The organism is Massilia sp. LXY-6, assembly GCF_051233485.1.
GTDB lineage: Bacteria > Pseudomonadota > Gammaproteobacteria > Burkholderiales > Burkholderiaceae_D > Telluria.
Map to the genome: position 1 here is coordinate 170,423 of NZ_JBKFGF010000001.1, position 57,671 is coordinate 228,093.

Consider the following 57,671-nt stretch of genomic DNA (forward strand, 5'->3'; position numbering starts at 1 on the left):
GCGCCGGTGCGCTCCTTTCCGGTGCAGGCGCCGACCCGCGGCATCTCCCTCATGCGCGAGGGCGGCAAGGAAGTCGCCTGGATCGACGACCTGGAACAGGTGGCGCCGGAAATCCGCGCCCTGGTGACGGAGGAACTGGACGGGCGCGAATTCATGCCCGAGATCCTGTCGATCAAGGGCGTTTCCAGCTTTGCCACGCCCAGCACCTGGACCGTGAAAACCGACCGCGGCGACACCGAGTTCGTGCTCAAGGGCGAGGAAGACATCCGCCGCCTGGGGGCCTACTCCCTGCTGATCGCCGACAGCCACGGAATCCACTTCCTGATCCGCGACATGTTCGCGATCGACAAGGGCAGCCGGAAGATCCTCGACCGCTTCCTGTAACTGATCGATTCACCCGGCGCCAGGCTGGCTTCGTGCTGGTCGGTGCTGGATTTTTTTCGTCAGCGTCATCCTGCCTCATTACCCGAACAGTTCTATTTTGAAATAAATATTTCTCCTGGTGTCGGAAATATTTACACGAGAATCGTCGGTTTGCACGCTTTCATCGGGGCTCGGCTCGAAAATGCTATCAATTTTCGGTTTGGATTATTAATTCATATTGAAAATACTAATAATATATTTCCAGAAAGAAATTTTTACGCTCAGTTTGCAGTATTTAACGTTCTACTGTCGGTAAACTTTACAGGGCAACGGACATGGCCTGGTGTTCTAACATTTTCCCCTATGAAAACATTGTTGGCACGAACATTGCTTATACACTGAGGCAAATCAACATAACTAAGGGAAACATGTCCATGAAACAATTTACCAAAATCGCAACCGCAATCGCCGCTTTCGCACTGTCGGGTATGGCCAACGCTGGCCTGATCTCGGTCACCTACACCGGCCAAGGTGCTTCGAGCGTTATCGACTCCACGCATCCCTACACCGTCAACTTCGACCTCACCCAAGGCACCAACCCCTACCGTCCGTTGATCGACACCGTCGGCTCCGCAGATGTGAAGTTCTCCTTTAAAGACACTGGAGCGGCAAGCAACGAGTCCTTTGCGATCAACATCGGAAGCGTTCTGATTGGTAGCAGCAACGGCGTTATCGATATCCCAAGAAATGGCACTAATTACGGACCGTTCTCGATCACGGGTGTATCGCTGAGCGACCTGAGCACCAGCGGCAAGTTATCGCTGGTGATTTCGGCACCTGTCGGCGACTTCAATTTCGTCAGCTCGACCCTGGACGCCAATGTCACGGTCGGTACTGTGCCGACCAAAGTGCCGGAACCGCTGTCGGTCGCGCTGCTGGGCATCGGTTTCGCAGGTCTTGCTGTCAGCCGTCGCAAGGCTCGCAAGGCCTGAAGACCTCGCTCGCCGCCGTTCGCATGCATTGCTAGCGAATAGTCGATGATCCCGAAAACACCCTGCACGGTCCACGCCGTGCAGGGTGTTTTCGCTTACAGTGGCGCCATGTCCGCAACCCAGCCCAGCCGCAAGGCGCACTTCGTGGTCGTCACCATCGGCTCGGCCGGCGACCTGTTCCCCTTCATGGCGATGGCGCTGGCCCTGCGCGCAGGCGGCCACCGCGTCAGCTTCCTGGCGCCGGAGCAGCATGCGCCGTATGTCGCCGGCACCGGCTTGCCCTTCGTCGGCCTGCCGGTCGACGCCGGCGTACTGGCCGATCCCGATCTCTGGCATGCGACGCGCGGCTTCGGCGTGGTCTGGCGCGCGACGCGGCCGGCGATGGCGCAGATCGCCCCCTTCGTCGACGCCTTGCCGGCCGACGAACCCTGCGTGCTGCTGGTGCACCCGCTGGCCCTGCCGGAAGCGGACCTGTGCCGGGCCGCGCGTCCCGGCCTGAAGGTGGCGGCGGCCTACCTGGCGCCGCAGAACCTGCCGACCGTCCACGACCCGCTGATGCTCGGCCCATGGCGGGTGCCGCCCTGGGTGCCGCTGGGCCTGCGGCGCTGGCTGTTGCGGCGCCTGGCAACCGGCTTCATCGATCCGGTGGCGCTGGCGGACGTGAACGCGGCGCGCACGGCACGCGGGATGCCGAAGGTGGCGAGCATGCTGGGGCACCTGTTCACGGTGCCCGACCTGTCGGTGACGCTGTTTCCGGAATGGTTCGCGCCGACCCAGCCGGACTGGCCCCAACCCCTGTACCGCGCCGGCTTCCCGCTGTTCGATCCGAACCCGGATGCCGCTCTGTCGCCCGAACTGGCGGGCTTCCTGGCGCAGGGCAGCCGGCCGCTCGCCTTCACCCACGGCACCGGCAACACCCAGGCCCGTGCCTACTACGAGCATGCGCGCGCCGCGGTCGAGCGCCTCGGCCTGCGCGCGATCTTCCTGACCCCGCACCACGAGCAGCTGCCGCCCGATCTGCCGGCGTCGATCCTGTGGCAGGACTACGTGCCGCTGCGCCGGCTGCTGCCGCACCTGGCGCTGCTGGCCCACCACGGCGGCATCGGCACCACGGCCGAGGCCCTGCGTGCCGGCACGCCGCAACTGGTGGTGCCGCTGGCGCACGACCAGTTCGACAACGCGGCGCGCGTGGCGGCGCTGGGCGTGGGCGCCGGCCTGCCGGCGTCGAAGCTCGACGATGCGCAGCTGACGGCGGCGCTGCGCCAGTTGCTGGGCGACGACAGGCTGGCCGGCCGCTGCCGCGAGGTCGCGCGGCGCTTCGACGCCGGGCAGCCGCTCCAGGACCTGTGCGCGCGCCTGGAAGCCCTGGCGGCTGATGAGCTGGGGCAATAGCGCGCCGGCCCTTGCCGAAAGCGCGCAAGAATGACGCTTTCCAGCGATTTCCCGGGAGTAGCTATGCAACGAAGTGCACTGGTCGTCGGCGCGAGCGGCATCGGCGGCCGCTATACGGCACGCGAATTGCTGGCCAATGGCTGGACCGTGTACGGACTGGCGCGCCATCCGCCGCGCGACCTGCCGGGCCTGATCCCGGTGGCCGCCGACCTGCTCGACGAGGTCGGCCTGCAGGCTGCCGTGGCCGCGATGGGCAATGAGGCGCCCACCCACGTCTTCATCACGACCTGGATGCGCCAGGAGTCCGAGGCCGAGAACATCCGCGTCAACGCCCTGCTGGTGCGCAACCTGCTCGATGCGCTCTCTTCAAAGAAATCGCTGCGCCACGTGGCCCTGGTGACGGGCTTGAAGCATTACCTCGGCCCTTTCGAGGCCTATGCCAGCTCGGGCACGCTGCCGGACACGCCGCTGCGCGAATCCCAACCGCGCCTGCCGCTCGACAATTTTTACTATGCCCAGGAAGACGAGGTCTATGCCGCGGCCGCGCGCGACCGCTTCACCTGGACCATCCACCGCCCGCACAGCATCATCGGCATGGCGGTCGGCAACGCCATGAACATGGGCACCACGCTGGCCGTGTACGCCTCGATCTGCAAGGAGACCGGGCGCCCGTTCCGCTTCCCCGGCTCGGAAGCGCAGTGGAACGGCCTGTGCGACGTGACCGATGCGCGCATGCTGGCCAGGCAGTTGCGCTGGGCCGCCGATACCGACGCCGCGCGCAACGAAGCATTCAATATCACGAACGGCGACTACTTCCGCTGGAGCTGGCTGTGGCGTCGCCTGGCGGCCTGGTTCGGCGTGCAGGCGGAAGGCTTCGGCGGCACCGTGCAGCCGCTCGAAGCCGCGATGGCCGACGATGCGCAGTTGTGGAGCGACATGGCGCGCCGCCATCACCTGCAGGAGGCCGACTTGAGCCGCCTGGCCTCGCCCTGGCACACCGACCTCGACCTCGGCCGCCCGATCGAGGTCATGACCGACATGGCCAACAGCCGGCGCCTGGGCTTTGCGGCCTGGCAGTCGACCGAGGATTCCTTCTTCGACCTGTTCGCGGCCCTGCGGGCGCAGCGGCTGATTCCCTGAACGGTCGCCCTCCGCCGTCCACCGCCGTCCCCGCGCAGGCGATGACAGCGAGGCGGGCACTGCGTGCGCCAGCGCACCGCGCCTGACCGGACGGGTACGCTTTAATACTGCTATCCACGTCATCCATGGAGGGCCGATGCGCCGCAAGCAGACCGAAGGCGAACCCCGCGGCACCCCAGGCGTCCACGCCGACCACGGCCGCGTGCGCGTGCGCGGCGCGCGCGAGCACAACCTCAAGAACGTCAACGTGGAACTGCCGCGCGACGCGCTGGTCGTGTTCACGGGCGTGTCCGGTTCGGGCAAGTCCTCGCTGGCCTTCGGCACCCTGTATGCCGAGGCGCAGCGGCGTTACCTGGAATCGGTCTCGCCCTACGCGCGCCGGCTGTTTCACCAGATGCCGGTGCCGGAAGTCGACGAGATCGACGGCCTGCCGCCGGCGGTGGCCCTGCAGCAGCAGCGCGGCACGCCGACCGCGCGCTCCTCGGTCGGCAGCGTCAGCACGCTGTCGAACTCCCTGCGCATGCTGTATTCGCGCGCCGGCGACTATCCACCCGACCAGCCGCTGCTGTACGCCGAATCGTTCTCGCCCAACACGGCGGAAGGCGCCTGCCCGCAGTGCTCGGGCCTGGGCCGGGTCTACGAAGCCACCGAGGCGTCGATGGTTCCCGATGATTCCCTGAGCATCCGCGAGCGCGCGGTGGCGGCCTGGCCGCCGGCCTGGCACGGCCAGAACCTGCGCGACATCCTCGTTACCATGGGCTACGACGTCGATACGCCCTGGCGCGAACTGCCGAAGAAGGACCGCGACTGGATCCTGTTCACCGACGAGACCCCGACCGTGCCGGTGTACGCCGGCCTCACGCCGGAAGAGACGAAGCAGGCCCTGAAGCGCAAGGACACGCCCAGCTACCAGGGCACCTTCAGCGGCGCGCGCCGCTACGTGCTGCAGACCTTCGCCAACACCGAGAGCGCGTCGATGAAGAAGCGGGTGGCGCGCTACATGGTCAGTACCGAGTGCCCGCTGTGCCGTGGCAAGCGCCTGCGCCAGGAAGCCTTGTCCGTGAGCTTCGCTGGCATGGACATCACCGAACTGTCGCGCCTGCCGCTCGAACGGCTGGCGCAGATCCTCAAGCCCTATGCGAAGGGCGAGGTGCCGGAAAACGCCACCGCCGCCAAGCACCCGGAACAGCTGATCGTCACCCGGCGCATCGCCGCCGACCTGTGTGCCCGGCTCGGGGTGCTGCTCGACCTGGGACTGGGCTACCTGGCGCTGGAGCGCAGCACGCCGACCCTGTCGCCGGGAGAATTGCAGCGCCTGCGCCTGGCGACCCAGGTGCGTTCCAGCCTGTTCGGCGTGGTGTATGTGCTGGACGAGCCCTCGGCCGGCCTGCATCCGGCCGACACCGAAGCGCTGCTGGCGGCGCTGGCGCAATTGAAGGCGGCGGGCAACTCCCTGTTCGTGGTCGAGCACGCGCTGGACGTGATCCGGCACGCCGACTGGATCGTCGACGTCGGCCCGCAGGCGGGCGAGGGCGGCGGCGAGATCCTGTACAGCGGCCCGCCCGAGGGTCTTGAAAAAGTCGAGCGTTCGCACACGCGGCGCTACCTATTCGGCGACGTCAAGCCGCAAGCGCGCACGCTGCGCGAGCCGAGCGGCTGGCTGAAGCTCGAAGGCGTCACCCGCAACAACCTGCACGAATTGAAGGCCGAGTTTCCGCTCGGCGTGATGAGCTGCGTGACCGGCGTGTCCGGTTCCGGCAAGTCGACCCTGGTAAGCCAGGTGCTGGTCGACCTGGTGACGCAAGCGCTGGGCCAGGGCGGCCAGGAAGAGGAGGCGGAGCAGGAGCCGGGCCTCGAGCAGGAGCAGAAAGTGGAAACCATCGGCCGCATCGCCGCGGGCATGGACGGCGTGAAGCGCCTGGTGCGGGTCGACCAGAAGCCGATCGGGCGCACGCCGCGCTCGAATCTGGCCACCTACACGGGGCTGTTCGACCAGGTGCGCAAGCTGTTCGCCGCCACCCCGGCCGCGAAGAAGCACCGCTACGATGCCGGGCGCTTCTCGTTCAACGTCGCCAAGGGCCGCTGCGAGCACTGCGCGGGCGAGGGTTTCGTGATGGTCGAGCTGCTGTTCCTGCCCAGCGTGTACGCGCCGTGCCCGACCTGCGAGGGCGCGCGCTACAACGCCGATACCCTGAAGATCAGGTATAAGGAACGCAACATCGCCGACGTGCTGGGCATGACGGTCGACGAAGCCCACGCCTTCTTCGAAGACCAGGACGCGGTGGCGCGGCCGCTGCAGGTGCTGCGCGAGGTCGGTCTGGGCTACCTGCGCCTGGGACAGAGCGCGACCGAGCTGTCGGGCGGCGAGGCCCAACGGATCAAGCTGGCGACGGAATTGCAGCGCGCCACCCGCGGCGGCGCCCTGTACGTGCTGGACGAGCCGACCACCGGCCTGCATCCGCTCGACACCGACCGCCTGGTGGCGCAGCTGAACCGGCTGGTCGATGCCGGCAACACCGTCATCATGGTCGAGCACACGATGCGCGTGGCCGCCGCCTGCGACTGGGTGGTCGACATCGGGCCCGGCGCCGGAGAGGCCGGCGGCACGGTGGTGGCGGCCGGTCCGCCGGCGCGGGTCGCGGCCAGCCGCGCCAGCCGCACCGCGCCTTATCTGGCCGAGTATTTGCCTTAACTACCTGGAACCTGCCGTCAACAGCAGTGGAAATATGCAAACCGCATGTTCAAGGGAACAGGCGGAATTTTGCATTTGCGTTACACTTAGGATATTTTTTTCTTAAGAGTAGCCATCAAGCATGACTGGATCGAGTATCGACAGCAGCCAGTTCCGACGCATCCTGTCCCGCAATGTCGCCATGCCGCTGGGCATGGGGGTGCTGAGCGCACTGGTCTTCGTCGGCATCATTGCCTACCTGATCAATGTGCTCAACTGGGTCGAACATTCCGAGCGCGCGATCGGACGCGCCAACGAAGTCAGCCGCATGTCGGCGGACATGGAAGCCGGCATGCGCGGTTTCCTGCTGTCCGGGGACAAGGATTTCATGGCGCCTTACCTGGATGCCAAGCAGAAGATCGATGGCGAACTCAACACGCTGGCGCGGATGGTGGACGACAATCCGGCACAGCTGGACCGTGTCAGGCGGATCCGCGCCGCCGAAAAGGAATGGGAAATCTTCGCCGAGGAGGCGATCGCGCGCCGCAATAACGGGCGGGACGTCACCGAATTCGTCAAGAGCGGACGCGGCCGGATCCTGACCGACGAAATGCGGCGCCAGTTCGCGCGCTTCGTGGAATCCGAGGAAAACCTGCTGCAGCAGAGAAACAGCTCCTCGCGCACCGTGATCGGCTGGTCGGTCGCCGCCTTCCTGCTGTTCAGCCTGGTCGTGGCGGGCCTGCTGGCCCTGTTCGGCCGCCGCGAACTGCTGGGCCTCTCCAATTCGTACGGCGAGATCCTGGCGCACGAGGCCGAGCACAATGCCCAGTTGCGTCACCAGGACTGGCTGCGCACCGGCCAGGCCGAGCTCGCAACGAAGAGCACCAACCTGCACGAGCTCGAACCGCTGGCCGCGGCCGTGCTGGACTACGTGACGCCTTACCTGGGCGGTGTCGTGGCCGCGATGTACGTGCGCAGCGACGATGGCGTGCTGACCCGCATCGGCGCGTATGGCTTCTCGCACCAGGACCAGCACGCCAGGGTGATCCAGCCCAAGGGGTCGCTGGCCGCGCAGGCCGCCAACCAGGGCCGCATCCTGACCCTGCGCGAGCTGCCGTCCGACTACATCAAGGTCGGCTCGGGACTGGGCGAGACCGCGCCGCGCGAACTCCTGATCGCGCCGATCTCGAACCACGGCAAGATCAAGGGCGTGATCGAGATCGGCTTCCTGCACGGCGTGCGCGAGCGCGACACCGAATTCATGGCCTTGATCGGCCCGGCGGTCGGGGCTTCGGTGGCCTCGGTGGTCTACCGCCAGCGCCTGCAACTGGCGCTGGAAGAGCAGCAGGCCCTGAACGAGGAGCTCCAGGTCCAGCAGGAAGAACTGCGCACCGCCAACGAGGAACTGGAAGAGCAGTCGCGCGCGCTCGAGGAATCGCAGACGGCGCTGGAAAACCAGCAGGCCGAGCTGGAGCAGACCAACGAGCAGCTGTCCGAGCAGGCCGCCAACCTCGACCTGAAGAATACGGCCCTGAGCACGGCCCAGGACCAGCTGCGCGAGCGTGCGCTGGAGCTGGAGCGCGCCAGCCGCTACAAGTCGGAATTCCTGGCGAACATGTCGCACGAGCTCAGGACGCCGCTGAACAGCTCGCTGATCCTGGCCAAGCTGCTGTCGGACAACGCGGCCGGCAACCTGAACGAAGAGCAGGTGCGCTTTGCCCAGACCATCTACTCGGCCGGCAACGACCTGCTGAACCTGATCAACGACATCCTCGATATTTCGAAGGTCGAGGCCGGCAAGCTGGAACTGGTGCCGGAAGAGCTGCCGCTGCGCCGCGTGATCGAGGGCCTGGCGCGCAGCTTCGAGCCGCTGGCGCAGCAGAAGCACCTGGAATTCGCGCTGACGGTCGAGCCGGGCGTGCCGGTGTCGATCCACACCGACCGCCAGCGCCTCGAGCAGATCCTGAAGAACCTGTTGTCGAACGCGGTCAAGTTCACCGATGCCGGCCGCGTCAGCCTGACGGTCAGCGCGAACGCCGACGGCTGGGTGCAGTTCGAGGTGCAGGATTCGGGCATCGGCATCGCGCCCGAGCAGCAGGACAAGATCTTCGACGCCTTCCACCAGGCCGACGGCTCGACCGCGCGCAAGTACGGCGGCACCGGCCTGGGCCTGTCGATCTCGCGCGACCTGACGAACCTGCTGGGCGGCACGCTGACCGTGGCGAGTACGCTCGGCGAAGGCAGCACCTTCATGCTCAGCCTGCCCCGCGACGGCGCCGTCGCCGCGACGCCGCCGGCGCCCCAGCTGGTGCATGCGGCCAAGCCGGCGCAGGCAGAGGCACCGGCGCCAGCCGTGGCCCTGGCCGCCGCCGACCTTCCGGCCGCTCCGCGCTTCGACGATGACCGCGCCGAGCCGGCGTCCGGCCGCCGCACCGCGCTGGTGATCGAGGACGAGCCGGAATTCGCGCGCATCCTTTATGGCCTGGCGCACGACATGGACTTCCGCTGCCTGGTCGCGCTGACCGCGGCGGAGGGCCTGGAGCTGGCCACCGGCGAGAAGCCGGACGCGATCCTGCTCGACATGCGCCTGCCGGACCGTTCCGGCCTGTCGGTGCTGCAGCAGCTGAAGGACAACCCGTCCACCCGCCACATTCCGGTGCACGTGGTGTCGAGCCAGGAAAACGGCGGCGAAGCGCTGCACCTGGGCGCGATCGGCTACGCGCTGAAGCCGACCTCCCGGGAGCAGCTGGAGGAAGTATTCCGCAAGCTGAAGGACAAGTCTTCGCAGAAGGTGAAGCGGGTGCTGCTGGTCGAGGACGACGAGCGCCAGCGCGACAGCGTGGTCCAGCTGGTGTCCGACAACGACGTCGAGATCGCGGCGGTCGGTTCGGGCGAAGAAGCGCTGAACCTGTTGCGCACGCAGATTTTCGATTGCATGATCATCGACCTGAAGCTGCCGGACATGCAGGGCAACGAATTGCTGCAACGCATGTCGGTGGAAGAACTCTGCTCCTTCCCGCCTGTCATCGTGTACACCGGACGCAACCTGACGCGCGAGGAAGAAGCGGAACTGCTGAAATACTCGCGTTCCATTATCATCAAGGGGGCGCGTTCGCCGGAACGCCTGCTCGACGAAGTGACGCTGTTCCTGCACAAGGTGGAAGCGCAGCTGTCGTCGGAGCGCCAGACCATGCTCAAGAGCGTGCGCGGACGCGACCGGGTGTTCGAGGGCAGGACCATCCTGCTGGTGGACGACGACGTGCGCAACGTGTTTGCCTTGACCAGCGCGCTGGAGCAGCGCGGCGCGCACGTGGAGGTGGGCCGCAACGGCTTCGAAGCCCTTGCCAAGCTCGACCAGGTGGAGGCGATCGATCTGGTGCTGATGGACGTCATGATGCCCGGCATGGACGGCCTGGAGGCGACGCGCAGGATTCGCCAGGACCCCCGCTTCACGCGCCTGCCGATCATCGCGATCACCGCCAAGGCGATGAAGGATGACCAGGAACAGTGCCTGGCCGCCGGCGCCAACGACTATCTCGCCAAGCCGATCGATTTGACCCGCCTGTACTCGCTGCTGCGGGTATGGATGCCGACCATGGAGCGGATTTGAAGCATACTCCGAGCGATATCGATATCGAACTGCGGATGCTGGTCGAAGCTGTCTATCTCAAGTACAACTACGACTTCCGCGACTACACCGGCGCGTCGCAAAAACGCCGCGTGCTGGCTGCCATGCGTGCGATGGAGTGCGATACCGTGTCTGCGCTGCAAGCCAGGGTGATGCACGAGCCGAGCGCCTTTGCCCGCTTGCTGCAATTCCTGACCATTCCGGTCACGGAAATGTTCCGCGATCCCGAGTACTACCTGGCCGTGCGCGAGTATGTCGTGCCGCACCTAGAGACCTATCCCTCGCTGAAGATCTGGGTGGCCGGCTGCAGCACCGGCGAAGAGGTGTATTCGCTGGCGATCCTGCTGCAGGAAGAGGGCTTGCTGGAGCGCAGCCTGATCTACGCCACCGACATCAATCCGGAATCGCTGGAAGCGGCGCGGCGCGGCGTGATGCCGCTCGAGCGCATGCGCCTGTACACCGAGAATTACCAGAAGGCCGGCGGCACCCGGGCCTTCTCGGACTATTACACGGCGGCCTATGGCGGGGCGCTGTTCGAGCGTACGCTGGTGGAAAACGTGACCTTCGCCGACCACAGCCTGGCCACCGACAGCGTGTTCGCCGAAACCCATTTCATCAGCTGCCGCAATGTGATGATCTACTTTAACCGACGCCTGCAGAACCGGGTGCTGGGCCTGTTCCACGAATCGCTGGTGCACCGCGGCTTCCTGGGGCTGGGCAGCAAGGAGAGCATCGACTTTTCCAGCTATGCCCAGCGTTTCGAGCCGCTCGCCAGGCGCGAGCGCATCTTCCGCAAGGTGGGCGCATGATGCCGTCCGCCGCCATGGATGACGCCGGGCTGCGGGCGCTGCTTGCCGGCCGCCGCATCGAGGCGGTGGTGATCGGCGCGTCCGCCGGCGGGGTCGAGGCCCTGGGGGCGCTGCTGCCGGCGCTGCCTGCCGCCTGCCGGTTGCCGGTCATGTGTATTTTGCACCTGCCGGCCGACCGCGAGAGCCGCCTCGCCGCGCTGTTCGCCGAGCGCTTGCCGCTGCCGGTCAGGGAAGCGCTCGACAAGGAAGCCATCGAGCCCGGCACCGTGTATTTCGCCGGCCCCGGCTACCACCTGTCCGTGGAACGCGACTTGACGTTCTCGCTGAGCTGCGAAGCGCCCGTACATTTCGCGCGCCCGTCCATCGACGTGCTGATGGAATCGAGCGCCGACGCCTACGGCCCCGGCCTGGTCGGCATCCTGCTCACCGGTGCCAACCACGACGGCGCCGCCGGCATGGCCGCAATCCATGCGGGCGGCGGACTGACCGTCGTCCAAGATCCCGATGACGCCCAGGTCGCCACCATGCCCAGGAGCGCCATCGACCGTTTTTCGCCGCACCTGATCCTGCCCCTGGCCCGCATCGGGGCCTTGCTGCCCATGCTGGAGAAAGACACTCATGAGCCCGAATAATCCAAGCAAACTGCTGATCGTCGACGACCTGCCGGAAAACCTGCGCGCGCTGGACGCCCTGATCCGCGACGGCCAGCGCCAGGTATTCCAGGCCTTGTCCGGCGAACAGGCGCTGACCCTGATGCTCGAGCACGAGTTCGCGCTCGCCATCCTGGACGTCCAGATGCCGGGCATGGACGGCTTCGAACTGGCCGAGCTGATGCGCGGCACGGAGCGCACCCGCAACATCCCGATCGTGTTCGTCTCGGCCGCGGGGCGCGAGCTGAACTATGCATTCAAGGGCTACGAGCAGGGCGCGGTCGACTTTTTGCACAAGCCGCTCGACCCGGACGCGGTGCGCAGCAAGGTCAACGTCTTCGTCACCCTCGACCAGCAGCGCCGCGAGATGCGGCGCCAGATGGAAGCGCTGGAGCGCAGCCGGCGCGAGCAGGACGTCCTGCTGCGCGAGCTGAACAAGACCCAGGAAGAGCTGCAGCGCTCGCTGCGCATGCGCGACGATTTCATGTCGCTGGTGGCCCACGAACTGCGCACCCCGCTCAACACGCTGTTCCTGGAAACGCAGATGCGCAGCCTGCAGCTCAAGCGCGGCAACCTGCCTGCCTTCGATCCCGAGCAGGTGGGCAACATGATCAAGCGCGACGAGCGCCAGATCAAGGCAATGATCCGCCTGATCGACGACATGCTGGACGTCTCGCGCATGAAGAGCGGGACGCTGTCGATCCGGCCGGGCAAGGTCGAACTGATGGGCCTGCTGGAACGGGTCGTCAACGACCTGTCCCTGCAGGCCGCCGCGGCCAACGCGACCCTGCAACTGGCCGGCCACGGCCCCGTGGAAGGCTGGTGGGACGAGTTCCGCATCGAGCAGGTGATCGTCAACCTGCTGACGAATGCGCTGCGCTACGGCGGCGGCGGCCTGGTCGAGGTCAGCGTGCAAGAGATCGGCTGCAATGTGCGCATCGACGTGCGTGACCACGGCAAGGGCATCGCCCCCGACTACATCGACCGCATCTTCGAGCCCTACGAACGCGGCGCCAAGGCCGGCGAGCCGAAGGGTCTCGGCCTGGGGCTGTACATCTCGCGCCAGCTGGCCGTGTCGCACGGCGGCGAGCTCACTGTGCAGAGCACGCCGGGGCAGGGCGCCACCTTCAGTTTGCTGCTGCCGTGCAGCGAGGCGACGGTGCCGGCTACGGCCATGTCCGCCTGATTCCCGATAGCTAAAATCAATTAGAGAAATCCGTTCAATTAATTTCACATTCAAGAGTGTGCGCGGTATAGTACGCACCTAACGTTTTTTTAACCCCGAAAGAGGAGTTTTCATGTCCATCATCAACACCGAGATCAAACCGTTCAAGGCAACCGCTTTCCATGACGGCAAGTTCGTCGACCTGACCGAAGCCGACTTCAAAGGCACCTGGTCGGTCCTGATGTTCTACCCGGCGGACTTCACCTTCGTCTGCCCGACCGAACTGGAAGACCTGGCTGCTTTCCAGCCGGAATTCGCGAAGATGGGCGTGAAAGTCTACGGCGTGTCGACCGACAGCCACTTTGCCCACAAGGCATGGCACGACACCTCGGAAGCCATCAAGAAAGTGAACTACCCGCTGATCGGCGACCCGACCGGTACCCTGGCGCGCAACTTCGAAGTCATGATCGAAGAAGAAGGCATGGCCCTGCGCGGTACCTTCGTCATCAATCCGGAAGGCCAGATTAAGGTCATGGAGGTGCACGACAACGGCATCGGCCGCGACGCATCGGAACTGATGCGCAAGGTTAAGGCTGCCCAGTACGTCGCCTCGCACCCGGGCGAAGTCTGCCCGGCCAAGTGGAGCGAAGGCGCCGAAACCCTGAAGCCGTCGCTGGACCTGGTCGGCAAGATCTAATCGATTTAGGTAGGGTGGGCACAACGTGCCCACGTCGTACCAGCATTACCCGGAGACCGTCCGCGAGGGGCGGCGGTTTCCTACCCCCTCCTGATAAGCAGCCCGTCCGCGATGGGCCTGCCCTGAAAGACAGGCGATCAAACTGGTCGATCTGCCGGTCCAGATTTACGACTTTGATTATTGGATGCGTCCGCATGTGCGTCGCATCGGCCTGAACACGACTGAAGAAAAGGAAAAGACCATGAGCGTACTCGACAATGACCTGAAGACCCAACTGGGCGCCTACCTGCAGCGCGTCCAGCAGCCGTTCGAACTGGTGGCGTCGCTCGACGACAGCGAGACCTCGAAGCAGATGCTCGACCTGCTGCAGACCATCCAGGGCCTGCGCAGCGACAAGATCACCCTGCGTACCGACGGCAACGACGCCCGCAAGCCGTCGTTCAGCCTGAAGCGCACCGGCAGCGACACCAGCCTGCGCTTCGCCGGCCTGCCGCTGGGCCATGAATTCACCTCGCTGGTGCTGGCCCTGCTGTGGACCGGCGGCCACCCGCCGAAGGTCGAGCAGGACGTCATCGACACCATCAAGACGCTCGACGGCGACTACGAGTTCGACGTCTACATGTCGCTGACCTGCCATAACTGCCCGGACGTGGTGCAGGCACTCAGCCTGATGGCGATCCTGAACCCGCGCATCAAGACCACCGTGATCGAAGGCGGCGCTTTCCAGAAGGAAGTCGAGGAGCGTCAGGTGATGGCGGTGCCGATGGTGTTCCTGAACGGCGAGATGTTCGGTTCCGGCCGCATGATGATCGAAGAGATCGTCGCCAAACTGGACAAGGGCGCCGGCGAGCGCGACGCCGCCAAGCTGAATGCGAAGGAGCCGTACGACGTGCTGATCGTCGGCGGCGGCCCGGCCGGCTCGGCAGCGGCCGTGTATGCGGCCCGTAAAGGCATCCGCACCGGCATCGCCACCGGACGCATGGGCGGCCAGGTAAACGACACGATGTCGATCGAAAACTACATCTCGGTGCTGGAAACCGACGGCCCGAAGTTCTCGGCCGCGCTGGAAGCCCAGGTGCGCCATTACGGCGTCGACATCATGACCCAGCAGGAAGCCGCGCAGCTGATCGCGCCGTCGGCGCCGGGCGAGCTGGTCGAGGTGCGCTTCGCCAACGGCGGCTCGCTGAAGTCGAGCACCGTGATCCTGTCGACCGGTGCGCGCTGGAGGAACGTCAACGTGCCGGGCGAGCAGGAATACAAGAACGCCGGCGTGAACTACTGCCCGCACTGCGACGGTCCGCTGTACAAGGGCAAGCGCGTGGCCGTGATCGGTGGCGGCAACTCGGGCGTGGAAGCGGCGATCGACCTGGCCGGCATCGTCCAGCACGTGACCCTGATCGAGTTCGCCAACCAGTTGAAGGCGGACGCGGTGCTGGTCAACAAGCTGAACAGCCTGCCGAACGTCACCGTCCACGTGAATGCCCAGACCACCGAGATCACTGGCGATGGCAAGAAGGTCAACGGGATCAGCTTCAAGGACCGCGTGTCCGGCGAAGACCGCCACGTCGAACTGGAAGGCGTGTTCGTGCAGATCGGCCTGGTACCGAACACCGAATGGCTGAAGGGCAGCGTGGAACTGTCGCGCTTCGGCGAGATCGTGGTCGATGCCCACGGCCGCACCAACATCCCGGGCGTGTTCGCCGGCGGCGACGCCACCACCACGCCGTTCAAGCAGATCGTGATCGCGGCGGGCGATGGCGCCAAGTGCGCACTGGCCGCCTTCGACTACCTGATCCGCATGCCGGTGGCGGTCGAAGCGGCCTGAGTTATCTCCACCATCGTGGAAGTTCGAGAGATTTCTTGGTGGAAATTCCCTGTACGATAGGGATTGCCGGTGGCCACGGTGGCCGCCGGCCTGTCAACAGGGGATCCCATGACGTTTCTCGAATCGATCAAGACCTGCTTCAGCAAATACGCCACTTTCGAAGGAACGGCATCCCGTTCGGAATACTGGTGGTTCTTCCTTTTCCTGTGCCTGGCGTCGCTCTTCTGCGGGGTGTTCAGCAATGCGCTGCAGCTGGGATTCAATATCGCGACCTTGCTGCCTTCGCTAGCCGTGGCCACCCGGCGCCTTCACGATACCGACCGCAGTGGATGGTGGCAGCTGCTGTACTTCGTTCCGCTGATCGGCTGGATTATCCTGATCGTGTTCTGGGCGCAGGAATCGCGTCTGAATCGCTACGCGAATTCGAGGGATGTCTATGTCTGAAAGACTGGAGGAAGGGACGAGGGAAAGCGCGCCGACCGCTGAGCTTCAGCTCAAGGTAGCGTCGCTGGAGCATGCCATCGGCACGCCAGGTTGAGGATGCGGGACTGCGAGGTCTGTCGCATCGATCAGTGGAAGAACATCGGCGCCATGCCATTCAGGGCATCGGTCTCGACCAGCAGCCAGGTCGCGATGGTGATCAGGCCAGCGTGAAGTGCGGTCCAGGTGGCGGGAAAGATGCGAATCATGATGAACCTCCAGAGAAGTGCCGGTTGTGAGATGATGGTTCCATGATAAGTCGGCTGCTGTTTGGCAACTATCGGCGGGGAATCCGCCGCGTTGTAGGAATTGACCTTGCGAACCTGTCTGACCGCTGGTGGAAAAGGCCAGTGGGGCTCCTACGGTAACTGTAGGTTGCGTCCTATGGCGGTCCAGTTCGTCCAACAGTACAGTTGGGCCATCATGACCCGACACGAACCCAAACTCCTGCACAAAGGCCTGCTTGCGGTACGCCGCAACACCATCCGCCGCCTGCTGAATACCGTCTTCGGCATCCAGCAGCTGCGCGACGGCCAGCAACGCGTGATCGACAGCGTCCTCGACGGCAAGGACACGCTGGCGATCATGCCCACCGGCAGCGGTAAATCGCTGTGCTACCAGATCCCCGCCCGCATCCTCGAAGGGATGACGGTCGTCGTATCTCCGCTCATCTCTCTCATGAAGGACCAGCTCGAGAAGCTGGGCGAGATGGGGATCCGCGCCGTGCAGGTCAACAGCAGCCTGTCTGCGGAAGAAGAGCGCGAGGCCCTCGCCGCGATCGCGGAAAACCGCTGCGAGATCGTGTTCTGCACCCCAGAGCGCCTGGTGATGGCGGAGTTCGTCGAGGTGCTGAAGCAAGTGAAGATCGCCCTGGTGGTGGTCGACGAAGCCCACTGCATCTCGCAATGGGGGCACGACTTCCGCCCGGCCTACCTCGAGATGGCCGGCGCGATCGAGGCGCTGGGGCGTCCGCCGGTGCTGGCATTGACCGCCACCGCCACCGAGGACGTGGTCGACGACATCGGCCGCCAGCTCAACCGCCCGCGGATGAACGTCATCAATACCGGCGTGTACCGCCCGAACCTGCAGTACAGCGTGATCCAGGTGACCAACCCGGACGAAAAGCTGCAGGAGGCGCTGCGCCTGGTAAGCGAGACCGAAGGCAAGGGCATCGTCTACGCCGCCACCGTCAAGATGGCCGAAGAGATGTACCAGGTGCTGGAGGAGCAGGGCGAATCGGTCACCATCTACCACGGCAAGCTGGCATCGAGCGAGCGCAAGGCCAACCAGGACCTGTTCATGAACGACGAACGGCGCGTGATGGTCGCCACGAACGCCTTCGGCATGGGCATCGACAAGCCGGACACGCGCTTCGTGATCCACCTGCAGATCCCCGCCAACCTGGAAGCCTATTACCAGGAGTCCGGGCGTGCCGGCCGCGACGGCAAGGATGCCGAATGCACGCTGCTGTTCCTGCAGGACGACAAGCGGGTACAGCAGTTCTTCCTGGTGAAGCACTACCCGACCGCGGACGAGATCCGCGCCGTCTACGACGCCGTGCGCACGCTGGCGGAAAATGAGACCGCCACGCCCGAGCGCGTCGAGGACGTCGCCGGCGAGCTGGCCGGCCCGCATTTGAAAGTCTGCCTGAAGCTGCTGAAGGATGCGAAGCTGCTGCGCCAGTCGCGCAAGCTGGCCTTCAACGTGACGGCCCAGGCACCGAAGGGCAGCCTGTTCGAGGCGATGGCCGCGGTGTACCGTCAGAAGCAGGAACACGACAAGGAAGCGCTGGAGCAGATGGTCAGCTATGCGGTCAGCGGCTTTTGCCGCTGGAAGCTGCTGCTGGATTACTTCGGCGACGAGGTCGAGGGCTTCGAGAAGTGCTGCCGCTGCGACAACTGCCTGAACCCGCCGGCGGCGGTGCTGACGGAAGACATCGAGATCCGCGACGACGAGTTCGACCGCGCGCCGGAACCGGAGCCCGATCCTGCGTCTATCTTCGAGCCGGGCGCGCGCGTGAAGGTGCCGAAGTATGGCGAGGGCGTGGTGACCTCCAGCGCCGGCGACCAGGTCTGCATCGACTTCCCCGACGGCGAACAGCGCTCCTTCCTGAAGGAGTTCGTCGAGCACGTCGATTAAGGAGCGATATGGGTGACATGGTTGTCGTGCGCAAGGAGGGCCTGTACTGCGTCCCCGGTGATTTCTACATCGACCCCTGGCGGCCGGTGGAGCGGGCCGTCATCACCCATGCCCACGGCGACCACGCGCGCTGGGGCCACCGGCACTATCTTGCCTCGGATGCGAGCGTCGGCATCCTGAAATCGCGTCTCGGCGCCGACATCGCCATCGATGGCGTGGCCTACGGCGAACGCGTGGTGCACAAGGGCGTCGCCATCTCGCTGCACCCGGCCGGCCACGTGCTGGGGTCGGCCCAGGTGCGGATGGAATATGGCGGAGAAGTCTGGGTCGCCTCGGGCGACTACAAGGTCGAACCCGACAAGACCTGCGCGCCCTTCGAGCCGGTACGCTGCCATACCTTCATTACCGAATCCACCTTCGGCCTGCCGATCTATCGCTGGGATCCGCAGCAGGAAGTGTTCGACGAGATCAACCGCTGGTGGCGCCGCAACGCCGACGAAGGCCGCACCAGCGTGCTGTACGCCTACGCCTTCGGCAAGGCCCAGCGCGTGCTGTCCGGCCTGGATACCTCGATCGGTCCGATCGTCTGCCACGGCGCGGTCGAACCGCTGAACCGCGTCTACCGCGAGGGCGGCGTCGCACTGCCGCCGACGCAGCTGGTCAGCGAGACCGGCAAGGACGAGATGAAGCGCGCCCTGGTGCTGGCGCCGCCCTCGGCGGCCGGCTCGACCTGGACCCGCCGCTTCGGCGATTACAGCGACGCCTTCGCCAGCGGCTGGATGCTGCTGCGCGGTGCGCGGCGGCGGCGCGGCGTCGACCGCGGCTTCGTGCTGTCGGACCATGCCGACTGGCCCGGGCTGCTCGGTGCGATCGAAGCGACCGGCGCCCAGCAGGTGGTGGTCACGCACGGCTCGATTCCGGTGATGGTGCGCTGGCTGTGCCAGATCGGACTGGACGCGAAAGCCTTCGACACCGAGTATGGCGACGATGAGGCGACTGACGTCGCGTCATCGAACGATGAGGCGACCGGCTCGGCCGCGCCGGAGGAGGGGGAGGCAAAAAAAGCGGAGGCGAAGGATGCGTGAATTCGCCCAGCTCTACGCCGAACTCGACGAAACCACCGCCACCAACCGCAAGCTCGAGGCGCTGCAGAACTATTTCGAGCATGCGTCTCCCGACAACGCCGCCTGGGCCGTGTACTTCCTGGCCGGCGGCAAGCCGCGCCAGGCGGTGCCGACCAGGGTGCTGCGCGAAGCGGCGATCGAATACGCCGGCCTGGACGAGTGGCTGTTCGAGGAATGTCACGCGGCGGTGGGCGACATGGCCGAGACCATCGCCCACATCCTGCCGGCGCCGAAGCGCCACAGCGATGTCGGCCTGGCCGTATGGATGGAAGAGCGCATCGGCCCCTTGCGCGGCGCCGACCCGGCCACCATCCGCGACAGGCTGTTCGAGTACTGGGACGAGCTGACCTGGCGCGAACGCTTCCTGTTCGTGAAACTGATCGGCGGCGGTTTCCGGGTCGGGGTGTCGAAACTGCTGGTGACGCGCGCGCTGGCGGCCATCGCCGCGGTCGACGCCAAGCTGATCGCCCAGCGCCTGATGGGCTGGACGGACGGCCGCGTAAGCCCGACGGGGGCCGGCTTCCTGCAACTGATCGCGGCCCAGTCCGAGGACGAGCACAAGCTGCGCGGTGGGCAGCCTTACCCCTTCTTCCTGGCGCATCAACTGCAGGGCGACCCGGCGGATCTCGGGATGCTGTCCGACTGGCAGGTCGAGTGGAAATACGACGGCATCCGCGCCCAGCTGGTGCGGCGCGGGGGCCAGAACTACCTGTGGTCGCGCGGCGAGGATTTGATTACCGAGCGCTTTCCCGAGCTGGGCGCATTGAGCCTACCGGAAGGGACGGTGGTCGACGGCGAGGTGCTGATCTGGACCACGGGAGATGCGCCGGCGCCCTTCGCCGACCTCCAGAAGCGCATCGGCCGCAAGACCCTGAGCGCCAAATTGCTGGCCGAGTTGCCGGCGGTGCTGCTGGCCTACGACCTGCTGGAACTGGACGGCGTCGACCTGCGCGGCCTGCCGCAGCATGAGCGGCGCGCCTTGCTGGAGACCCTGGTGACGGGCGTGGCCAAGCCGCAGCTGCGCATCTCGCCGCTGGTGACGGCCGACACCTGGGACGACCTCGGTGCGCTGCGCGCCGAGTCGCGCGCGCGCGGCGTGGAGGGCATGATGCTCAAGGCGAGGAATGCCCGGTACGGCGTGGGCCGCACCAAGGATGTCGGCACCTGGTGGAAGTGGAAGATTGACCCCTACGCGGTCGATGCCGTGCTGATCTACGCCCAGCCGGGCAGCGGCCGCCGCGCGTCGCTGTACACCGACTACACCTTCGCCGTGTGGGACGGCGAGGGAGAACGGCGCCGCCTGGTGCCCTTCGCGAAAGCCTATTCGGGCCTGACCGATGCCGAGATCCGCCAGGTCGACGCCACCATCCGCAAGACGACGGTCGAGAAGTTCGGCCCGGTGCGCTCCGTCAAACCGACCATGGTGTTCGAGCTGGGCTTCGAGGGCATCGCACTGTCGCCGCGCCACAAGGCCGGCATCGCGGTGCGCTTCCCGCGCATTTTGCGCCGGCGCGACGACAAGCCGGTCGAGGAGGCGGATACGCTGGATACGCTAAAAGGCCTGTTGCAGGCTACGGGGCCATGAGCAAGTCGCTGGCAGAGCAGGCCATCGATGCCTGGTTCGCGGCGCGCGGCTGGAAGGTGTTTCCGTTCCAGCGCGCCGTGTGGAAGGCCGCGCTGGCCGGGCAGTCCGGCTTGCTGCACGCGAACACGGGCGCCGGCAAGACCTACGCGGTGTGGTTCGCGGCGATGCTGCGCGGCGCAAACAGATCGCGCAGGGACCGCACCGGCCTGCGCGTACTGTGGATCACGCCGATGCGCGCGCTGGCGGCCGACACCCAGCGTTCATTGGAAGTCTCGGCAGCGGAACTGGGCGTCGCGAGTCCGGAAGCGATCGGCGCCTGGACCCTCGGCGCGCGCACCGGCGACACCGGCTCCGCCGAGCGCGCGCGCCAGTCCAAAAGCCTGCCCGGCGCGCTGATCACGACGCCGGAATCGCTGTCGCTGCTGCTCTCGCACGCGGCCGCGCGCGACCAGTTCAAGCACCTCGACATGGTCATCATCGACGAGTGGCACGAACTGATGGGCAGCAAGCGCGGGGTGCAGGTACAGCTCGCCCTGGCGCGGTTGCGGCGCTGGAATCCGCAACTCGTCGTGTGGGGACTGTCGGCGACCATGGGCAACCTGCAGGAGGCACGCCACGTGCTGCTCGGGACCGATGCGGAAGAATCCGCAGGTGTTCTGGTCGAAGGCGACCTGAAAAAGCAGATCGTCGTCGACTCGCTGATCCCGGAAAATGTCTCGCGCTTTCCCTGGGGCGGCCACCTGGGCCTGCAGATGCTGCAGCCGGTCATCGACGAGATCGACAAGCACGAGGCCACGCTGGTCTTCACCAATACCCGCTCGCAGTCCGAGATCTGGTACCAGAACCTGATCGAGGCGCGCCCCGACTGGGCCGGCGTGGTGGCGCTGCACCACGGCTCGCTCGACCGCGAGGCGCGGGAGTGGGTCGAAGGCGGCCTCAAACGCGGCGAGCTGAAGGCCGTGGTCTGCACCGCCAGCCTGGACCTGGGCGTGGACTTCCTGCCGGTCGAGCGCGTGCTGCAGGTCGGCAGCGCCAAGGGCATTGCGCGCCTGCTGCAACGGGCCGGGCGCAGCGGCCACGCGCCGGGACGGATCTCGCGCGTGACCCTGGTGCCGACCAACAGCCTGGAGCTGCTGGAAGCGGCCGGCGCCAAGCGTGCCGTCGCCAGCCGCCGCATCGAGGCCAGGCAGGTGCCCAACAAGCCTTTCGACGTGCTGGTGCAGCACCTAGTGACGGTGGCGCTGGGCGGAGGCTTTCGCAGCGACGAGCTGTACGAGGAAGTCCGGAGCGCCTGGTCCTACCGCAAGCTGACCAAAGAGGAATGGCAGTGGGCGCTGGACTTCGTTGCCCACGGCGGCCAGAGCCTGTCGGTGTATCCCGAGTACCGGCGCGTGCTGCCGGACGAGGAGGGCGTCTACCGCGTGCCCGACGCCACCATCGGGCGCCGCCACCGGATGAGCATCGGCACCATCGTCTCGGACGCGCAGATGCAGGTAAAGTACATGAGCGGCGGGCGCATCGGCAGCGTCGAGGAATCCTTCATCGGGCGCCTGAAGCCGGGCGACCACTTCCTGTTCAGCGGCCGCATCCTGGAGCTGGTGCGGGTGCACGAGATGACCGCCTACGTGAAGCGCAGCAGCAGTACCAAGGGCGCGATCAGCCGCTGGAACGGCACCAAGATGCCGCTCAGTTCCGAGCTGGCCCACGCCGCGCTGGAAGAGCTGCGCCTGGCCGCCGAGGGCAGCTACGAAGGCCCGGAAATGCAGGCGTTGCGACCGCTGCTGGAGATCCAGGAACGCTGGTCGGCCCTGCCCAGCAGCGACGTGCTGGTGGTCGAGAGCATGAAGAGCAGGGAAGGTTTTCACCTGTTCGTGTATCCCTTTGCCGGGCGCTCGGTGCACACCGGGCTGGCCTCGTTGCTGGCCTTCCGCGTCGGGCGCGTGATGCCGTCGACCTTTTCGGTGGCGGTCAACGACTACGGTTTCGAATTGCTGTCGCCGGAGCCGGTGGACTGGCACGGCATGTTCGCGGCGGACACCGGTGCCGGCGTCGGCCTGTTCGATACCGGACGCCTGCTGGAAGACGTGCTCGAATCCCTGAACGCGACCCAGCTGTCGCGTCAGCGCTTCCGCGAAGTGGCGCGCATCGCGGGCCTGATATTCCAGGGCTATCCGGGCCAGCACAAATCGATGCGCCAGGTGCAGGCTTCGTCTTCGCTGTTCTTCGAGGTGTTTCGCAAGCACGACAGCGGCAACCTGCTGCTGACCCAGGCCGAGCGCGAAGTGCTGGAACAGGAACTGGAGCTGACCCGCCTGCGCGACACCCTGCTCGAACTGCACGGACGCCGCCTCGCCTGGCGCGAAGTGAAGCGTGCCACGCCATTCGGCTTCCCGCTGATGGTCGAGCGTTTCCGCGAGAAGGTCTCGACCGAGAAGCTGTCCGACCGCGTGGCGCGCATGGTGCGCGAACTGGAAAAGGCGGCCGCGGCATGAGCCCCGGCGCGCTGATGGTCGAACTCGGAGGAGAGCGGCTGATCCTGCTGCCGCAGAAGGCCGCGTTCTGGCCGCGCGAGCGCATGCTCGTGATCGCCGACATCCACTTCGGCAAGGCGGCGGCCTTCCGCTCCTGGGGCATTCCGGTGCCGAAAGGGACGACCAGCGAAAACCTGGACGCGCTCGACGAGCTGATACTGCTGACCGGCGCGCAGCACCTGCTGTTCCTGGGCGACTTCCTGCACGCGCGCGCGGCCCACGCGGCCGGCACCCAGGCCGCGATGCTGGCCTGGCGCAGGAAGAACTGCGAGCTCATCCTCACCCTGGTGCGGGGCAACCACGACAAGCATGCCGGCGATCCGGCCGCGCAGCTCGGCATCGACCTGGTCGACGAACCGTACACGGTCGGGCCGTTTTCCTTCTGCCACCATCCCGACGTCGACGCGCCCGGCTACGTGCTGGCCGGCCACGTGCATCCGGTGTACGTGCTGGCGACGCGCTTCGACGCGCTGCGCCTGCCCTGTTTCATCGCCGGACCGCGGCGCATGATCCTGCCGTCCTTCGGCGCATTTACGGGCGGGCATGCGCTACGGCCCGCACCGGACGAACGGGTCTGGGTGAGCTCAGGCGAGGCCGTGCACAGCGTACGTTAGCGCACCGAGCCATTCCGTTCCGCGGCGTAAGCTGGTCACATTGATAATGACGCTTCGCAGGAGGACACCATGGCAACAACCCGACAGACGCTCGCCGCGGCAGTGGTTGCCGCGCTCCCTCTCTTCACGGCGACCGTGCCGGTTCCCGTGCAGGCCCAGGATCATCCGCGCGCCCGCGCAATGGAGCCGCGCATCGAGGGCTTCCACGTCAACGAATTGCGGCGCATCGAACCGGGTGCCGAGCTGAACTTCGAGGTGTACGGCACGCCGGGCGGCAACGCCAGCGTGCGCATCGACGGCGCCACCCGCAACCTGAACCTGACCGAAACCCGCCCCGGCACCTACCAGGGCACCTACACGATCGGCAGGCACGACCGCATCCGTCCGGACAGCTCAGTGACCGCCAACCTGCGCGTGAACGGCATGGTCAAGACCCAGGCCCTGGCCGCGACCATCGTGCGGGTTCCCGAACGCGTGGGGGCGGACGACCGCGAGATGGCAGGGACGCCGCGGGTCCAGACCTTCGACGTGCGTGGCAGCGACGACCTCGGCCCCGGCCGCGAGCTGAAATTCACCGTGATCGGCACGCCGGGCGCCAAGGTCGACATCCAGATCGCCGGCACGCGCGGGATCTTCACGCTGCCCGAAGTGCGGCCGGGGGAATATGCCGGCCTGTACACGATTCGCCGCGACGACAATATCGCGCCGGACGCTTCCGTGACCGCGACCATCCGCGCCAACGGCCGCTACTCGACGGCGACCCTGGGCCAGCCGCTGCTGGCGGGCGGACGCGTCCGTGGGGACCGCCTCGACGACCGCCGCGATGATCGTCGCGACGATCGCCGTACCGGGGACAGCCAGCAGGTGGCGCGCTACTGCACCAACTGCGCGACGGTGGAAGCGGTGAATGTTCTCCAGGGTGAAGCCGGCGCCGCCGGTACGCTGGGCGGCGCCGCGGTCGGCGGCTTGCTGGGCAACCAGGTCGGCAGCGGCAGCGGCCGCACGGCGGCCACCGTGGCCGGCGCGGTCGGCGGCGCGCTCGCCGGGCGCAGCATCGAGCGCAACGCACGCGCGCCGCGCTACGAGGTGGTGGTGCGCTACGAGAACGGCGCAACCCAGTCGATCCGTTACGACAACGATCCGGGCTTCCGCGTCGGCGAGCAGGTTCGGGTCAGCGATGGCGTGCTGACGCGCGACTGACGAGCATTACATTCACATATGACAAAGCTGGCTCCACCCTGGAGCCGCTTTTTTTCGCCCGGGTCGGCATTCAGGCCGTGGCCAGCACCTGGCCGTCGCCCGAGGATTCGGCATCCGCCTTGTGCTTGGCGTTCTGCTTGGCGCGCGAACGCGAGGGCGGCAGGCGGCGCAAGGTCTTGAGTGCTTCCGGATCCTTGATGCCGATGGTGCGCTGGTCGACGGTGATCAGGCCGATCTCGTTAAAGGCCGACAGCGTGCGGCTGACGGTTTCGAGGGTCAGGCCGAGATAGCTGCCGATTTCGTGGCGCGTCATGCGCAGGTTGAACAGCTTGCTCGAGTAGCCCATCGCCGCGAAGCGGTCGGCCAGCGAGATCAGGAAGCGGGCCACGCGCGCCTCGGCCGAGAGGGCGCCGAGCATGCCGATCATGGCCTGTTCGCGCACCAGTTCGCGGCTCATCACCCCGTACATCAGGTTCTCGAGCTCGGCATGTACCCTCCCCAGGGCAGTGAGCTTCTTGAACGGTACGAGGATCAGGTCGCAGTCGGACAGGGCGACCGCTTCCGAGGCGTAGTGCCGGGTGTGGATGCCGTCCACGCCGAGCATGTCGCCCTTCATCGGGAAGCTCAGCACCTGTTCGTTGCCGAATTCGTCGATCAGCACCGTTTTCAGGAAGCCGGAATTGACGATGTACAGGGTGTCGAAGGCCTGGCCGATCGTGTGGACGCGCTGGCCGGTCTTGAACTGCACGTGCTGGAACAGGAGTTCCTCGGTATTCATCGATACGGCGGCCGGAATATGGAGGAGGTCGCAGACTTCTTTCAAGTTGGACCACAGGCGACCCTGGCGCTGGCGCCCGGCCTCCATCTGTGACGAGTGCAGGGTGGATGCGGAGGCATTGCGTTGTTCTGACATTGGCTGGGACTGCATACTCATCTCCAGGTGAAGGAAAACAAGGTTTCAGGAAGCTCAATGCGGAGAATGGACCGCAAGCAAGTCGAAACGCTGAAGTCAGTATGCCAACACGAGTTCGGCATTCATATCAGCAACGGCTGAATGTGTAGGTAGGAAGGTGAGTCAGCTTGTAGGACTTTTCTTACTGTCCAGGCTCACTTCCGAGTGGAGGCAGGGCATATCCATGTAGGATAAGCATCGTGCAGAGGCCGTCTCCTATGCGCCACGCGGACGGTGGGGCAACCTTGGTGAGGCCGGGATGTCTAAGACAGTTTAGGCGATGTTCATGCCTTCATCGGCGCCAGCAGGCGATGGGCCACGGCGTACTGGACCATTTCGGACAGCGAGGTCATGCCCATCTTCTGCATGATGCGGGTTTTGTGAGTGCTCACTGTCTTCACGGACAAGTGCAGGTTATTGGCGATCTCGGTGATCGATTTGCCGCTTACCAGCAGCGAGAAGACTTCGAATTCGCGGTCCGAGAGCTGCTTGTGCAGCAGCTGCTCGTTCGGCGCCATGATGTTCAGCGCCAGCTGCTCGGCCACTTCGGTGCTGATATAGGGACGCCCCGACGCCACCTTGCGGATCGCCCCGACCAGCTGGGTGCCGGCGCTTTCCTTGGTCAGGTAGCCCTGCGCGCCGGCGCGGATCGCGCGCACCGCGTACTGTTCTTCCTCGTGCATGGTAAGGATCAGGATCGCCAGCTTGGGCGCCTCGCTGCGCACCTGGCGGATCAGGTCGACCCCGCTGCGGCCAGGCATCGACAGGTCCAGCAGTAGCAGGTCGAAGCCGCCCTGGCGCACCAGCGACAGCACTTCGAAGCCGTTGATGGCTTCGCCGACGATTTCGATGTCGAGCGCGCCGTCGAGGATGCGCTTGAGGCCTTCGCGCATGATGGTGTGGTCGTCAGCGATGACTATCCGAATCATATTAATTCCCTAGAAGCAATACAGAGCAAAGGCTAGACGCTAGCACATCACTAACAAATAGTTAGTATTTTTTTTGGAAATACCCGGTCACCGGCGTTTTCCGCCGGCGGAGTGGAGCGGGCGCCTCAGGTACCGGGCTCGCGGATCAGGCGGTGCACCAGGACCGGCTTGCTGGTCTGCGACAGCACCTTGTTGGTCACACTGCCCAGCAGTAATTGACCCCAGCCGCTGCGGCCGTGCGAGCCCATGAAGATCAGATCGCAGTGTTGTTGTTCAGCCACGTCAACGATCTTCAGGGCCGCCGAATCCGAGAACGCCGTCATGCAGGAATGCTTCAGCCCGCACTGCTCGGCCTTGCGCGCGATCTTGCCCATGTACTGCTCGCCCATGCGCCGCATCTGCGCGATGTAGTCCTCTTCGCTGGGATAGGACGGCGGGATGATTTCGACATACACCGGATACTGGTACTCCGGCGCGACGAACAGCGCGAGCACCTCGGCGCCCATCTGTTGCGCGAACTGGACGCCGGCGCAAGCGGTGTGCTGGGACACCGCCGAGCCGTCGGTCGTGATCAGAATTTTCTGGTACATGGTGAGCCCTCCCTCACGTCACGCTACCTTCTTATTGTAGTTCGCGTTTTCATCCTCGGCAGATAGTAAATGCTTGATGTTGCGCAGAGATGTGTTTGCTTTCCTGCGCGAAAACATCAAGAAGCACAAAAACGCGTGCGATAAAAAAATACAACACTTGCTTTATGAAAATCTTCATAAACAAGAGGAAATAATTGCAGCGGAACTAACTTTACTGCTCCAATCGGCAACGCTGCCTTTTCCGAGATTTACCTACGGCAACCACGCTGCTACACTCGTGCAATACCTTACCGTTGGCGTATTGACGGCAGCAAGTACAGCATACCGCACAGATCATCGCGACATTTACACTATGGAGAAGCAGGGACTATGACCGACGCCGCTGACGATTTCGACGCATTATTCGAGGAAGTGGCAGCGCAGCGAGCCAGCGCGCCCGCTCCCGCACCGGCACCGACGCCCGAACCCGCCGCAGGCGGCGAGAGCGACGACAGCGACGACCTCGAAGCCCTGTTCGACCAGGTCGCTTCACAGTCGGCGCCGGCCGCCGCAGCGGCCCCGGCCGCATCCGCAGCCGGCGATACCGCACGCGCGGACGCCGCACGCGCGGACGCCGCACGCGCGGACGCCGCACGCGCGGACGCCGCACGCGCGGATGCCGCCGACGAGCACGAAGGCAAGGGGATGTACGAGCGCCTTGGCGGCATCGTGCGCCTGCTCCACGATTCGCTGCGCGAACTGGGCTACGACAAGGCGCTCACCGAAGCCTCGTCCCAGATCGTCGACGCCCAGGACCGCCTGGAGTATGTCGCCAGCCTGACCGAGCAGGCCGCGAACAAGGTGCTGAACACACTGGACGACGGCATGCCGGCCCAGGACCAGCTGTCCAAGCAGGCCAAGGACATGGAAGGCCGCTGGGCCGACCTGTTCTCCGGCAAGCTGTCGATCGAGCAGTTCAAGGCGCTGGCCGGCGACTCCCGCACGTTTGCCCAGGCGGTGTCGGAAGCGACCGAAGCCGAGAAGGCGCGCCTGCTCGAGATCATGATGGCGCAGGACTTCCAGGACATCACCGGCCAGCTGATCAAGAAGGTGGTCAACATCACCAAGACCGTCGAGAACGAGCTCGCCCAGCTGCTGCGCGACAGCGCCCCGGCCGACGTCAAGGAAAAGCTGGCGCAGAAGCACGCGGCGCAAGAGCAGGCGCAGGAGCAGCCGGCCGAACTGATGCAGGGACCGTCGGTGCCGTCCGCGGCGCTCGACCAGGATAGTGTCGATGACCTTCTTGCCGATCTGGGATTCTAATGGACGAAATGCTCAAGGATTTCGTGATCGAGGCGTTGGATCTTGCGATCAACGTCGAGGAGCACTTGCTCCACCTCGAGCGTGATCCGGATAACAAGGAAACGCTGAACGCGGTGTTCCGCTCGTTCCACACCATCAAGGGTGGCGCGGGCTTCATGGGACTGCCCGCGCTGGTGACGGCCTGCCACCTGACCGAGAACCTGTTCGATGCGCTGCGCACCGGCGCGGCCCCGGTCACGCCGTCGGCGATCGAGGCATCGCTGCAGGCCTCCGGCTTCGTCGCCGACCAGCTCAACGACCTGAACAACGGCACCCCGCCGGAACAGTTGGCGCCGATGCCGGCCGACCTCGAGCGCATGCTGAAGGATGCGATCGACGGCAAGGATGCGCCGAGGGCCGCACCGGCAGCCGCGCCGACGGCCGCCTCACCGGCACCGGCAGCCCCGATGGCCGCCGCGGCGCCAACCCCGGTCGAAGACGCCGACGGCCTGGATTGGGAAGCCATGTACCTGGCGGTGGTGCCGCCGGGTACCTATGTGCAGGCCGCTGCCGCCCCCGCGCCTATGACGCCCGCCGCAGCGGCAAGCGAAGCCGCCCCGGCCAGGGCCGGCTGGGACGGCATCGAGCGCCGCAACGAGAACAAGCCGGCCGCCAGTGCCCCGGTCAAGGACGAGAGCATCCGTATCGACGCCGTCAAGCTGGACGCGCTGCTGGAGGTGGCGGGCGAATCGGTGCAGGCCGCGAACCAGGCCGCCGTGCTGCTCGAGCGCCTGTCGCAGTTCAAGTTCGAAGGCCAGGCCGCCACGCTGATGGCGACCCTGACCGAGACCCTGGAGCGCGCCTCGCGCTACTCGGCCGAGCTGCAGCGCGCCACGCTGGCAACCCGCATGCAGCCGGTGGGCCGCCTGTTCCAGAAGTTCCCGCGCCTGGTGCGCGAACTGGCCAAGGACCTGGGCAAGGACGTCGAGCTGACCATCGAAGGCGCCGAGACCGAAGTCGACCGCGTCGTGGTGGACAGCCTGTACGATCCGCTGGTGCACATGCTGCGCAACGCGCTCGACCACGGCGTCGAGTCGCCGCAGGACCGCGTCGCCAACGGCAAGCCGGCCAAGGCCTTCATCCTGCTGAAAGCCTGGCAGGAGGCCAACAGCGTCATGATCGTGCTGCAGGACGACGGCCGCGGCATGGACCCGGCCAAATTGCGCAAGAAGGCGATGGAGAAGGGCCTGATCACCGAGCACCAGGCCAGCAGCGACGACGAAGCCTACCAGTTGGTGTTCCTGCCGGGCTTCTCGACCAAGGAAGTGGCGTCGTCGGTGTCCGGCCGCGGCGTCGGCATGGACGTGGTCAAGACCGCGGTCGAGAAGAACCGCGGCGCGATCCGCATCGACTCGAACCTGGGCAAGGGCACCAAGTTCTCGATCCGCCTGCCGATCGAACTGTCGATCGTGCCGACCATGCTGGTGTCCACCTCGGGCGCCCAGCTGGCCTTGCCGATGGCGGTGGTCGAGCGCGTGGTCGAGCTGCCGGAAACCTTCATGCAGGTCGGCGGCGCCCCGGTGCTGAAGGACCAGGGCCGTCCGCTGCCGGTACGCTCGCTGGCGCTGTCGCTCGGCTATGAGGAATGCTCGGAGCGCGTCGGCATCGTGATCAACGCGCCCCAGCCGTACATCATCGCCGTGGAAGCGGTGGATGGCACGGCCGACCTGGTGATCAAGCCGATGACGGCGCTCCACGTCGAAGGCATCACCGGCACCGCGCGCTCCGCCGAGGGTTCGCTGGTGCTGGTGGTCGGGCTGTCGTTCCTGATGGATGGCTGCCGCTCCACCGTGCGTCTGGCTGCATAAAAGCAACAGCTGATAAAGCCAAGAAAAGCCTGCGCAGACTTTGCGTGGGCTTTTTTTATTTGCAAGAGCGATAACTGATGCAAATAAAATTCGTAGGCTGATCAGTTCGTTGAAATAATCGTGCAAGCAGCCAGGGCTGACGCACTGCACAAATATGGCATAATCGAAGACCCTGCCCGTCTGCTAGCCTCTCAGCAGCGGTCGTCTTTACGGAATCATCATGTTAAAAACGCTCTACGACAAACTCTGGGATTCGCATGTCGTGCGTGCCGACGCGGATGGCACCACCGTGCTCTACATCGACCGCCACCTGGTCCACGAAGTCACCAGCCCCCAGGCGTTCGAAGGCCTGCGGGTGGCGGACCGTCCGCTATGGCGCACCTCCGCCAACCTTGCCGTAGCCGACCACAACGTGCCGACCACCGACCGCAGCCACGGCATTGCGGACCCGACCTCGCGCCTGCAGGTCGAGACCCTCGACAGCAACGCCAAGGCCTTCGGGGTCACCTACTTCAACATGAACGACAAGCGCCAGGGCATCGTGCACGTGATCGGGCCGGAGCAGGGCGCTACGCTGCCCGGCATGACGGTCGTGTGCGGCGACTCGCACACCTCGACCCACGGCGCCTTCGGCTGCCTGGCGCACGGCATCGGCACCTCGGAAGTCGAGCACGTGATGGCTACCCAGACCCTGCTGGCGAAGAAATCGAAATCGATGCTGGTGCAGGTCGACGGCGCCTTGCCGGCCGGCGTGACGGCGAAGGACATCGTGCTGGCCGTGATCGGCAGGATCGGTACCGCCGGCGGTACCGGCTACGCGATCGAGTTCGCCGGCTCGACCATCCGCTCGCTGTCGATGGAAGGCCGGATGACGGTCTGTAACATGGCGATCGAAGCGGGCGCGCGCGCCGGCATGGTCGCGGTCGACGACACCACGATCGACTACGTCAAGGGCCGCCCGTTCGCGCCGAGCGGGCCGCAGTGGGAACAGGCCATCGCCTACTGGCGCACCCTGCATACCGATCCGGGCGCGAAGTTCGACATGGTCGTGACCCTGAACGCGGCCGAGATCCGCCCGCAGGTGACCTGGGGCACGTCGCCGGAGATGGTGACCACGGTCGACGGCCGCGTACCCGATCCGGACAAGGAACGCGACCCGGTCAAGCGCGACGCCATGGAAAAGGCACTGGTCTACATGGGCCTGAAGCCGAACACGCCGATCGAGAACATCCGCATCGACAAGGTCTTCATCGGCTCCTGCACCAACTCGCGCATCGAGGACCTGCGCGCCGCCGCCGCCGTGGTGCGCGGCCGCCAGCGCGCCTCCAACGTAAAGCTGGCGATGGTGGTGCCGGGTTCAGGCCTGGTCAAGGAACAAGCCGAGCGCGAAGGCCTCGACCAGATCTTCAAGGCCGCCGGCTTCGAATGGCGCGAACCGGGCTGCTCGATGTGCCTGGCCATGAACGCCGACCGCCTCGACCCGGGCGAGCGCTGCGCCTCGACTTCGAACCGCAACTTCGAAGGCCGCCAGGGGCAGGGCGGACGCACCCACCTGGTGTCGCCGGCGATGGCCGCCGCGGCCGGAATCGCGGGTCACTTCGTCGACGTGCGCGCACTCTAGGGGTCAGAGTCCGGTGTTGGGGTTCAAGGGACTCTGACCCCGGTGCTCAGCCGCACAAGCATTTTGGATGAATCACAGGCGCCACCAGCGCCGCAAAACCCTGGCCGGCGTCGATCACGCCAGCCGGAGCATGACATCAACATTAGGGATACCATGAAAAAAGCACTCGCTCTCGCACTCATCGCCATCGCTGCTGCCGGTTGCAACACCATTTCGGGTGTCGGCAAGGATGTGCAGAAGGTTGGCCAGGTGATTACTGGCGCGGGCGGAAGGTAACATGTGATGGGCTTGGGCCGCGGACTCCGGGGTCAGAGCCCTTTTAAAAGCAAAACCGGGCTCTGACCCCTGCGACCATGGACAAATTCACCGTACACGACGGACTGGTGGCGCCGCTCGACCGCGCCAACGTCGACACCGACGCCATCATCCCCAAGCAGTTCCTCAAGTCGATCCGCCGCACCGGCTTCGGCCCCAACCTGTTCGACGAATGGCGCTACCTGGACCATGGCGAACCCGGCATGGACAACACGAATCGTCCGCTGAATCCGGACTTCGTGCTGAACCAGCCGCGCTATGAAAAGGCGTCGATCCTGCTGGCCCGCAAGAACTTCGGCTGCGGTTCCTCACGCGAGCACGCGCCCTGGGCGCTGCAGCAGTACGGCTTCCGCGCCATCGTCGCGCCGAGCTTCGCCGATATCTTCTTCAACAACTGCTACAAGAGCGGCCTGCTGCCGATCGTGCTGAGCGAACAGCAGGTCGACCAGCTGTTCAACGAAGTCAAGGCCTTCCCCGGCTTCCGCCTGGTGATCGACCTGGAAAAGCAGGTCATCGCCACGCCCGACGGCGGCATGGCCTTCGAGTTCGCCATCGACGAGTTCCGCAAGTACTGCCTGCTGAACGGCCTGGACGACATCGGCCTGACCCTGCGCCACGCCGACGAGATCCGCGCCTTCGAAGAGCGCCACCTTCGCGCGCAGCCCTGGCTCGCCAATACCATCTGAGAAAGCGTACTATGAAGATTGCCATCCTGCCGGGCGACGGCATCGGCCCCGAAATCATGGCGCAGGCCGTCAAGGTCCTGAACGCGCTGGGCGAATCCTTCAAGATGGAGAGCGCGGAGGTCGGCGGCGCCGGCTACGCGGCCCACGGCCACCCGCTGCCGCAAGGGACGCTGGCGCTGGCCAAGGCCGCCGACGCGGTGCTGTTCGGCGCCGTCGGCGACTACCAGTACGACAAGCTGGAGCGCGCGCTGCGCCCCGAGCAGGCCATCCTCGGCCTGCGCAGGGAGCTCGGCCTGTTCGCCAACCTGCGCCCGGCCATCCTGTATCCGGAACTGGCGGGCGCTTCGACGCTCAAGCCGGAAGTCGTGTCCGGCCTGGACATCCTGATCATCCGCGAACTGACCGGCGACATCTATTTCGGCAAGCCGCGCGGCGTCAGGGAGTGTCCGGACGGCCCGTTCGCGGGCCAGCGCGAAGGCTTCGATACCATGCGCTATGCGGAAGGCGAGATCCGCCGCATCGCCCACGTCGCCTTCCAGGCCGCCCGCAAGCGCGGCTCGCGCGTGACCAGCGTCGACAAGGCGAACGTGCTGGAAACGTTTCAGTTCTGGCGCGACGTCGTCACCGAGGTGCACAAGGAATACCAGGACGTCGAGCTCGAACACATGTACGTCGATAACGCGGCGATGCAGCTGGTGCGCGCGCCGAAGAAGTTCGACGTGATCGTCACCGGCAACATGTTCGGCGACATCCTGTCGGACGCGGCGGCGATGCTGACCGGTTCGATCGGCATGCTGCCCTCGGCCTCGCTGGACGCCAATAACAAGGGCCTGTACGAGCCTTCGCACGGCTCGGCGCCGGACATCGCCGGCAAGAACGTGGCGAATCCGCTGGCGACCATCCTGTCGGCCGCGATGATGCTGCGCTTCTCGCTCGGCAAGCCGGAACAGGCCGACCGCGTCGAGAACGCCGTCAAGGCCGTGCTGGCCCAGGGCCTGCGCACGCCGGACATCTTCGAGGAAGGCACGACCCGGGTCGGCACCGAACAGATGGGCGATGCGGTGGTGAAGGCATTGGCATAAGGCGGCGTGCAGACGCCGCAAAAGCATGGTAGGGTAGATGCCCCGTTTTGACGGCGGCATATCGATATAGAAAAGGGAAGGTTATGAAACTAGTTGGTCTGGTTGGTTGGCGCGGCATGGTCGGCTCGGTCCTCATGAAGCGCATGCAGGACGAAGGCGATTTCGACCATATCGAGCCGGTGTTCTTCACCACCTCGAATCCGGGCGGCGCTGCGCCGGCCATGGCGAAGAACGAGACCAAGCTGAAAAGCGCGAACGATATCGCCGAACTGTCGAAATGCGAGATCATCATTTCGTGCCAGGGCGGTGACTACACCACCGAGGTGTTCCCGCAACTGAGGGCAAGCGGCTGGAATGGCTACTGGATCGACGCCGCCTCGACCCTGCGCATGAACGACGACGCCGTGATCGTGCTCGATCCGGTCAACCTCGACGTGATCAAGGGTGCCATGACCCGCGGCGTGAAGAACTTCGTCGGCGGTAACTGCACCGTGTCCTGCATGCTGATGGGCCTGGGCGGCCTGTTCAAGCACGACCTGGTCGACTGGATGACCTCCATGACCTACCAGGCGGCATCGGGCGGCGGCGCCCAGCACATGCGCGAACTGCTGACCCAGTTCGGCACCATCAACGCGGCCGTCAAGCCGCTGCTGGACGATCCGGCCTCGGCCATCCTCGAGATCGACCGCCAGGTGCTGGCCACCCAGCATGGCCTGTCGGCCGACGAAACCAAGCAGTTCGGCGTGCCGCTGGGCGGCAACCTGATCCCCTGGATCGACAAGGACCTGGGCAACGGCCAGTCGAAGGAAGAGTGGAAGGGCGGTGCCGAGACCAACAAGATCCTCGGCCGTTCTTCGGCAACGAACAACGTGATCCCGGTCGACGGCCTGTGCGTGCGTATCGGCGCGATGCGCTGCCATTCGCAGGCGCTGACCATCAAGCTGAAGAAGGACGTGCCGCTGGACGAGATCAACGACATCATCGCCAACGACAACCAGTGGGTGAAGTTCGTACCGAATACCCGCGAAGCCTCGATGCGCGACCTGACCCCGGCCGCCGTCACCGGCAGCCTGACCATCCCGGTCGGCCGCGTGCGCAAGATGTCGATGGGCCCGGAATACATCTCGGCCTTCACCGTCGGCGACCAGCTGCTGTGGGGCGCCGCCGAGCCGCTGCGCCGCATGCTGCGCATCGTGCTGGACAAGTAATCCGGGCGCTTGCAACGGGTACAATACAAGGCGGCCATGTGCCGCCTTTTTTGTCGTTTCCGGGCGTGGTCGACATTGCAAGAGGTGCTAGCGAAATGTCATGGTTTGACCCTAAAAACATCACTTGGATGAATAGACCGTCTACATATCTCACGGATGCTGAATGTTTCCTTTCGTAGAGCTTGCATTGCTCTGGTGCATGATGCTATGTTGCTGAGACCTCCGGGCAATGCCTCTCCGCTCAACTCATTCAGTCCAATTATGCAATCCACTCACCGTCCCTCGATGAAGTCGTCCGCGCTGAAGAAGCTCACCGCGGCGGTTGCCAGTGCGTTGGTTCTGAGCTCGGCTGCCCACGCGGCAGGCCTCGGCAAACTTACCGTGCTGTCCGCGCTTGGACAGCCCCTGCGTGCCGAGATCGAGTTGACGGCGGTGTCCAGCGACGAGGCGGCGGGCCTGGTGGCCAAGCTGGCCTCGCCGGAAGCCTTCCGCACCGCGAACATCGAATTCAATCCGGCTCTGCTGTCGCTGCGTTTCGCGGTCGAGCAGCGCAACGGCCGCCAGTTCATCCGCGTGAGCTCGAGCCAGCCGCTGAACGAGCCCTTCGTCGACATGCTGCTGGAGCTGAGCTGGAACAACGGCCGCCTGGTGCGCGAGTACACCTTCCTGCTCGATCCGGCCGAACTGCGCGCGACCCAGTCGGCCCAGGTGGCGGCGAACGAAGCGGCGTCCGCGCGTCCGCGTGCGGACAGCGCGGCGCCGGCCGCGGCCGCGCCGGCAGCCCCGGCGGCGGAACGTCCGCGCCGCAGCCGTGCGCGTGCGGAGGAGGCCGCGCAGGCAGCCGCGGGCAGCGAGCCGCCGGTCCGGTCCAGCCGCGCGGCCGGCTCCTCGTCCTACCGCGTCAAGCCGGGCGACAGCCTGGGCCGCATCGCCGCCCAGCTCAAGCCGGTCGACGTCTCGCTCGACATGATGCTGGTGGCGCTGTACCGCGCGAATCCGGACGCCTTCATCGGCAACAACATGAACCGCCTGAAGTCGGGCCGCATCCTGTCGGTGCCGGACACCGGCAGCATGCAGGCGCTGAACGACGGCGAAGCCCACGGCGTGGTGGTGGCCCATGCGGCCGACTTCAACGCTTACCGCAACAAGCTGGCCGGCCAGGTCGGCGCCGCGGAGCCGGTCAAGGCGCCGCAGGCGGGCCAGAGCGCCGGCGGCAAGATCACTGCCAAGGTCGAGGAACGCCCGACCGCCGCCAACGAGTCGCAGGACCAGCTGCGCCTGTCGAAGGCGCCGGCTGCGGGAGCGGCTGCCGGCAAGGGCGCGACCATGGGCACCGAGGACACGATCGCCAAGCAGCGCGAGCTGGAAGAAGCCCAGCAGCGCGTGAAGGAACTCGAACGCAACGTCGGCGACCTCGAGAAGCTGGCGACGATCAAGAGCAAGGGCGGTGCCGAGGCGCAGCAGAACGCCGCATCGGCACCGGCCGCTCCGCCGGCGAACGACAAGCCGGCGCACGACAAACCGGCACACGACAAACCGGCGGCGAAGAAGCTGGCGACGATCAAGCCGGCCGCCAAGCCGGCGCCGGAACCGGGCCTGCTCGACTTCATCCTGGACAACCTGGCCCTGGTCGGCGGCGGCGCTGCCGCGCTGCTGCTGGGCGGTCTGCTGGTCGCCCAGCGCCGCAAGAAGAAAGTGGTCAAGGCCGTCTCCGAACCGTCGATCCTGGGCGTGCCGGCCGCACCGGCACACTCGCTGTTCGCCGAGACCGGCGGCCAGAGCATCGACACCAGTAACAGCGTGTTCAATTCCAGCTTCGCGCCCTCGGCCAGCCAGCTCGACACCAACGAAGTCGATCCGGTGGCCGAAGCCGACGTCTACATCGCCTACGGCCGCGACGCCCAGGCCGAGGAAATTCTCAAGGAAGCGCTGCGCACCCATCCGGAACGCTATCCGGTGCGCCTGAAGCTGCTCGAGATCTACGCCGGCCGCAAGGACCAGCGCGCCTTCGAAACCCAGGCCGGCGAGTTGTACAGCATGACCCGCGGCCAGGGCGAGGAGTGGGCGCAAGCCGCCGCGCTGGGCATTTCCATCGATCCGCTGAACCCGCTGTATGCGACCGGCGGCGCCCAGGCCGATGCGGCTCCGGCGTCCCACGAGCAGGCGCGGACCCTGATGTCGAAGGACTTCGACGATGCTTTCGGCGCCGACCTGACCGCGACCCCGGCTGCTGCTGCTGCTGCTGCTGCTGGGCACGAGCCGATGGCGAATGAGCCGATGAGCTTCGACCAGCACTTCGCCGGCGCGATGGACGCGGTGCAGCCTGCCGCGCAGCAGGAAACGGCGCTTGGCGCCGCGGCTCAGGCCGAGGACGAGCATACCCTGGACTTCGACCTGGGCGGCCTGGCCTTCGAGCCGGTGCAGGCCGAGGAGCCGAAGCGGGAGCTGCCGCAACACGACGACAACTTCCTCGACTTCGACATGGGCGGCTTCGACGCCGCCCCGGCAGCAGCACCAGCCGAGCGGGTCGAACCGCTTGCCGCCGCAGCCGAAGCAGCGGCGCCCGCCGAGGAGCCGCTCGACTTCTCGTTCGACATGGACTTCGGCGCCGCGGCCGCGAATCCGGTGCCTCAGCCCGCCGTCCAGCCGGCCGAGACCGCGGAAGACCTGAGCTTCGGCGACTTCGACCTGGACGACCACGCCATCCCGGCCCCGGCCGGCGCCGCTGCGGACATCGCAGTCCCGAACAGCGACTTCGACATGGCCAACCTGGCCCGGGAATTCGACCTGCCCCCGCTGCCGGCCGTGCCGGAAGAAACCAGCCCGGCCACCGAGCTGAACGATCCGCTGTTCGACCTCGACACCATGGACTTCGGCCTGGAACCGCCGGTTCCGGCCGCGGCGCCGGCGGCAGATCCTGCGCCGGCGCTCTCGCTGGAAGACGAGCTGTTCGGCCTGCCCGCATTGCCGAATGCGTTCCCGGCCGAGCTGCCGAGCGCGACCCCGGCCCGGGCCGACAGCGCCGAGTACGCGCCGCACGGCATGCTGGAACCGGCGAAAATCGAACCGGCCTTCGACCTGGACGGCTTCGACCTCGACCTGCCGGGCGACGTGCAGGCGCTGCCGGAACTCGAGACGGTGACGGCCGCCGCCGCGCCGGCCGAGATGTCGGCCGCACATATGGAGATGGAAACCAAGCTGGACCTGGCCGTTGCGTATCAGGAAATCGGCGACAAGGAGGGCGCGCGCGAGCTGCTCGAGGAAGTCATCAAGGGCGGCAGCAGCGAACAGGTCTCGAAGGCCAACGCGATGCGCGCACAGCTGGCGTGAGGCTGACCGCGTGACGAGAATTGCCCTGGGTGTCCAGTATATCGGCACCGCCTGGAACGGTTACCAGAAACAGCCTTCGCGCGACACGGTCCAGGACCAGCTGGAGATCGCGCTCGAGAAGTTTGCCTGCACCCCGCTTGCGACCACCTGCGCCGGCCGCACCGACGCCGGCGTGCACGCGATCGAGCAGGTGGTCCACTTCGACACGGAGCTGGAGCGCCCGACGCAATCCTGGGTGCGCGGCACCAATGCCTTTCTGCCGGATTCGATCGTGGTGCGCTGGGCGCACGTGGTCGCGCCGGACGCGGAAGGGCAGGACTTCCACGCGCGCTTCTCGGCCCGCTCGCGCACCTACCACTACGTGCTGTACAACCACCCGAACCCCTCGGCCCTGCTGGCCGACCGCGCCGGCTGGGTGTTCCGTCCGCTGGACGTCGAGCGCATGCGCGAAGCCGCCCGGCACCTGATCGGCACGCACGACTTCAGCAGCTTCCGCGCCTCCGGCTGCCAGGCGAATTCGCCCATCAAGCAAATGCATGAGGTGAGCATCGTGCGCCACGGCGACGTGATCGTGTTCACGGTGCGCGCCTCGGCCTTCCTGCATCACATGGTGCGCAACATCGTCGGCTCGCTGATCTACGTGGGCATCGGCCGCAACGAGCCGGGCTGGATGGCCGAGGTGCTGGCCGCGCGCTCGCGCGACGCCGCCGCGCCGACCTTCATGCCCGATGGCTTGTATCTTGCTACAATCGACTACGATCCGAAGTGGGGGCTGCCGCAGGAGAGGGGTCAGAGTCCGGTGTTGGTGGTTGGACTCTGACCCCGGTGGTCAGTGGCACGCTGTTACACCCCGCGACTCGGCAGCCGGCAACTCCGGGGTCAGCAACTCCGGGGTCAGAGCCCTTTTAAAACCAACACTGGGCTCTGACCCCTACGACGAACATGCAACGAACCAGAATCAAAATCTGCGGCATCACCCGCGAACAGGACCTGCGCGCGGCAGTCGACGCCGGCGCCGACGCCCTCGGCTTCGTGTTTTATCCGAAGAGCCCGCGCTACATCTCGCCCGAACAATTCGCGGACCTGGCGCCGGCACTGCCGCCCTACGTCAGCGGCGTGGCCCTGTTCGTCAACGCGACCGTATTGCAGGTCCAGGAGGCCGTCGAGGCCGGCCCGATCGCGCTGCTGCAGTTCCACGGCGACGAGACCATGGAACAGTGCGCGGCTATCGCGGCCGTGGTGAAACGGCCTTTCGTGCGGGCCTGCCGCGTCAAACCCGACACCACGGCCGTGGATTTGATAGAATCGGAAGCTCAATACCGCGCCGCCAGCCCCTGGTTCTCGGGCCTCCTGCTCGACACCTGGGTCGACGCCTACGGCGGCGCAGGAAAGGTCTTCGATTGGTCTCTTATTCCAAAAGAGCTCGCGCCTCGGGTCGTTTTGAGTGGTGGCTTGAGCGTGCAAAACGTGACTAGCGCGGTGATGCGCGTACGCCCCTTTGCGGTCGACATCAGCAGTGGTGTCGAGGAAAGCAAGGGGATCAAGGATGCCCGTAAGATTGCCGCGTTCATCGACGCGGTGCGGGCTGCCGATGCATCACCCGATACCAGCGAGCCACACCATGAAAGACATCCCTGACGGCGGCAAGTCCGCCCTGTTCAAGACCCCCGATTACCAGTTGCCGGACGCCTCCGGCCACTTCGGCCCCTACGGCGGCAGCTTCGTCGCCGAGACCCTCAGCCATGCCCTGGCCGAGCTCAACGAAGCGTATGCGCGCTACAGCCAGGATCCGGAATTCCTGGAAGAGTACCGCTACGAGCTGGCGCACTTCGTCGGCCGCCCGTCGCCCGTCTACCACGCCAAGCGCTGGTCGCAGCAGGGCGGCGGCGCGCAAATTTTCTTCAAGCGCGAAGACCTGAACCACACCGGCGCGCACAAGATCAACAACGTGATCGGCCAGGCCCTGCTCGCCAGGCGCATGGGCAAGCCGCGCATCATCGCCGAGACCGGCGCCGGCCAGCACGGCGTGGCGACGGCCACCATCTGCGCGCGCTTCGGCCTCGAATGCGTGGTCTACATGGGTGCCGAGGACGTCAAGCGCCAGGCCCAGAACGTCTACCGCATGAAGCTGCTGGGCGCGACCGTGGTCCCTGTCGAAAGCGGTTCCAAGACCCTGAAGGACGCGCTGAACGAAGCGATGCGCGACTGGGTCACGAATATCGAGAACACCTTCTACATCATCGGCACGGTGGCGGGCCCGCACCCGTACCCGATGATGGTGCGCGACTTCCAGTCCGTGATCGGCGAGGAATGCCGCGTGCAGATGCCGCAGATGACCGGCCGCCAGCCGGACTACGTGGTCGCCTGCATCGGCGGCGGTTCGAACGCGATGGGCATCTTCTATCCCTACATCGACGAAGCCGGCGTGAAGCTGGTCGGCGTCGAGGCGGCGGGCGAGGGCCTCGACTCCGGCAAGCACGCGGCGTCCCTGAGCGCCGGCTTCCCCGGCGTCCTGCACGGCAACCGCACCTACCTGTTGCAGGATGCGAACGGCCAGATCATCGAGACCCATTCGGTGTCGGCCGGCCTCGACTACCCCGGCGTCGGCCCCGAGCACGCCTGGCTGAAGGACATCGAGCGCGCGCAGTACGTGTCAATCACCGACGAGGAAGCGCTGCAGGCCTTCCACGACTGCTGCCGCATCGAGGGCATCATCCCGGCGCTGGAATCCTCGCACGCGATCGCATACGCGGCCAAGCTGGCGCCTACGCTGCCCGCCGACCAGATCATCCTGGTGAACCTGTCCGGCCGCGGCGACAAGGACATGCACACCGTGGCGCAGCGCGCCGGCCTGAATTTCGGTTGATCAGACAAGAACAAGAGAGCACACATGTCCAGGATAGCACCCACTTTCAAGGCCCTGAAACAGCAGGGCAAGACCGGCCTCGTCACCTTCGTCACGGCCGGCGACCCCGGCCCCGAGCTCACCGTCCCGATCATGCACGCCCTGGTGGCGGGCGGCGCCGACGTGCTGGAACTCGGGGTCCCGTTCTCCGACCCGATGGCGGAAGGCCCGGTCATCCAGCGCGCCTGCGAGCGCGCGCTGGCCTTCGGCATCAGCATGACCGACGTCTTCCACTACGTCGCCGAATTCCGCAAGACCAACCAGCACACGCCGGTGGTCCTGATGGGCTACGCCAATCCGATCGAGCGCATGGGGCCTTCGGAGTTCATCCGCCGCGCGAGAGCCGCGGGCGCCGACGGCGCCATCGTGGTCGACTATCCGCCCGAGGAGTGCGAAGCCTTCGCCGCCGAGATGAAGGCGAACGACCTCGACCTCATCTTCCTGCTGGCCCCGACCTCGACGGTGGAGCGCGTGAAGCAGGTGGCGCGCCACGGCAGCGGCTTCAGCTACTACGTTTCATTGAAGGGCGTGACCGGCGCCGGCGGCATCGACACGGCCGACGTGGCGCGCCGCGTGGCGGCGATCCGCGAACACGTCAAGCTGCCGATCGGCGTCGGCTTCGGGATCCGCGATGCCGAGACGGCGAAGTCGGTGGCGGCGGTGGCCGACGCGGTGGTGATCGGCAGCCGCATCATCCAGGAGCTGGAGAACACGTCGAAGGAACAGGGGCCGGAAGCGGTGCGGGCGTTCGTGGCCGGTATCCGCAGCGCGCTCGACGCTCGATAAGCGGGCGCATGCCGTAGTATCTCGACCGGGGCCGTGCGCCCCGGTTTTCATTGTTCCGCACGCTGCGTACAACGTGGTTTTTCGAGAGTTTTTTGCCTTAATAAACCGGTAACATGGCTTTTTTGCAAGTTTATTAATCAACCCTCGAAGGACACCATGAAATCGATCCGCCTTGGCATATTCCTCGTTGCAGCCCTGATGTTGTCCGGCTGCGCTTCGACCCAGCGGCTCAGTGAAGCCGATCGTGCGCGCGCCAGGACGGTCGCGATCGCCCCGGCGGTCCAGAAGGGGCAGCTGTTCCTGCTGGCGCCGAGCGGAGCGAACGTCGGCTTGATGTTCGGCGCCGTCGGTGGTCTTGCCGCGTCCGGCACCGTCGACGACAACCAGAAAGCGTTTGCCGCTTTCCTCGACAAGAATGCCGTGTCGGTCGATGCGATCGTGCGCGACGAGTTCGAAAAGGTGCTACGCGATTCCGGCAAAGTGGCGCTCGCTCCCGATAGCAGTGCGGCCTTGCCGGTCATTAGCGTGTCGGTGACGCAGTACGGCTTTGGTGTAACTCATCTGCTGAGCTCGAATGTCGTGCCGGTCATGCAGATGGAAGCGACGATGACCGATAGCGCGGGCAAGGTGCTGTGGAAGGAAAGCGAGCGCATGCTGCCGTCCATCGCCAGCCCGATGCAAACGACGACCTGGACGCAGTTGCACGACAACCCGAAGTCGATCGAGGTCGAGTGGCGCAAGGCAGCGCATTACCTGGCCGAAAAAATCGTCGCGACGCTCTGAAAGGAGCCTCCATCCAGAAGGTGCACATCGCGTGCCTGCCACGGTACGAGTTGCACGGGGACCTCGAATTCATGAGCTTGCACTTCGAACTTGTCGAATTATTCAGGCTTATTTAAAAGCCAAGGTCTTACCAGCAAGAATTCGACAAGCCGAACTTGAATCGGTACACTACGCGCAAATTCTGATTGCCGCAAAGGAGAACACATGAGTTGGTTGGAAAAACTGCTGCCCCCCCGGATCCAGCGCTCCGATGCCGCCAAAAAACAGACCATGCCCGAGGGCCTGTGGGTCAAGTGCCCGTCGTGCGAATCGGTGCTGTACCGGACCGACCTCGAATCGAACCTGCACGTCTGCCCGAAATGCAGCCACCACATGCGTATCCGCGCGCGCGCGCGCCTCGACGCGCTGCTGGACGAAGGTGGCCGCTATGAGATCGGCCAGGACGCGCTGCCGGTCGATACCCTGAAGTTCAAGGACAGCAAGAAGTATCCCGACCGTCTCAAGCAGGCCATGGACGCGACCGGCGAAACCGATGCGCTGATCGTGCAGGGCGGCTCGATCATGAGCCTGCCGGTGGTCGTCGCCTGTTTCGAATTCGAATTCATGGGCGGCTCGATGGGTTCCGTGGTCGGCGAGCGTTTCGCGCGCGGCGCCCAGGTGGCGCTGGAGCAGAAAGTGCCCTTCGTCTGCATTACCGCCACCGGCGGCGCGCGCATGCAGGAAGGCCTGCTGTCGCTGTTGCAGATGGCCAAGACGACTGCGATGCTGACCAAGCTCTCCGAGAAGAAGCTGCCGTTCATCAGCGTGCTGACCGACCCGACCATGGGCGGCGTGTCGGCCTCGTTCGCCTTCATGGGCGACGTCGTGATCGCCGAACCGAAAGCCCTGATCGGCTTCGCCGGCCCGCGCGTGATCGAGAACACCGTGCGCGAAAAGCTGCCGGAAGGCTTCCAGCGCGCCGAGTTCCTGGTCCAGAAAGGTGCCGTCGACATGATCGTCGACCGCCGCAAGATGCGCGAAGAAATCGCGCGCCTGCTGGCCCTGCTGCAAAGCCAGCCGGCCGACGTCATCGCCTGATCATTTCCATCGGCGCGGCCGGCGGCTGTTCCAGGGCTGCCGGCCGCCCGCGCCTTCGGGCACATCCGGATATCCCCCATGCAAAACCTCCCGACCTCCTTGCCCGACTGGCTGGCACTGTTCGAGTCGCGCCATGCCGAAACCCATATCGACATGGGCCTGGACCGCGTGCGCGCCGTCAAGGATCGCTTGAAACTCGCCTTCTCCTGCCCCGTGATCATGGTCGCCGGCACCAACGGCAAGGGTTCGACCTGCGCCATGCTGGAAGCCATGCTGCTGCAGAGCGGCTACCGTACCGGCCTGTACATCAAGCCGCACTTCCTCGACTTTAACGAGCGCGCCCGCATCAATGGCGAGATGGCCAGCGACGAAGCCCTGGTGTCCGCCTTCGAGGTGGTGGAAAGCGCGCGCGGCGATATCGACCTGACCTATTTCGAGTTCACCACGCTGGCCATCGCGTACCTGCTGGCCAACAGCGAGATCGACGTCGCGATCCTCGAAGTGGGCCTCGGCGGGCGCCTCGATGCCGTCAACGTCATCGACGCCGACGTCTCGATCGTGACCAGCATCGACATCGACCACAAGGACTACCTAGGCGACACGCGCGAAGAGATCGGTTTCGAGAAGGCCGGCATCTTCAGGCCCGGCAAGCCGGCGATCTGCAGCGATCCGCAGCCACCGCAATCGCTGATCAAGCACGCTGAAGACATCGGCGCCGACCTGTGGCTGATCGGCCGCGACTTCAATTACCAGGGCGACAAGCAGCAGTGGGCCTACGGCGGCCGTTCGCAGCGCCGCAATTCGCTGGCCTATCCGGCCCTGCGCGGCGCGAACCAGTTGCTGAACGCCGCGGCCGCGCTGGCCGCGCTGGAAAGCCTGCGCCTGCGGCTGCCGGTGGGCGCCCAGGAAGTGCGCGCCGGTCTCGCCATGGTCGAGCTGCCGGGCCGCTTCCAGGTGCTGGCGGGCCGTCCGACCACGGTGCTGGACGTGGCCCACAACCCGCACGCGGCGGCGGCCCTGGCCCAGAACCTGGGCAATATGGGCTTCCACCGCTTCACGTATGCGGTGTTCGGCATCATGCAGGACAAGGACATCGACGCCGTCATCGAACACCTGGCGCCCTACGTCGACCACTGGTGCGTGACGGCCTTGCCGTCGCCACGCTCGGCCGACCCGCTCGCGCTGGCCGCCAAGCTGGAAGCATCGATGCCGGCCGGGGCCAAGCCGGACGAGTTTTCGGTAAAAACCTTCGCCGATCCGGGTGCGGCCTTCCAGGACGCAACTAGCCGGGCCGGACAGGATGATAGAATAGTGGTCTTTGGTTCGTTCTACACCGTGGCCGGCGTGATGGCGGCCCGTAAATCCTCTCTTCATTGACCTGACAACGCATGGGCTTGTTCTCGTTCTTCGGTAAAAACAAGCAAGGCCGCGCTGCCGAGGACAGCGGCCGTTTCTACAGCAAGGACGACGACGCCGCACTCGGCGAACGCGCTCGCTCCAAACGTGCCTCGAGCGCGGGTGCCGTGGCCGGCAGCACGCGCGGACGCGGCACCGGCAACGACCCCATGCTGCCCGAGAAGAAGCGCGCACGGCGCCGCCTGGTGGGGGCAATCGCGCTGGCGCTGGCGGCCGCCGTCGGCCTGCCGATGCTGCTCGATTCGCAGCCCAAGCCGCTCGCCGGCGACATCGCGATCCAGATCCCGTCCAAGGACAAGGCCGCACCGCTGCCGGTGCCGGCCGATCCGTCGTCCGTGCCGGCCGCCCAGGCGTCCACGGGCGGCAAGGCCGTGGCGGCCGAGGACAGCGTCGACAAGGGCGAAGAGGTCATGCAGGCGCCGCCGGTGGCCAAGGCCCCGGCCCTGGTGGCCGCCGCCAAGCCGCAGAGCCCGCCCGACCTGCCGAAGCCCGAACGCAAGCCCGAGCCGCCCAAGGCCAAGGCCGAACCCAGGCCCGAGCCAAAACCCGAACACAAGCCGGAACCCAAGGCCGAGCACAAGGAAGCCGTCAAGCCCGAGCACAAGGAAGCCGCCAAGCCCGAGCACAAGGAAGCCGCCAAGCCCGAGCACAAGGCCGAGAAGGCCGAGACCAGGCTGGTCGACAAGCCCGCCAAGCCGAAGACCGAGGACAAGCCCGCCAAGCCGCACGACGATGTGCGCGCCTTGGCCATTCTCGAAGGCAAGGCCGCCGAGAAGGCGGAGAAGGAGAAGCAGGCCGAGTCGGGTTCGCAGAAATTCGTGCTGCAGGTCGCCGCGCTGTCGAGCCTGGAAAAGGCTGCCGAGCTGCAGGCCAGGCTGCGCGGCGCGGGCATCAGCTCGCATACCGAAAAGGCCGGCGAACTGATCAAGGTAAAGGTCGGCCCCCTGAACAAGGACGAGGCCGACAAAGTGCGTGCCAAGCTGGGCCGTATCGGCCTGTCGGGCTTCGTGACCCCTGTCTGAGCCGTGACGATTTTCGACTACATCGTCCTGTTCGTCCTGATCTCGTCGGTCATCATCAGCACCATGCGCGGCCTGGTGAAGGAAATCCTGTCGCTGGCCGGCTGGGTTGCCGCCTTCGTGGTGGCGAACGCCTTCGGCGCGAAGCTGGCACCCATGCTACCATCCGTGATTCCGGGCGAGTCGCTCAGGCTGATCGTTGCCTTCATCGCACTGTTCCTCGGCGTACGTGTACTGATGGGTCTGCTGGCCCTGGCGATCGGCGCGCTGATCGAGGCGACCGGCCTGTCGCTGGCCGACCGCGGACTCGGCGGTCTGTTCGGACTGGGCCGGGGTGTTGTAATCGTGCTGGCCGGCGTCATATTGTGTGGGATGACTTCCATCCCCCAACAGGCTTTCTGGAAAGACGCGTTGCTTTCTCCCATGGCGGAGACCGGGGCGCGCACAGTCAAGCCTTTCTTGCCCGCTGCCTTCGCGCAGCATGTGCAGTTTTGAATTTTTCACTTTTAGCTAAAGCTGTTTAGGAGCGCACCATGTGTGGCATCGTCGGCGTCGTCTCGCAAGCCCCCGTCAACCAGTTGCTGTATGACGCATTGCTGCTGCTGCAGCATCGCGGCCAGGACGCAGCGGGTATCGCAACCAATCACAGCAGCATGTTCTCGATGTACAAGGCCAATGGCCTCGTGCGCGACGTGTTCCGCACCCGTAACATGCGCTCGCTGATGGGTAATTCCGGCATCGGCCACTGCCGCTACCCGACCGCCGGTTCGTCCAGCGAAGAGGAAGCGCAGCCGTTCTACGTCAACGCACCGTTCGGCATCACGCTGGCGCACAACGGCAACCTGACCAACCAGGCCCAGCTCAAGGACGAGTTGTTCCGCATCGACCGCCGTCACGTGAACACCGGCTCCGACTCGGAAGTGCTGCTGAACGTGCTGGCGCACGAGATCCAGACCGCCGCCAACGGCTACATGCTCGACCAGGAAGCGATTTTCAAGGCCGTGGCCATGGTGCACAAGCGCGTGCGCGGCGCCTATGCCGTCATCGCCCAGATCGCCGGCCACGGCCTGCTGGCCTTCCGCGATCCGTTCGGTATCCGCCCGCTGTGCCTGGGCGTGAACGAAACCGAGAACGGCCCGGAATACCTGGTCGCCAGCGAATCGGTGGCGCTCGAAGGCTTGGGCTTCCGCTTCGTGCGCGACATCGCGCCGGGCGAGGCGGTCTTCATCGACGACACCAGCCAGATGCATTCGCGCCAGTGCGCCGAGAATCCTTCGCTGAACCCTTGCGCCTTCGAATACGTCTACCTGGCGCGCCCGGACTCCGTCATCGACGGCGCCTCGGTCTACGCGACCCGCCTGCGCATGGGCGAATACCTGGCCGACAAGATCCGCCAGGAGATCCCGGTCGAGGACATCGACGTCGTGATGCCGATCCCGGACTCCTCGCGCCCGGCCGCGATCCAGCTGGCGCTGAAGCTCGGCGTCGAGTACCGCGAAGGCTTCATCAAGAACCGCTACATCGGCCGCACCTTCATCATGCCGGGCCAGGGCATGCGCAAGAAATCGGTGCGCCAGAAGCTCAATGCGATCGCCTCCGAATTCAAGGACAAGAACGTGCTGCTGGTCGACGATTCGATCGTGCGCGGCACCACCAGCCGCGAGATCGTGCAGATGGCGCGCGAAGCGGGTGCGCGCAAGGTGTTCTTCGCCTCGGCCGCGCCGCCGGTGCTGTACCCGAACGTGTACGGCATCGACATGCCGACCCGCGACGAGCTGATCGCCCACGGCCGCACGGTCGAGGAAGTCTGCCGCGAGATCACGGCCGACCGCCTGGTCTACCAGGACATCGAGGCGCTGAAGAAGTCGATCATGGACGTGAATCCGGCCCTGACCAGCGTGGAAGCCTCGTGCTTCGACGGCGTCTACATTACCGGCGACATTACCCCGGAATACCTGGACAGGCTCGAGAACCATCGCCACAAGAGCTCGGGCAAGTCGTCCGAGGACCTGGTGCGCACCCAGCTGAACCTGAATCCTCCGGTAGCGGCAGAATAACCACCGATCGGGCGCCCTGGCGCCCGTTTTCATTTGTACGATACGATCATGAGCGACACGAATAACTACGGTTTCACCACCACCATCCTCCACAACGACCGCCGCAAGACCATCGAGCAGGGCTCGCTGCACAAGCCCATCCATACCTCGGTGGCCTTCGGCTACGGCGACGCGCGCCAGCTTGCCTCGGTCTTCCAGGGCAAGGAGCCGGGCTTCCGCTACGGCCGCCAGGGCAACCCGACCGTGTCGGCGCTGGAAGACAAGATCACCAAGATGGAAGATGGCGTGGCCACGCTGTGCTTCGCCACCGGCATGGCGGCGATCGGCGCCCTGGCGCAGGCCCTGTTGAAGGAAGGCGACCATGTGGTGTCGTCGTCGTTCCTGTTCGGGAACACCAACAGCCTGTGGAACACGGTGGCGGGGCAGGGCACCGAGGTGTCGTTCGTCGATGCCACCGATGTCGCCAACGTCGAAGCCGCGCTGCGGGAGAACACGCGCCTGGTGTTCGTCGAGACCATCGCCAACCCGCGCACCCAGATCGCCGACCTGGCGCGCATCGGCGAGTTGTGCCGCGCGCGCGGCATCCTCTACGTGGTCGACAACACCATGACCACGCCCTGGCTGTTCCGCCCGAAAGCGGTTGACGCGGGCCTGGTCGTCAATTCGCTGACCAAGTCGATCGGCGGCCATGGCATGGCGCTCGGCGGCGCCCTTACCGACACCGGCCTGTTCGACTGGAGCGCTTATCCGAACATCGCGCCGAACTTCCGCAAGCAGCCGGCCAAGGCGCAGGGCATGGCCCAGCTGCGCGCCAAATCGCTGCGCGACTTCGGCGCTTCGCTGGCTCCGGAAGCCGCCCACCACATCGCGGTCGGCGCCGAGACCCTGGCCTTGCGCATGGACCGCACCTGTGCCAACGCATTGGCCCTCGCGCAGATGCTGGAAGCCGACCAGCGCGTTGCCGCCGTCCACTACCCGGGGCTGGCCTCGCACCCGCAGCACGGCCTGGCGACCGAGCTGTTCCGCGCCTACGGCTCGCTGTTCAGCTTCGAACTGAAGGACGGCATCGACTGCTTCGACTACCTGAACCGCCTGCAGATCGCGATCCCGGCCAGCAACCTGGGCGACACGCGCACGCTGGTGATCCCGGTCGCGCACACGATCTTCTTCGAGATGGGAGCCGAGCGCCGCGCCAGCATGGGCATCGCCGAGTCGCTGATCCGGGTGTCGGTCGGAATCGAGGATACGCAGGATTTGCTGCGCGATTTCGGTGAAGCCTTATCTGCATCGGTATAAATCGGCGCTTATGCAGGATCGCTTGAGTTTATAGCGATCTCTGCATAGTATGAATCTTCATGGCCCAACACGTGGAGATTCAGATGAAAAAATTATTGTGCGTATCCTTGATGCTGATTTCCGGTGTCGTATTCGCCGACGATCTGAATGAAGCAAATAAATTGCTGAATGCTAAGGATTATGGGCGGGCCTTGCCGATGTATGCCCGGCTTGCCGAAGCAGGAAATGCGGAAGCACAATTCCGACTTGGGGAAATGTACTGGTTTGGTGATGGTACGTCCCCCGATCTGAAGAAAGCCGCCGCATGGTTCCAGAAATCGGCGACGGCCGGCAACAAGGATGCCGCCGAATCGCTGCAAGCGCTGAAACGCCGCGAGACGCGCGGCAATGAAATCGTTTATTGGATGAAGGAATATAAAGGCGAAGACCTGACTTCAGGTAAATACGCCTGCGCCACGCCGGATATTCCCGTCGTCTCGAAAACGAATTCCGACATCAAAAAGGTAGCAGACAAGGTGGCAACCTGGCAGGAATGCTACAACGCTGCGGTTGCAAATCTGCAGGGCCTGACGCCGGTACTGAAACATGTGCCCAAGGATGTGGTCGACATGATGACGCCGGCAGAAATCGAGCAGACCCAGTCGCATCTGGACCAGGTATTCGCCAGCGTGGCACGCGCGATGGCCGACAACGCGACTGCCATCCTGGCCCGGCGCGACGCCTGGACCAATGCGACCAATACCTATGTTGCCGAAACCAACAAGAAGGCGGACGAGGCAAGCGCGCGCAACAAGCTGGAGATGATGACTGGCCTGCGCCGGGTGTACGAGTCGAATCAGTCGCTTGCCAACGCGCCCACCGGCGGGAATCCGGCAAATCACTGAAATGCCGTTACAGTTGAGTAATTGGCACATGCCGGTTCTGGCGATATGATGTGCCATTACTCAACTGCATAGATCGATCGCACGTGAAGACTGTCGTTTTTTGCCTGAGCATGCTGTTGGCGGGAAGTTGCGCCGCTGACGAGCTCGCAAGCGCCAACGCGGCGTTTGCCAAGAAGGATTATCCGGACGCCCTGCAGCGCTATACCAGGCTGGCCGGCGCCGGCAATGTCGAGGCCCAGCAGCACCTGGGCGAAATGTACTGGTATGGAGAAGCCGGCAGCGTCGACGAGGCCAGGGCCGAGGCCTGGTTCCGCAAGGCCGCGGCGAAGGGGAATCCCGTTGCCATCGCGTCGCTGGAGCTGATGCGCAAGCGGGTCGAACGCCGTGCCGACATCGATTACTGGGTCGACCGCTACGACGGCTCGGACCTGCAGAGCGGCCAGTACCGCTGCCCGGCGCCGCGTTTCCCCGCCGTCTCCAAGCAGAACGACGAGATCGACCGGGTGTCGGCGAATATGGCGAAGTGGCAGGAATGCTATAACGCCCAGGCGCGTGCCCTGAACGAGGCATCGCCGCTGACCAAGCGGATTCCTGCCGATGTGGCGAAACTGATCAACAAGCCGGAGATGGAGCGCGCGGAAAAGCGCTTGGCCGAGGTATATACGAACCTGACCGAGAGCGCGCAGGTCAAGTCCAAGCTGGTGCTGGCCGACTTTGCCGTGTGGCGGGACGCCACCGACGCCTGGGTCAGGGAGCACAACGATATCGTGAAGAGCACGCCGACCCTGGAACGCGAGCGCGAGCGCGAGAATCGGCGCAACAACCGCGTCAACAATTGACGTGTCGCCGTCCCGGTTTCCCGCCGGGCCGGCGTATCGCCTGCAGGCTTAGTGCCAGGAGCGCAGCAGGCCGACGGCCAGGCCTTCGAGCGCGAACTCGTCGTTCTGCGGGTCGATCGTGATGACGGAGAAGTCCGGGTTTTCCGGCAGCAGTTCGATGGTGCCGCCGTTCTTGCGGTAGCGCTTGACGGTGACTTCGTCGCCGATGCGGGCAACCACGATCTGCCCGTTCTTGGCCGAATCCACTTTCTTGACAGCCAGGAAGTCCCCGTCGCAGATGCCGGCGTCGCGCATCGACCAGCCCTTGACCTTCAGCAGGAAGTCCGGCTTGCTTGAAAACATGGCCGGGTCGACCGAGTAGCTTGCTTCGACGTGTTCCTGGGCCAGGATCGGCGAACCCGCGGCGACGCGGCCGACCAGCGGCAGCGACATCAGCAGGGCAGCCGGCACGGCCGGCAGCGCGGCGGCGTCGGGCGTGGTGTTGCCGACCAGGCGGATGCCGCGCGAGGTGCCCGGCGAAATTTCGATCGCACCCTTGCGCGCCAGGGCTTGCAGGTGTTCTTCGGCCGCGTTGGCCGAGCGGAAGCCAAGCTCCTGGGCGATTTCGGCGCGGGTCGGCGGAAAGCCGGTGTTGTCGATGGCTTCCTTGATCAGGTTGAGAATCTGTTCTTGCCGTGCGGTGAGCTTAAGCATGGTGAGGATCGTGTGCGTAGTGAGCTGTGCGTAGGTGGGCGGTGTCCGGGTCGGACTCGATACCCTGTATTTTTGTACAGTATTGCGCCGGGCGCAAGGGGAATCCGTGCGTTTCGCCGGTTTTTTTTGCCTTGCGGTCACGGCGATGCCTGGAAGACCGCACACGGCGATTGAGCTCTTGACGTTTTTACGGTTATAATGTCGGGCTTTCCCTTCCCACACTCGTCTTGACGCCGAGGTGGGCATTTGTTTAAACGTCCTTAAGGAGTGTTGCATGCGTCATTATGAAATCGTGTTTATCGTCCACCCGGACCAGAGCGAGCAGGTCCCGGCGATGATCGAGCGCTACAAGACCACCGTCACCTCGCGCGGCGGTAACATCCACCGCGTCGAAGACTGGGGCCGCCGTCAAATGGCTTACCAGATCCAGAAGCTGCCGAAGGCACACTACATCTGCATGAACATCGAGTGCGACAACGAGACCCTGGTCGAGCTGGAAACCGCATTCAAATTCAATGATGCCGTGCTGCGTCATCTGACCGTCAAGATGAAGAAGGCCGAAACCGCACCGTCGCCGATGATGAAGTCGGTACAGCGCGAAGACGCAGCCAAGAGCCACCGCGCCGAGCAGGCAGCTGCCCCGGCCGCCGCCGCTTAATTCATTTGAATAAAAGCGCGGAAAGAAGCGCGCACGGGCAGTGAACGAGCTGTTGCTGGTCGCAAGCATCGCGGAACGCGATACCCTGCGCTACACCCCGGCCGGCATCCCCATCGTCAGCGGCACCCTGCAGCACGGGTCGCAGCAGACCGAGGCGGGGATCGCGAGGCAGGTCGAGTTCGAGATTTCCGCGCTTGCCGCGGGAGATATTTCGGGCCGATTCGCCGACGCCGAACTGGGAGCGTCGTACAGGTTCAAGGGATTCCTTGCTCGCAAGAACCGCAACAGCAAAGCCCTGGTGTTTCACATCATTGATTTCATTTAGATTACATACAGGAGCCTCAAATGGCATTCGGTAAAAAGTTCGACAAAAACAAAGCCAAGGAAAAACTGAAGCGCAAACAGCAGAACCCGCTGTTCAAGCGCAAGAAATTCTGCCGCTTCACCGCTGCAAACGTGGAACAGGTCGATTACAAAGACGTCGACACCCTGAAGGATTTCGTCCAGGAAAACGGCAAGATCATGCCGGCACGCCTGACCGGTACCAAGGCGCACTACCAGCGCCAAGTGGACACCGCCATCAAGCGCGCTCGCTACCTGGCCCTGCTGCCGTACACCGACCTGCACAACGCTTAATCGTCGGTCACGACACGTATACTGGAGAATAATATGCAAGTCATCCTGCTGGAAAAAGTCGTCAACGTCGGCAACCTGGGCGACGTGGTCAAGGTCAAGGACGGTTACGCACGTAACTTCCTGATCCCGCAAAAGAAAGCCCGCCGTGCTACCGAGTCGGCCGTGGCCGAGTTCGAAGTCAAGCGCGCCGAACTGGAAAAGGCAGCCGCCGAGAAGCTGGCAGCCGCACAAGGCCAGGGCGAGAAGCTGAGCGGCATGACCATCACCATCGCCCAGAAAGCTGGCGTGGATGGCCGTCTGTTCGGTTCCGTGACCAACTTCGACATCGCTGAAGCCCTGAGCAAGCAAGGTTTCGCCGTCGAAAAGGCCAACGTCCGCATGCCGACCGGCCCGCTGAAGACCACCGGCGAGCACCCGGTTGCCGTCGCGCTGCACACCGACGTCGTCGTCGACGTCACCGTGGCTGTCGTGGGCGAAGCTGCCTAAATAATTCCGGCGACTTATGTTGCCAGAATGAGAAAAAGCCGGGTTCTCCCGGCTTTTTTTATGCCCGGAAAATCACCAATCATTTCAGCCGGCGATGCGGAAAAGGTATAATGTCGGCCATGAACACCCCAGCAGACCCGCAGATCGAGTCGCTCCGCATCCCCCCGCATTCCATCGAAGCAGAACAGTCCGTCATCGGCGGGCTGCTGCGCGATAATGCGGCGTGGGACCGTATTGCCGACTTCATGCATGCGGAGGACTTCTACCGCTACGACCACCGGATCATCTTCGAACAGATGGTCCGCCTGATCAATGCCGGCAAGCCTGCCGACGTGATCACCGTCTACGAGTCGCTCGTCCAGCTCGGCAAGGCCGAGGAAGTGGGCGGGCTGCAGTACCTCAACGCGATGGCGCAGAACACGCCGTCCGCCGCCAACATCCGCCGTTACGCCGAGATCGTGCGCGACCGTGGCGTGCTGCGCCAGCTCATCACCGTGGCCGACGAAGTGTCGGCCAAGGCCTTCAATCCGCAGGGCGCCGAGGTCAAGCAGATCCTCGACGAAGCCGAATCGAGGATCTTCGCGATCGCCGAGCAGGGCGCCCGCGGCGCCCAGGGCTGGCTGCCGGTGCAGCCGCTGCTGACCCAGGTGGTGGAGCGCATCGACGAACTCTACAGCCGCGAAAACCAGGGCGAGATCACCGGCGTCCCGACCGGCTTCATCGACCTCGACAAGATGACTTCCGGCCTGCAGCCGGGCGACCTGGTGATCGTCGCCGGCCGTCCGTCGATGGGCAAGACCGCGTTCTCGGTCAACATCGGCGAGGCCGTGGCGGTCGAGGCCGGCCTGCCGGTCGCGATCTTCTCGATGGAGATGGGCGGCACCCAGCTGGCGATGCGTATGCTGGGCTCGATCGGCCAGCTCGACCAGCACCGCCTGCGTACCGGCAAGCTGATCGACGAGGACTGGCCGCGCCTGACGCATGCGATCCAGAAGATGAACGACGCCCAGATCTTCATCGACGAGACGCCGGCGCTGAATCCGATCGAGATGCGCGCCCGCGCGCGCCGCCTGGCGCGGCAATGTGGCAAGCTCGGCCTGATCATCGTCGACTACCTGCAGCTGATGCAGGGTTCCAAGCCCGGCGATAACCGTGCGTCGGAGATCTCCGAGATCTCGCGTAGCCTGAAGGGCCTGGCCAAGGAGCTTGGCTGTCCGGTGATCGCGCTGTCCCAGCTGAACCGATCGCTGGAACAACGCCCGAACAAGCGGCCGGTCATGTCCGACCTGCGCGAATCGGGCGCTATCGAGCAGGACGCGGACGTCATCATCTTCCTGTACCGCGATGAAGTGTACAACCCGGATTCGCCCGATAAAGGTACCGCCGAGATCATCATCGGCAAACAGCGTAACGGCCCGATCGGGGCCATACGCCTGACCTGGATGGGCATGTATACCAAGTTCGGCAATTACAGCGGCAGCCTCAGTATTTACCAGGGCGATTAAGCCGATACATTATCGCCGCGCTGTTTGACACCCGAGTTCCGGGCTGAACACCGGGGTCAGAGTCCCTTTAAAAGCAAAACCGGACTCTGACCCCTGCGCGGGCCTTTTAAAAAGAAGTTCCAAGAGATTTACAACGGAGAACCATATGTTTGGACGCCTGATGCCCACGGAGGGCAAATTTTTCGACCTGTTCAACCAACACGCAGCATTGTGCGTGAAGGGTGCGCAGGAAATGGTCGGCCTGATGACCAATTTCGACGACCTGGAAAACCGCACCCACGCCGTGGAGACCCTCGAAAAACAGGCGGACAAGATCACCTACGCGTGCGTCGACCTGCTGCACAAGACCTTCATCACCCCGATCGACCGCGACGACATCCACAAGCTGATCACGCGCATGGACGACATCCTCGACATGATGGAGGACGCCGCCCAGACCATCTCGCTGTACGACCTGCACGCCGTGACGCCGGAAGCCAAGCGCCTGGCCGAGCTGTGCTTGGCCTGCTGCGAAAAGGTCCAGCAGGCCGTCGGCATGCTGCACAACATGGATAACGCCCAGAAGATGGTCGCGATCTGCGAAGAGATCGACCGCCTGGAATCGGACGCCGACCACGTGATGCGCGCCGCCATGTCCAAGCTGTTCCGCGACGAACCGGACGTGCGCAACCTGATCAAGATGAAGGCGATCTACGAGATCCTGGAAACCGTCACCGACCGCTGCGAGGACGTCGCCAATATCATCGAAGGCATCATCGTCGAAAACGCGTAAGCCCGGAATAATAAAAATAATATGAATTCTCTTCATATCAGCATCTATGTGCTGGGCCTGCTCGTCCTTTTAGCGCTGGTCTTCGACTTCATGAATGGCTTTCACGACGCCGCCAACGCGATCGCGACGGTGGTGTCGACCGGGGTGCTGAAGCCCCAGACCGCGGTCGCGATGTCCGCGGTGTTCAACTTCGTCGCCATCTTCACCGTCGGCGTGCACGTCGCCTCGACGGTGGGCAAGGGCACGATCGATCCGGCCATCGTCGACCAATACGTGATTTTCGGCGCGCTGGTCGGTGCGATCGTCTGGAACGTGGTCACCTGGTACTACGGCATCCCGTCCTCGTCCTCGCACGCCCTGATCGGCGGCCTGGTGGGCGCAGCCGTGGCCAAGTCGGGCACCGGCGCCCTGGTCGGCGGCGGCCTGCTGAAGACCGTTACCTGGATCATCCTGTCGCCGCTGCTGGGCTTCCTGCTCGGCTCGCTGGTGATGCTGGCCGTGTCCTGGATCTTCGTGAAGACCCCGCCGCGCAAGGTCGACACCTGGTTCCGCCGCCTGCAGCTGGCGTCGGCCGCGGCCTACAGCCTGGGCCACGGCGGCAACGACGCCCAGAAGACCATCGGCATCATTTGGATGCTGCTGATCGCGGCCGGCGCTGCGCAGACCACCGACGCCACCCCGCCGCTGTGGGTCATCATTTCCTGCTACACGGCGATCTCGCTGGGCACCCTGTTCGGCGGCTGGCGCATCGTCAAGACCATGGGTCAGAAGATCACCAAGCTGAAACCGGTGGGCGGCTTCTGCGCCGAATCCGGCGGCGCGATCACCCTGTTCCTGGCCAGCTCGATCGGCGTACCGGTCTCGACCACCCATACCATCACCGGCGCCATCGTCGGCGTCGGCTCGGCCCAGAAGGCCTCGGCGGTGCGCTGGGGCGTGGCCGGCAACATCGTGTGGGCATGGGTCTTCACGATCCCGGCCTCGGCCTTCAT

The 57,671-nt window shown here is 65.1% G+C and carries 51 protein-coding genes (2 of these 51 running past the window's edge); 47 read left to right on the forward strand and 4 right to left on the reverse strand.

The window, feature by feature from the left end:
* The 18 genes from ACI48D_RS00740 to ACI48D_RS00825 all read left to right on the forward strand — a co-directional run.
* On the forward strand, window positions 1-384 hold the 3' portion of the coding sequence (locus tag ACI48D_RS00740; RefSeq protein WP_435569290.1) for a DUF1854 domain-containing protein. 96 nt of this gene lie to the left of the window's left edge; the window shows 384 of its 480 coding nt (coding positions 97-480); its start codon lies beyond the left edge, outside the window; it ends in the stop codon at window positions 382-384.
* 413 nt (window positions 385-797) lie between these two features.
* A complete protein-coding gene (locus ACI48D_RS00745) occupies window positions 798-1,355 on the forward strand; it encodes a PEP-CTERM sorting domain-containing protein (protein ID WP_435569291.1) in 558 nt (185 codons plus the stop codon).
* Window positions 1,356-1,400: 45 nt separating this feature from the next.
* A complete protein-coding gene (locus ACI48D_RS00750) occupies window positions 1,401-2,747 on the forward strand; it encodes a glycosyltransferase (protein WP_435569292.1) in 1,347 nt (448 codons plus the stop codon).
* A gap of 63 nt (window positions 2,748-2,810) precedes the next feature.
* Window positions 2,811-3,887 carry an SDR family oxidoreductase gene (locus ACI48D_RS00755; protein ID WP_435569293.1) on the forward strand — a complete coding sequence of 359 codons (1,077 nt, stop codon included), beginning with the start codon at window positions 2,811-2,813 and terminating at the stop codon, window positions 3,885-3,887.
* Between the two features lie 136 nt (window positions 3,888-4,023).
* The gene (locus tag ACI48D_RS00760; protein WP_435569294.1) at window positions 4,024-6,579 is read left to right on the forward strand and encodes an excinuclease ABC subunit A; all 2,556 of its coding nucleotides are present in this window, start codon (window positions 4,024-4,026) and stop codon (window positions 6,577-6,579) included.
* 121 nt (window positions 6,580-6,700) lie between these two features.
* The gene (locus ACI48D_RS00765) at window positions 6,701-10,168 is read left to right on the forward strand and encodes a response regulator (protein ID WP_435569295.1); all 3,468 of its coding nucleotides are present in this window, start codon (window positions 6,701-6,703) and stop codon (window positions 10,166-10,168) included.
* Window positions 10,169-10,203: 35 nt separating this feature from the next.
* Entirely contained in the window at window positions 10,204-10,995 is a 792-nt protein-coding gene (locus ACI48D_RS00770; protein ID WP_435569345.1) for a CheR family methyltransferase, read from the forward strand.
* A complete protein-coding gene (locus ACI48D_RS00775) occupies window positions 10,995-11,627 on the forward strand; it encodes a chemotaxis protein CheB (protein WP_435569346.1) in 633 nt (210 codons plus the stop codon). Before ACI48D_RS00770 ends, ACI48D_RS00775 begins: the two co-directional genes overlap by 1 nt.
* Window positions 11,614-12,831, forward strand: a complete 1,218-nt coding sequence (locus ACI48D_RS00780) for a hybrid sensor histidine kinase/response regulator (protein ID WP_435569296.1) — start codon at window positions 11,614-11,616, stop codon at window positions 12,829-12,831. Before ACI48D_RS00775 ends, ACI48D_RS00780 begins: the two co-directional genes overlap by 14 nt.
* Window positions 12,832-12,943: 112 nt before the next feature.
* Window positions 12,944-13,507 (forward strand): alkyl hydroperoxide reductase subunit C, encoded by a 564-nt coding sequence (gene ahpC, locus ACI48D_RS00785; RefSeq protein ID WP_435569297.1) that lies wholly within the window; start codon window positions 12,944-12,946, stop codon window positions 13,505-13,507.
* 241 nt (window positions 13,508-13,748) lie between these two features.
* Window positions 13,749-15,332 carry an alkyl hydroperoxide reductase subunit F gene (gene ahpF / locus ACI48D_RS00790; RefSeq protein WP_435569298.1) on the forward strand — a complete coding sequence of 528 codons (1,584 nt, stop codon included), beginning with the start codon at window positions 13,749-13,751 and terminating at the stop codon, window positions 15,330-15,332.
* A gap of 108 nt (window positions 15,333-15,440) precedes the next feature.
* Window positions 15,441-15,776 (forward strand): DUF805 domain-containing protein, encoded by a 336-nt coding sequence (locus ACI48D_RS00795; RefSeq protein ID WP_435569299.1) that lies wholly within the window; start codon window positions 15,441-15,443, stop codon window positions 15,774-15,776.
* Window positions 15,777-16,235: 459 nt separating this feature from the next.
* Window positions 16,236-17,951 carry a RecQ family ATP-dependent DNA helicase gene (locus tag ACI48D_RS00800; RefSeq protein ID WP_435569300.1) on the forward strand — a complete coding sequence of 572 codons (1,716 nt, stop codon included), beginning with the start codon at window positions 16,236-16,238 and terminating at the stop codon, window positions 17,949-17,951.
* 8 nt (window positions 17,952-17,959) lie between these two features.
* A complete protein-coding gene (locus ACI48D_RS00805) occupies window positions 17,960-19,036 on the forward strand; it encodes a ligase-associated DNA damage response exonuclease (protein ID WP_435569301.1) in 1,077 nt (358 codons plus the stop codon).
* On the forward strand, window positions 19,029-20,660 hold the full coding sequence (locus ACI48D_RS00810; RefSeq protein WP_435569303.1) for an ATP-dependent DNA ligase: 1,632 nt from the start codon (window positions 19,029-19,031) through the stop codon (window positions 20,658-20,660). The genes ACI48D_RS00805 and ACI48D_RS00810 overlap by 8 nt, the downstream gene beginning before the upstream one ends.
* On the forward strand, window positions 20,657-23,152 hold the full coding sequence (locus ACI48D_RS00815) for a ligase-associated DNA damage response DEXH box helicase (protein WP_435569304.1): 2,496 nt from the start codon (window positions 20,657-20,659) through the stop codon (window positions 23,150-23,152). The genes ACI48D_RS00810 and ACI48D_RS00815 overlap by 4 nt, the downstream gene beginning before the upstream one ends.
* Window positions 23,149-23,805 (forward strand): ligase-associated DNA damage response endonuclease PdeM, encoded by a 657-nt coding sequence (gene pdeM, locus ACI48D_RS00820; protein ID WP_435569305.1) that lies wholly within the window; start codon window positions 23,149-23,151, stop codon window positions 23,803-23,805. Before ACI48D_RS00815 ends, pdeM begins: the two co-directional genes overlap by 4 nt.
* A 69-nt stretch (window positions 23,806-23,874) precedes the next feature.
* Window positions 23,875-25,005: a glycine zipper 2TM domain-containing protein gene (locus tag ACI48D_RS00825; protein WP_435569307.1), complete on the forward strand. Its 1,131-nt coding sequence runs from the start codon at window positions 23,875-23,877 to the stop codon at window positions 25,003-25,005.
* 70 nt (window positions 25,006-25,075) lie between these two features.
* Here ACI48D_RS00825 and ACI48D_RS00830 read toward each other — a convergent pair whose 3' ends face one another.
* From ACI48D_RS00830 to ACI48D_RS00840, 3 genes are all read right to left on the reverse strand, one after another.
* Entirely contained in the window at window positions 25,076-25,870 is a 795-nt protein-coding gene (locus ACI48D_RS00830; RefSeq protein ID WP_435569347.1) for a Crp/Fnr family transcriptional regulator, read from the reverse strand.
* 371 nt (window positions 25,871-26,241) lie between these two features.
* Window positions 26,242-26,886, reverse strand: a complete 645-nt coding sequence (locus ACI48D_RS00835; RefSeq protein ID WP_435569308.1) for a response regulator — start codon at window positions 26,884-26,886, stop codon at window positions 26,242-26,244.
* 125 nt (window positions 26,887-27,011) lie between these two features.
* Window positions 27,012-27,476, reverse strand: coding sequence for a universal stress protein (locus ACI48D_RS00840; RefSeq protein ID WP_435569309.1), 465 nt, complete (start codon window positions 27,474-27,476; stop codon window positions 27,012-27,014).
* 76 nt (window positions 27,477-27,552) lie between these two features.
* On the opposite strand from ACI48D_RS00840, the gene ACI48D_RS00845 reads away from it, so the two are divergent.
* The 22 genes from ACI48D_RS00845 (at window position 27,553) to ACI48D_RS00950 (ending at window position 51,929) form a co-directional block, all read left to right on the forward strand.
* Window positions 27,553-27,849, forward strand: coding sequence for a hypothetical protein (locus ACI48D_RS00845; protein ID WP_435569310.1), 297 nt, complete (start codon window positions 27,553-27,555; stop codon window positions 27,847-27,849).
* Entirely contained in the window at window positions 27,846-28,778 is a 933-nt protein-coding gene (locus ACI48D_RS00850; RefSeq protein ID WP_435569311.1) for a protein phosphatase CheZ, read from the forward strand. The genes ACI48D_RS00845 and ACI48D_RS00850 overlap by 4 nt, the downstream gene beginning before the upstream one ends.
* Window positions 28,778-30,625: a chemotaxis protein CheA gene (locus ACI48D_RS00855; protein ID WP_435569312.1), complete on the forward strand. Its 1,848-nt coding sequence runs from the start codon at window positions 28,778-28,780 to the stop codon at window positions 30,623-30,625. Before ACI48D_RS00850 ends, ACI48D_RS00855 begins: the two co-directional genes overlap by 1 nt.
* A 220-nt stretch (window positions 30,626-30,845) precedes the next feature.
* Window positions 30,846-32,246: a 3-isopropylmalate dehydratase large subunit gene (gene leuC / locus ACI48D_RS00860; protein WP_435569313.1), complete on the forward strand. Its 1,401-nt coding sequence runs from the start codon at window positions 30,846-30,848 to the stop codon at window positions 32,244-32,246.
* A gap of 153 nt (window positions 32,247-32,399) precedes the next feature.
* Window positions 32,400-32,522, forward strand: coding sequence for an entericidin A/B family lipoprotein (locus ACI48D_RS00865; RefSeq protein WP_435569314.1), 123 nt, complete (start codon window positions 32,400-32,402; stop codon window positions 32,520-32,522).
* Window positions 32,523-32,599: 77 nt separating this feature from the next.
* Window positions 32,600-33,247, forward strand: coding sequence for a 3-isopropylmalate dehydratase small subunit (gene leuD / locus ACI48D_RS00870; RefSeq protein ID WP_435569315.1), 648 nt, complete (start codon window positions 32,600-32,602; stop codon window positions 33,245-33,247).
* Window positions 33,248-33,258: 11 nt separating this feature from the next.
* Window positions 33,259-34,329, forward strand: coding sequence for a 3-isopropylmalate dehydrogenase (leuB, locus tag ACI48D_RS00875; RefSeq protein WP_435569316.1), 1,071 nt, complete (start codon window positions 33,259-33,261; stop codon window positions 34,327-34,329).
* A gap of 83 nt (window positions 34,330-34,412) precedes the next feature.
* Window positions 34,413-35,537 carry an aspartate-semialdehyde dehydrogenase gene (asd, locus tag ACI48D_RS00880; RefSeq protein WP_435569317.1) on the forward strand — a complete coding sequence of 375 codons (1,125 nt, stop codon included), beginning with the start codon at window positions 34,413-34,415 and terminating at the stop codon, window positions 35,535-35,537.
* A 261-nt stretch (window positions 35,538-35,798) separates the two neighbouring features.
* Window positions 35,799-38,867: a FimV/HubP family polar landmark protein gene (locus ACI48D_RS00885; protein WP_435569318.1), complete on the forward strand. Its 3,069-nt coding sequence runs from the start codon at window positions 35,799-35,801 to the stop codon at window positions 38,865-38,867.
* 10 nt (window positions 38,868-38,877) lie between these two features.
* Window positions 38,878-39,687 carry a tRNA pseudouridine(38-40) synthase TruA gene (gene truA / locus ACI48D_RS00890; RefSeq protein ID WP_435569319.1) on the forward strand — a complete coding sequence of 270 codons (810 nt, stop codon included), beginning with the start codon at window positions 38,878-38,880 and terminating at the stop codon, window positions 39,685-39,687.
* Window positions 39,688-39,809: 122 nt separating this feature from the next.
* Window positions 39,810-40,505 carry a phosphoribosylanthranilate isomerase gene (locus tag ACI48D_RS00895; RefSeq protein ID WP_435569320.1) on the forward strand — a complete coding sequence of 232 codons (696 nt, stop codon included), beginning with the start codon at window positions 39,810-39,812 and terminating at the stop codon, window positions 40,503-40,505.
* Window positions 40,489-41,733: a tryptophan synthase subunit beta gene (trpB, locus tag ACI48D_RS00900; RefSeq protein WP_435569321.1), complete on the forward strand. Its 1,245-nt coding sequence runs from the start codon at window positions 40,489-40,491 to the stop codon at window positions 41,731-41,733. The genes ACI48D_RS00895 and trpB overlap by 17 nt, the downstream gene beginning before the upstream one ends.
* Before the next feature lie 24 nt (window positions 41,734-41,757).
* Window positions 41,758-42,558, forward strand: coding sequence for a tryptophan synthase subunit alpha (gene trpA / locus ACI48D_RS00905; protein WP_435569322.1), 801 nt, complete (start codon window positions 41,758-41,760; stop codon window positions 42,556-42,558).
* A gap of 156 nt (window positions 42,559-42,714) precedes the next feature.
* The gene (locus tag ACI48D_RS00910; RefSeq protein WP_435569323.1) at window positions 42,715-43,341 is read left to right on the forward strand and encodes a hypothetical protein; all 627 of its coding nucleotides are present in this window, start codon (window positions 42,715-42,717) and stop codon (window positions 43,339-43,341) included.
* Between the two features lie 204 nt (window positions 43,342-43,545).
* Window positions 43,546-44,418: an acetyl-CoA carboxylase, carboxyltransferase subunit beta gene (accD, locus tag ACI48D_RS00915; RefSeq protein WP_435569324.1), complete on the forward strand. Its 873-nt coding sequence runs from the start codon at window positions 43,546-43,548 to the stop codon at window positions 44,416-44,418.
* Window positions 44,419-44,496: 78 nt separating this feature from the next.
* Window positions 44,497-45,795 carry a bifunctional tetrahydrofolate synthase/dihydrofolate synthase gene (folC, locus tag ACI48D_RS00920; RefSeq protein WP_435569325.1) on the forward strand — a complete coding sequence of 433 codons (1,299 nt, stop codon included), beginning with the start codon at window positions 44,497-44,499 and terminating at the stop codon, window positions 45,793-45,795.
* 11 nt (window positions 45,796-45,806) lie between these two features.
* Window positions 45,807-46,856, forward strand: a complete 1,050-nt coding sequence (locus ACI48D_RS00925) for an SPOR domain-containing protein (protein WP_435569326.1) — start codon at window positions 45,807-45,809, stop codon at window positions 46,854-46,856.
* Window positions 46,857-46,859: 3 nt separating this feature from the next.
* Window positions 46,860-47,348 carry a CvpA family protein gene (locus ACI48D_RS00930; RefSeq protein ID WP_435569327.1) on the forward strand — a complete coding sequence of 163 codons (489 nt, stop codon included), beginning with the start codon at window positions 46,860-46,862 and terminating at the stop codon, window positions 47,346-47,348.
* A 38-nt stretch (window positions 47,349-47,386) separates the two neighbouring features.
* The gene (gene purF, locus ACI48D_RS00935; RefSeq protein WP_435569328.1) at window positions 47,387-48,910 is read left to right on the forward strand and encodes an amidophosphoribosyltransferase; all 1,524 of its coding nucleotides are present in this window, start codon (window positions 47,387-47,389) and stop codon (window positions 48,908-48,910) included.
* A gap of 48 nt (window positions 48,911-48,958) precedes the next feature.
* Window positions 48,959-50,206 (forward strand): cystathionine gamma-synthase family protein, encoded by a 1,248-nt coding sequence (locus ACI48D_RS00940; RefSeq protein WP_435569329.1) that lies wholly within the window; start codon window positions 48,959-48,961, stop codon window positions 50,204-50,206.
* Between the two features lie 83 nt (window positions 50,207-50,289).
* Complete coding sequence (locus ACI48D_RS00945; protein ID WP_435569330.1) at window positions 50,290-51,090, forward strand: tetratricopeptide repeat protein; 801 nt, start codon at window positions 50,290-50,292, stop codon at window positions 51,088-51,090.
* A gap of 83 nt (window positions 51,091-51,173) precedes the next feature.
* Window positions 51,174-51,929, forward strand: a complete 756-nt coding sequence (locus ACI48D_RS00950) for a tetratricopeptide repeat protein (RefSeq protein WP_435569331.1) — start codon at window positions 51,174-51,176, stop codon at window positions 51,927-51,929.
* 48 nt (window positions 51,930-51,977) lie between these two features.
* Here ACI48D_RS00950 and lexA read toward each other — a convergent pair whose 3' ends face one another.
* Complete coding sequence (gene lexA, locus ACI48D_RS00955; RefSeq protein ID WP_435569332.1) at window positions 51,978-52,622, reverse strand: transcriptional repressor LexA; 645 nt, start codon at window positions 52,620-52,622, stop codon at window positions 51,978-51,980.
* Window positions 52,623-52,896: 274 nt separating this feature from the next.
* Between lexA and rpsF the strand changes: the two genes are divergently transcribed.
* The 7 genes from rpsF to ACI48D_RS00990 all read left to right on the forward strand — a co-directional run.
* Window positions 52,897-53,280 (forward strand): 30S ribosomal protein S6, encoded by a 384-nt coding sequence (gene rpsF, locus ACI48D_RS00960; RefSeq protein WP_036232978.1) that lies wholly within the window; start codon window positions 52,897-52,899, stop codon window positions 53,278-53,280.
* A 40-nt stretch (window positions 53,281-53,320) separates the two neighbouring features.
* On the forward strand, window positions 53,321-53,605 hold the full coding sequence (gene priB / locus ACI48D_RS00965) for a primosomal replication protein N (RefSeq protein WP_435569333.1): 285 nt from the start codon (window positions 53,321-53,323) through the stop codon (window positions 53,603-53,605).
* Between the two features lie 20 nt (window positions 53,606-53,625).
* A complete protein-coding gene (rpsR, locus tag ACI48D_RS00970) occupies window positions 53,626-53,916 on the forward strand; it encodes a 30S ribosomal protein S18 (RefSeq protein WP_056332995.1) in 291 nt (96 codons plus the stop codon).
* Between the two features lie 33 nt (window positions 53,917-53,949).
* Window positions 53,950-54,402 (forward strand): 50S ribosomal protein L9, encoded by a 453-nt coding sequence (rplI, locus tag ACI48D_RS00975; protein WP_435569334.1) that lies wholly within the window; start codon window positions 53,950-53,952, stop codon window positions 54,400-54,402.
* A gap of 119 nt (window positions 54,403-54,521) precedes the next feature.
* Complete coding sequence (locus ACI48D_RS00980; RefSeq protein WP_379768846.1) at window positions 54,522-55,907, forward strand: replicative DNA helicase; 1,386 nt, start codon at window positions 54,522-54,524, stop codon at window positions 55,905-55,907.
* A gap of 145 nt (window positions 55,908-56,052) precedes the next feature.
* Complete coding sequence (locus tag ACI48D_RS00985; RefSeq protein WP_435569335.1) at window positions 56,053-56,679, forward strand: DUF47 domain-containing protein; 627 nt, start codon at window positions 56,053-56,055, stop codon at window positions 56,677-56,679.
* Window positions 56,680-56,700: 21 nt separating this feature from the next.
* Window positions 56,701-57,671, forward strand: the 5' portion of a protein-coding gene (locus tag ACI48D_RS00990) for an inorganic phosphate transporter (RefSeq protein WP_435569336.1). It continues 40 nt past the right edge of the window; the window shows 971 of its 1,011 coding nt (coding positions 1-971); the start codon lies at window positions 56,701-56,703; its stop codon lies off the right edge, out of view.

Bases quoted from the DNA above. Each gene is read 5' to 3' on its own strand.
- ACI48D_RS00745 (WP_435569291.1), top strand. From the start codon at position 798: ATGAAACAATTTACCAAAATCGCAACCGCAATCGCCGCTTTCGCACTG.
- ACI48D_RS00750 (WP_435569292.1), top strand. From the start codon at position 1,401: ATGATCCCGAAAACACCCTGCACGGTCCACGCCGTGCAGGGTGTTTTC.
- ACI48D_RS00755 (WP_435569293.1), top strand. From the start codon at position 2,811: ATGCAACGAAGTGCACTGGTCGTCGGCGCGAGCGGCATCGGCGGCCGC.
- ACI48D_RS00760 (WP_435569294.1), top strand. From the start codon at position 4,024: ATGCGCCGCAAGCAGACCGAAGGCGAACCCCGCGGCACCCCAGGCGTC.
- ACI48D_RS00765 (WP_435569295.1), top strand. From the start codon at position 6,701: ATGACTGGATCGAGTATCGACAGCAGCCAGTTCCGACGCATCCTGTCC.
- ACI48D_RS00770 (WP_435569345.1), top strand. From the start codon at position 10,204: ATGCTGGTCGAAGCTGTCTATCTCAAGTACAACTACGACTTCCGCGAC.
- ACI48D_RS00775 (WP_435569346.1), top strand. From the start codon at position 10,995: ATGCCGTCCGCCGCCATGGATGACGCCGGGCTGCGGGCGCTGCTTGCC.
- ACI48D_RS00780 (WP_435569296.1), top strand. From the start codon at position 11,614: ATGAGCCCGAATAATCCAAGCAAACTGCTGATCGTCGACGACCTGCCG.
- ahpC (WP_435569297.1), top strand. From the start codon at position 12,944: ATGTCCATCATCAACACCGAGATCAAACCGTTCAAGGCAACCGCTTTC.
- ahpF (WP_435569298.1), top strand. From the start codon at position 13,749: ATGAGCGTACTCGACAATGACCTGAAGACCCAACTGGGCGCCTACCTG.
- ACI48D_RS00795 (WP_435569299.1), top strand. From the start codon at position 15,441: ATGACGTTTCTCGAATCGATCAAGACCTGCTTCAGCAAATACGCCACT.
- ACI48D_RS00800 (WP_435569300.1), top strand. From the start codon at position 16,236: ATGACCCGACACGAACCCAAACTCCTGCACAAAGGCCTGCTTGCGGTA.
- ACI48D_RS00805 (WP_435569301.1), top strand. From the start codon at position 17,960: ATGGGTGACATGGTTGTCGTGCGCAAGGAGGGCCTGTACTGCGTCCCC.
- ACI48D_RS00810 (WP_435569303.1), top strand. From the start codon at position 19,029: ATGCGTGAATTCGCCCAGCTCTACGCCGAACTCGACGAAACCACCGCC.
- ACI48D_RS00815 (WP_435569304.1), top strand. From the start codon at position 20,657: ATGAGCAAGTCGCTGGCAGAGCAGGCCATCGATGCCTGGTTCGCGGCG.
- pdeM (WP_435569305.1), top strand. From the start codon at position 23,149: ATGAGCCCCGGCGCGCTGATGGTCGAACTCGGAGGAGAGCGGCTGATC.
- ACI48D_RS00825 (WP_435569307.1), top strand. From the start codon at position 23,875: ATGGCAACAACCCGACAGACGCTCGCCGCGGCAGTGGTTGCCGCGCTC.
- ACI48D_RS00830 (WP_435569347.1), bottom strand. From the start codon at position 25,870: ATGGAGGCCGGGCGCCAGCGCCAGGGTCGCCTGTGGTCCAACTTGAAA.
- ACI48D_RS00835 (WP_435569308.1), bottom strand. From the start codon at position 26,886: ATGATTCGGATAGTCATCGCTGACGACCACACCATCATGCGCGAAGGC.
- ACI48D_RS00840 (WP_435569309.1), bottom strand. From the start codon at position 27,476: ATGTACCAGAAAATTCTGATCACGACCGACGGCTCGGCGGTGTCCCAG.
- ACI48D_RS00845 (WP_435569310.1), top strand. From the start codon at position 27,553: ATGTTGCGCAGAGATGTGTTTGCTTTCCTGCGCGAAAACATCAAGAAG.
- ACI48D_RS00850 (WP_435569311.1), top strand. From the start codon at position 27,846: ATGACCGACGCCGCTGACGATTTCGACGCATTATTCGAGGAAGTGGCA.
- ACI48D_RS00855 (WP_435569312.1), top strand. From the start codon at position 28,778: ATGGACGAAATGCTCAAGGATTTCGTGATCGAGGCGTTGGATCTTGCG.
- leuC (WP_435569313.1), top strand. From the start codon at position 30,846: ATGTTAAAAACGCTCTACGACAAACTCTGGGATTCGCATGTCGTGCGT.
- ACI48D_RS00865 (WP_435569314.1), top strand. From the start codon at position 32,400: ATGAAAAAAGCACTCGCTCTCGCACTCATCGCCATCGCTGCTGCCGGT.
- leuD (WP_435569315.1), top strand. From the start codon at position 32,600: ATGGACAAATTCACCGTACACGACGGACTGGTGGCGCCGCTCGACCGC.
- leuB (WP_435569316.1), top strand. From the start codon at position 33,259: ATGAAGATTGCCATCCTGCCGGGCGACGGCATCGGCCCCGAAATCATG.
- asd (WP_435569317.1), top strand. From the start codon at position 34,413: ATGAAACTAGTTGGTCTGGTTGGTTGGCGCGGCATGGTCGGCTCGGTC.
- ACI48D_RS00885 (WP_435569318.1), top strand. From the start codon at position 35,799: ATGCAATCCACTCACCGTCCCTCGATGAAGTCGTCCGCGCTGAAGAAG.
- ACI48D_RS00895 (WP_435569320.1), top strand. From the start codon at position 39,810: ATGCAACGAACCAGAATCAAAATCTGCGGCATCACCCGCGAACAGGAC.
- trpB (WP_435569321.1), top strand. From the start codon at position 40,489: ATGAAAGACATCCCTGACGGCGGCAAGTCCGCCCTGTTCAAGACCCCC.
- trpA (WP_435569322.1), top strand. From the start codon at position 41,758: ATGTCCAGGATAGCACCCACTTTCAAGGCCCTGAAACAGCAGGGCAAG.
- ACI48D_RS00910 (WP_435569323.1), top strand. From the start codon at position 42,715: ATGAAATCGATCCGCCTTGGCATATTCCTCGTTGCAGCCCTGATGTTG.
- accD (WP_435569324.1), top strand. From the start codon at position 43,546: ATGAGTTGGTTGGAAAAACTGCTGCCCCCCCGGATCCAGCGCTCCGAT.
- folC (WP_435569325.1), top strand. From the start codon at position 44,497: ATGCAAAACCTCCCGACCTCCTTGCCCGACTGGCTGGCACTGTTCGAG.
- ACI48D_RS00925 (WP_435569326.1), top strand. From the start codon at position 45,807: ATGGGCTTGTTCTCGTTCTTCGGTAAAAACAAGCAAGGCCGCGCTGCC.
- purF (WP_435569328.1), top strand. From the start codon at position 47,387: ATGTGTGGCATCGTCGGCGTCGTCTCGCAAGCCCCCGTCAACCAGTTG.
- ACI48D_RS00940 (WP_435569329.1), top strand. From the start codon at position 48,959: ATGAGCGACACGAATAACTACGGTTTCACCACCACCATCCTCCACAAC.
- ACI48D_RS00945 (WP_435569330.1), top strand. From the start codon at position 50,290: ATGAAAAAATTATTGTGCGTATCCTTGATGCTGATTTCCGGTGTCGTA.
- lexA (WP_435569332.1), bottom strand. From the start codon at position 52,622: ATGCTTAAGCTCACCGCACGGCAAGAACAGATTCTCAACCTGATCAAG.
- rpsF (WP_036232978.1), top strand. From the start codon at position 52,897: ATGCGTCATTATGAAATCGTGTTTATCGTCCACCCGGACCAGAGCGAG.
- rpsR (WP_056332995.1), top strand. From the start codon at position 53,626: ATGGCATTCGGTAAAAAGTTCGACAAAAACAAAGCCAAGGAAAAACTG.
- rplI (WP_435569334.1), top strand. From the start codon at position 53,950: ATGCAAGTCATCCTGCTGGAAAAAGTCGTCAACGTCGGCAACCTGGGC.
- ACI48D_RS00980 (WP_379768846.1), top strand. From the start codon at position 54,522: ATGAACACCCCAGCAGACCCGCAGATCGAGTCGCTCCGCATCCCCCCG.
- ACI48D_RS00985 (WP_435569335.1), top strand. From the start codon at position 56,053: ATGTTTGGACGCCTGATGCCCACGGAGGGCAAATTTTTCGACCTGTTC.